The sequence below is a fragment of the Vibrio rhodolitus genome (assembly GCF_003350325.1).
Lineage (GTDB): Bacteria > Pseudomonadota > Gammaproteobacteria > Enterobacterales > Vibrionaceae > Vibrio > Vibrio rhodolitus.
Genome location: NZ_QLYZ01000003.1, coordinates 287,196 through 344,340, shown reverse-complemented (window position 1 = coordinate 344,340; position 57,145 = coordinate 287,196). Strand labels below are relative to the sequence as shown.

The window sequence follows — 57,145 nt, the reverse complement described above, 5'->3', positions numbered from 1 at the left end:
CTGCTCCCACAATTCGTCCCACCTGTTTTTGACATGTTGGCGGAAGAGTGCTTTTTCCGCACAGAATTAGCCGAAATTACCGAACTAAACAGCCAAGTAAAGCAGCTTTCCGCGAACCCGAAATTATCCGAGTTAAATGCATCACTGACTCAGCATAAAAGCGACTATCAGCAACAAGAACAGCAGCAACGCCAAGCCATGATTGATGGGCGCGCCGCACGAAAAAATCAGCGTCAGCAAGCTGAAGAAACATTGCATGGTGAAGAGCTAAAAGCCATTCTCGATGATCTCGCCAAGCAAAGTGTGGCAGAGAAAAACGTACTGAAATATCTCAAGCTAGAGTGGGAAGCCAAGATTTCACTACTGCAAAGCGAGCTTGAGCAACTGAACAGTGAGATTAATCGCGCCAAACAGCAGCGTAAACATCTGTCTAACGCACTACAAAATAAGTTGTTTGAGCAGTATCGTTTTCTAAACGCCAATGGTGAACAAAAATCTCTTAAAGCCATTTTTGCCGAGACGACAAACCCAACACCTCCAGCCGGTGCTGGTGAGTGTGCGGCGCCAAAACTGCTTCATTACGCCTATAAACATGGCTTTACGCCATTGGCAATGGCAGAGTTTTGGTGGGGCGTATCACCAAAATCTGAAGTTAGGCAGCATAAAAAATTCTACCCATCTTGTCATGGAAAATGTAACCCGATCCTTGGTCACATGTTGCAAGGATTAGACGTTGACCCTAACCCGCTAGAAGACAACTGGGGTAAAGACAAAGAGCTAGAAATCATTTACCAAGATGAAGCGATTGTTGTGGTCAACAAACCTTCTGGTCTGCTTTCGGTGCCGGGCAAAACAATCAAAGATTCAGCCTATACTCGCGTCCAAGCCCTTTTTCCTGACGTAGAGGGTCCTTTTGTTCTGCACCGTTTAGATATGGCAACTTCTGGCTTATTGGTTTTCGCTCTCACCCGTCGTGCCAACAAAAGCTTGCAAAAACAATTCATAACTCGAGGCGTTGAGAAACGCTACCTTGCGATGGTGGAAGGCGTAGTTGAGCAAAAAAGTGGCGAAATCAACTTGCCTATGCGTGGCGACCCAGATGACCGTCCACGTCAATTAGTGTGCTTTGAACATGGTAAACCGGCCACGACTTATTGGGAGCTGGTCGAAGTGAAAGATGGACGCAGTAAGCTGATCATGTACCCTAAAACCGGGCGCACCCACCAGCTGCGCGTACATTGTGCTCATCATCAAGGGCTCAATATGGCGATGGTCGGCGATGGTTTATACGGTGAAAAAGACTCACGCTTGCACCTCCATGCAGAGCAGCTCTCTTTCGATCACCCGTATACCCACCAACGTGTGAGCTTTGTTGCAAATAGTGAGTTTTAGCTTGTCAGTGCTTTCCTACAAAACAGAGAGATATATCAGTTTTCAATAAAAATATAGTGATTTATATCTCACCATTTTGTTTTGTGAACCGGAGCCCAAAACGTATAATGTCGGCGCTCCGGAGGAAAGTGAATGTGTCACGCCGCAATTAAACAAATTAAAGCCATTATATCTCAACTACCACTAACGCAAGGCGTTGCTGGTGTTGAGCTTAGCGCAAAAAAAATCGACCAGATTTGCCAACAAAGCAACTACCCATTACCTCGATTATTTCACCTAATTCTTGAAGGTGTGAAAGGAAACCGTAACGACAATCGAACCTATTCTATTGAGGTATTTGAAGAAGCACTCACGTTATGCGGCGAAGAAGATATCGTACACCGACTACAAATCAGTACTTTACTTGGTGCCATTTATGCCGACTATGAAGAGTTCGATAAAGCTTATGCGCTCTATCAGCAAGTACTGGCTAATGCTTATCGGCTGGACGCAAATTATCTATCCTTAGCTTATACCTGCATTAGCGACTTCTACCTGTGCCTAGAGCAGTATGAGCAGGCGCATAAGATCGCCTCCGTCGGTGCACAGTTTGCTGAGAGAATTGGTCATCACTCTAACCATGCTATCTGTCTGCTCAATATGGGATATGCGCTAGGTCACTTAAAAGATCAGCATTCCCAGGCCATTTTACACTGTAAAAATGCCCTAGAGATCGGCTTAGAGAACAAGGCTACCCGCGTTGCAGCCATTGCTCATGGCTATGTTGCGCAGATCATGGCTCGCCATCATAAGCACTATCAAAACGATGATATTCACTATCATTTTTCCTCGGCAGATCAGCTATTTGCACAAATTTTTGATGTTCACAACCGCACCGAGTGTTTGGTACATAAAGTCGCCTACATGACAAAAACCGGCGATTCACAAGCCGCCTTAGCACTAGGTCTAAACATCTACCAAAATATTCGCAGTGAAGACAATTTTGGCTTCTTTGCTTTGTTGTGCGACAGCTTGCTCGACTTGCTCTGCCAAACAGAGCAACCTAGTTTATTATGTGAAATACAATCGCAATATCTTCAAGCAACTCGCAAGAGAATCACCAAGCTGCAAAATAGAGAGTTCGACAACTTACTCAAGCAAATCGAAAAAGCAACACAAGACCATGAGCACTTGGTATTGGATAAAATGCAGCAACACATTGGTGCGGTGACAGAAGTCGGTCAATCGATCGCAACCTCTAAAGATATCGCCAATAGTTTGCCGATGATCTACCAAAAGATCAGCAGTATCTTTCCGACCAATGAATTCGGTATCGCTCTCTACGAAGAAGAAAAAGACACGCTAAACTACTGTTATTTCTATGACAGCAATGGTCCTGTGGCTGATTTCACCGTCAATTGTGCAACCCAATATTCAGTGGGAAGCTATGTCGTCAAAAATAGACGCACGGTTCATCTCAACCAAATCAGCGATGAGACATTAGATATTTTTCTACCTGAGCATGAACGAGACAACAAAGAGTGCGCGCACTTTCGTAACGACACACCCGTGCAATCGATCATCCTGACGCCAATTGTTATGCAAAATAAAGTATTGGGTGTCCTTTCAATTCAACACCCGATGGCTGATCAGTACTTACAATACCACTGTAATCTGTTTGAACAGCTCGCGAGTTTTATTGCTGTCGCACTAGAGAACCATATGCAACGCAATCGACTGGAAGCGGCGTATCAGAAGTTAGAAGTGCTCTCTAAGACAGACCCTCTCACTGGCTTGTACAACCGCTATCAACTCGATGACATCGAAGCACAGCTGATCACCAAAGCAGTTGGCAACAATGAGCACCTTGCCGCAGCAGTAATCGATGTGGATTTTTATAAAGGTTACAACGACTTCCATGGTCACCACCAAGGTGATATCGCGCTGGAGTCAATCGCAGCAGAAATGAAAAAAGTCTTTAATCAACCAAATGATTATCTGTTTCGATACGGTGGTGATGAATTTTTACTGGTTTGTGCAAACTCATCACCGACAGAGCTACACCAGCGATTAATCGAGTTACAACAGGCAATTTTCCAGTTGTGTTTAACCAACCCTCAATCACAGTGTAGCGATCGTCTGACGCTTTCGATTGGAGCTGCGGATCTTTCCAATCTCGAGCATGCAGATGATGGCTTTACCACCTTATTTAACTTGGCAGACCAAGAACTCTACAAGGTTAAGAAAGCCGGACGTAATGCCATTAGCATTGCCGCCCATCAACTAAAGTAATCCTGATAGCGCTGCCAGTGACGGTAGCGCTTGATGACCTTCTAGCGCTGCTCAATGGCGCGGATCACCACACAAGGGTTACCGGCAGCTAGCACGTTGTCAGGAATATCTTTTGTTACCACGCTGCCCGCACCAATCACGCTGTTTTTGCCGATATTTACACCAGGACAAACAATCACACCACCACCAAGCCAAGCATTGTCACCAATGGTGATTGGTTTACCAAATTCAACGCCCTCTTCGACTCTGCCTTTAACATCTAAAGGATGTCCAGCAGTATACAATTGTACGTTGGGGGCAAGCAGAACATTGTCACCAATAGTCACCTCTGCGACATCTAAGACGACGCAGTTAAAGTTGGCATAAAAGTTCTTACCGACTTTGATATTGCTACCATAATCGCAGCGAAATGGTGGCTCTAGAAATGCTTCACGACCATTCGGTATCAGCTCATTAATCGCGTCACGCCACTCATCCGTATCGGGGATGCTGTTGTTGAGCTTTTGCAGCGTTTTACGACAAGCAATACGCGCAGTGTATAGCTCTTCATCCCATGCGTTGTATGGCTCTCCTGCGAGCATTTTTTGTTTTTCTGTTTTCATATCCGTTATCTTGGTAGGGGTTGCTTCATGCCTTGCAAGGTTGGGCTTTAAACCTCAGCCCGCAGGCAAACATTCTAGCGCTAATTCTCGCTGAATATATCAGTAAATTGTTAAGCAATTCTCGCTCGGTAGTGATCGCACAAAACGAAACAAAGCAAAACGAAACCAAGCAAAACAACGGATGAATTCGTTAAGCGATAACTCGAATCAACAGTCTGAAAATTCGGATCTTTTTCATCCGATTAATAATAACCTTATTAATAAGGTGGAATTTTCACCCAAGCAGGACAACACTTAAAGCAGCAAAGGGAGGTGAGATATGAAAGAGTTTCAAAATATTCTTTTCGTCAGCCAAGGGTTGCCTGAAAACCGCGACTCAATCGAGCAAGCATTGACACTTGCAAAGCGCAACCATGCCTCATTGATGGGGCTGATTGTCTCTCCTGCCCTCCCGCATAATATGGTTGATTATCAGCAAGCCTATCGCCAGTCACTTCTCAATACTTTGACTGCCGAAATTGAGCAGGTACAACACAGCCTTGCTGATGATGCCGACTTACCGATGGCAATTGAGATCGCCTGTGGCGATAAACCTGCGCTAAAGATCATTGAGTGCGTGCAAACTCATCATCGCGATCTGTTAGTTAAACAGGCAGAGCCATTAAATGATGGTTCTGAAGGCTTTAAAGCACTCGATATGAAACTGCTGAGAAAATGCCCCTGTCCCGTTTGGCTTCATCGTCCAAATACCAAACCCACCAACCATAAAAGAATCGCAGTCGCCATCGACCCTGTTGTTGAAAGCGACGAAGCGCAACAACTAGCCATACACTTGTTAACCGTTGCGCACGCAATTGCTAATAACTGTGATAGTCGTTTGCATATCATCTCATGTTGGCAGTATGAACTTGAAAGCTATTTACGCCATCACTCTTGGATTCAAATCGATGACGAAAAGCTCAATGCCGAAATTGAAGCGACTCGCTTACATCACCGCCAGCAACTTGATGCCTTAATTGACTCCGCTGCGATTGGTGAGGATATTATCGTGCACCATATCAATGGCAGAGCGGATGATGAAATCCCTCAGTGCGTTAACATTCTAGAAATTGACATTCTGGTGATGGGTACAATCGCACGTTCTGGCATCAAAGGCTTGGTAATGGGTAATACAGCGGAAAACATTTTGCAGTCTCTCAAATGCTCTTTAGTCGCCCTCAAACCAAATGGTTTTGTCTCACCAATTGATAAAAGTTAACCAAAGGTAATCGGCGTTAACTTGCTGTGTCTGCCATAGAAAATTCCTACACAAAAAGCACCTCTGTAAGCCAAGAAACACGAGGGGCTTAACTACATGCCTCACGCCAAACAAGGGTAAAATATACCCATAAAATAGACAGTTATAGTCTATCTGCGCGTTTCTATTATGCGCCAAAACTTTGTTGCTTATAGATTGACATGTTGGTTATGGATTGACAATTTCGTAGAAGAGGAAGAAATGCAAGCCGGGGGAAAATGCTTTAAATGTACTCAGCGCGATGACTGCCCTGCGTACTTAGGAGCAATGAAAGAGTTTAAAGTTATCAACCAAACTGAGTTAGATAACTTACTAGGTAAAACTAAAACGTCATGGCTAACCACTAATCTAAAAGAGCCCTAGCGGCTCTTTTTCTTTACCACCCTAAACATCTTACTGCCTATCACTGAAACGCCTCGCTACTAATTAAATTCGCATCAAAGCGACGAAAGCCGTAAAATGCGCGCCTATTTTTATTGAGTAAGAGATAAGTAGTGACACGCGATCAATTTGAGTTGTTAGCTCCTGGCGGAGACTTAGAGTCGATTAAAGCGGCAATTGCCGCGGGTGCCGACGCCATATACTGTGGTTTGGATCGTTTTAATGCTCGTAACCGTGCGGCAAACCTAACGCTTGATAACTTAAATGGCGTGTTAGCGCTGGCTCATCAACATAACTGCAAAATCTTCCTGACGCTCAATGTGTTGATTTTGGAGAGCGAAATTCCCGCTATTGTGCGCCTACTTAGCCAGTTGAACACCACCAACATTGATGGCGTGATTGTGCAAGACTTGGGGCTTGCCTATATCCTTAAGCACCATTTTCCGCAGTTAGATGTGCACGCATCGACTCAGCTCAATACCCACAACGAAGGGCAAATTTTATTCTTAAATCAATTGACCGCCAGCCGCGTGAACCTGTCACGTGAGTTGAATATCAATGAAATAAAGCACCTTGCTCAGTTTGGTCAACAGCACAATGTGCAAATGGAAGTATTCGTCCATGGTTCGTACTGCATTGGCTTTTCTGGTATTTGTTACATCAGCTCGGCGCGTAATGGCGCATCTGGTAACCGTGGTCGCTGTAGTCAGCCTTGTCGTGAACAGTACGAAACAACCAAAACTGGCAACGACTACCCGCTTAATATGAAAGACAACTCTGCATTTGGCGACTTAGAAGCGCTGGCAGAGGCTGGGGTTTACTCACTTAAAGTAGAAGGTCGCATTAAGAAATCACACTACGTATACACTGTAGTTGATAACTGGCGTAAGCAGATTGATCGCTTATGCGATGGCGAAACGCTGTCTCAAGACACGACTGAACTATACACCGTATTTAACCGCGATTTCTCCAACGCCTTTTTACAAGGTGAATACGGTAAATCGATGTATATCGATAACCCGCGTGACCATGCGGTAAAGCACTTCTCTAAAATCTATCAATGCCAAAGTGTTGATGATGTTCAGCAAGTGAAAAAGAAGCTTTATGATGACAAAACCGCCATCATTGAAAATGTCGCACGTAAAACACAAGACTTCGATATTAGTGGCTTTGAAAACAAAGGCAGCAGCTTAAAAGGCGCTATCGACGTTCCGATGCTACCTGCACTAGCGACACCACCAGAGCGCGAAGGCAACGCGAGATTGGCAGTGCTAATTTCATCGGTTGAAGATTGCTACCTCGCTCAGCAAGACAATATCGATGTCTACTATCAACTGCCAATGGGGCTTGCTGACGAGTGGCAGAATCTCGTCGCACTGTTTGCCGCAAATCCACAATTAAAACCGTGGTTTCCGGCAATCTTAATTGGTGATGACTACCAAGCGGCGCATAACTTCTTAGTTGAAGTAAAACCACAGTGGCTAATCACTAATAACGCGGGCGTGGGCATAACTGCCCAGCAACTGGGGTTAAATTGGGTTGCTGGTCCACAAATGAACACCACCAACTCTTACGCACTAAAATGTTTGCATGAAGAGTTTGCCGCCAGTGGTGCCTTCATTTCCAATGAGCTCAACATGAAGCAGATGCGTCATATCAAACGCCCTGCGGCAATGCGTAGCTTTTACAGTATTTATCATCCAAACACCTTGTTAATTAGCCGTCAGTGTCTGTTCCAACAGACTGAAGGCTGCAAGAAGATCAAGGTCAACAAAGGGTGCTTAAAACGTTGTAACAAGCGCACCTCAATCATCAACTTGAAAGACAACCCGTATGTGATTCAAAAACAACGCGGTAGCCACAATGCGATTTACAGTGAGCACAATGTGATGAACCTTGAAGTGCTGCAGGATCTGCCGCAGTTGTTCACTGACATCATGATTGATTTACGCGATATCCAGACTGAAACGAAGGTCAATGCGAGTAAAGAACAGATTATTGAACAGTTTGTGGCGCTACTTGATGTTTCGACAGAGAACCAAGCAGAGTTACTGCAACAAATGATTCAACCAACGCGCAATGCCCAGTATCAAAAAGGGCTGTAAATTAGCCGTGCACTGCACAGGAGCGGTCGCCACCGCTCCTAGTTTGTGATGCTTGCGAATTAACCTTACCAATATCACAAAATCCACATTTTGCCGTATCACCTTTTGATGTAACTCTCTATCTTAATAGCGGGGCAATTGGCCTCAATATATTAAGGAAATTGTATGTTTATTTGGTCTATTACTGGTCTGGTTATCTTTTTCGCTATTCAATATTTCTCACCTTCTCAAACGTTCACCACCAAACGCATGCTATGTGCATTTATGTCTTGCGTCCTTGGTCCACTGATGCTGATTGCCGCTGTCGGCTCACAAGTCAACGCTAATTGCTGGGTAAAACGCTCCGCATCTGTCTGATAGTTAAAAGTCTTGTTTGTGCAGTGGTGTGAAAGCCAAATCGTGTTGAAGACCCAATTTACGCGCCACATCTCTGCACACAAATATTCGCTCATCTAAAAGCACATTTCAGTCTATAATCACGTTTCAAACTAACGTTACGTGAACCACCCATGACACAAGCACCAACTAAGATTACTTTTTTTGAATTCCTGACTCCGCTAATCACGTCAGGCATGAAAACCATCACCATTCGTGATGAAGCAGAAAGCCATTATGTTCCTGGCACTCAGGTAGAAGTGTTTACTTTAGAAACTGACAAAAAAGTTTGTGAAATAAAGATTCTCGCGGTTGAACCGCTACTTTATGACGACATCAATGAGTTTCACGCAGAGCAAGAAGCACTGCCACTTGATGAATTAAAACGCCTAATCGCAGAGATTTACCCTAACCTCAATCAGCTGTATATGATTAGCTACGAGTTAGTGTAAAAAAAGAGGCAAATGCCTCTTTTTTATTCTCAAAATCAAAAGTTAGCGAAACCAAAAACGCTCACGGCTAGCTTGCTTTTTCCGTTCTGAAACCGCGATATAAAACACCGCCGTGACTAACGGTAAATACCAAATCAACACATCTAATAGTGCATTGTTTGCCACCGGCAACGCTTGCTGCACGGTAAAGAATTGATTATTCACGTAAGGGATAAGCGCAGGAAGCGCGTAATACATAAAACCGACGAATGCCCCCAGAATGGTGTACTGCACCACTTTGACCAGCCCTTCGAACAAGTTCAATATGCCACTAAACAACAGCGCAAACAAAACGCTTAACACCAACGACTGGAGCAGAGCAATCAATCGGGTTACGTCAAGAAAACCATACGTAGTGAGAAACTCCCTAAAAGCAGGAACTTTTCCCAACAGCGCAACAATCCATTCTCCGGTGAAGTTTACATACCATTGATGAGTAAAAACCCAATCATAGCTGCCAAAAATCAGCAGCCCCAATACTAAAGCAATTAAACCACCGAGAAACTTAGACATGGCTTTCCCTATTATTTCGTCTTTGTTATATCAACAAGCCTATAAATAAGCATGAAAAATAACCCGTCGCCAAGTTTCCTCCCACAAACTTATAAGCTAGTCCTCAATTCCACAGCAACAAAATACGGTTTTGTGCTCAATGCCGCGTGTTTATAAAGACGCACGCAACAAATCTTAACGCCATCGGCGCTTTATCCTACTACGCTAACTCTACTTGGTAACGATGAATCGTCGGGATGCCCTGCGCATCGAGACTCACTTGCCAAACTTCATTCACTGGCAGAGTAATTCGCTCACCTTTAAGATCTGAGTCTAAGTAGGTTTCAGCCGTAAGCATCACGCGCAGTTCAACTCGGTAATTGTCACCATCAGGCTTAATATCGATTTGATGAACGTCGTGTTGGCAATTAGGTTTAAAGGTTGCACGTGCTTTGTCATACCAAGCTCGAAACCCATCACGCCCAACAAAACGCCCTTCTGGAGATTCCCAAACCACATCCTCAGCCAAGTAGCGAGTGTAGACTTCTGTCTCGGGCTTCAGTTGATCAAATTGTTCAAACCACTGCTTAACAAACGCGGTGATCTTCGCCTGCGGTGAGTGCGTTATATTACGAACTTGCTCAGTTAATCGCGTCGCATGTTCCATCGCTCTCGCCTGCACTTCTTCAAGTTCATTGTAAACATTGGGAATGTAAACCATTCTGTGGCTATAAACTGGCTTATGAAAGTTCATTCCCGCCAAATAAGCCGTTTGCTGCAAAGGTTGGATCAACTGTTCAATACTAAAGTGGTTGTAGCCTAGCGGATCGTAAGACTCTGCTGGACCGCCAATAGTAAATGACAAGATAAATTCCTTGCCTTTTAACTTGTCGCCATGGGTTCCATAGGCAAAGTTAAAGGTAAACACATCATCAATCCATTTCTTTAGCAGTGCAGGAACTGAATACCAGTAGAAAGGAAACTGCAGCACCACCACATCGGCAGCCAATAGCGCTTGTTGCTCTTCCTCAACGTTGATTTGATAGTGGGGATACAATTGATCCAAACGGCGAATTGCCACATCGCTTAACTGCTTATCTACCTGCTCTAAAATCACACTATTTGTGTACGAATCATCTAGGTTTGGGTGACCTGAAATCACAACGACTTTACTCATGGAATACTCTCTAATACTGAATAAGTGACCGATAAGCGTAATTTAGCGCGCTTGATTCTAAATTTTTAGATGAATTTTCATTAAATAATTATTAGTTTAAAACTAACAATCTGCATGTCAGGTCGGGAATCTAAAATGAATGGAACAACCTACAATCAGCTTCTGATGTTTCACACCATCGTCGGTGAAGGCAGCATTTCTGGTGCAGCACGCAAACTCGAAGTCGCACCTCCATCGGTGAGCCAAGCACTTAAAGCGCTGGAAGAAAGTTTAGGGCTACCGCTATTTACACGCACAACCAGGCGCATGGAACTGACTCAAGCAGGCGTGCAATTGCTTGAAAAGACACGTTACCCGATTGATGAACTCAGTTTCGCTATCGAAAGTGTCAGCGAGCTAAGTAAAGTCCCGTCTGGCAAAGTGCGTATCACGATGCCGCGCTTTGTTTATCAACTCTATATAGAGCCTATCTACGCCGAATTTTGCCAGCGCTATCCAGACATTGAGCTGGAACTATCCATCTCCGATGCAACCGTCGATATTCTTGCGGAAGGTTTCGATTTAGGGATTCGTTTTGGTGATAAAGTTGAAGAAGGGATGGTCGCCCGCCCACTCACTCCAGCCCTAAAAGAAGCTATCGTTGCTGCGCCAAGTTACATTGCCAAGTTTGGCTTGCCTAATAATCCATCCGAGTTGGTCAAACATAAATTTATTCAATATCGTTTTTTGACCTCAAATCAACTTGCGCCAATGCGACTACTTAACCAAGGTGAAGTGCTTAGCCTCGATACTCAATCAGCGCTGATCGCCAATGATACCGATGTGCTGATCGACGCGGCTAAAAAGGGATTTGGATTGTGCCGAGCGGTTACGCCAATGGTTGAAAAAGCTTTAGCTTGTGGGGACTTGGTACCTGTTATGCCCGAGTACTGGTATTCATACGCAGGCTTGCATGTCTACTTTCACCAAAATAGCCAAAAAGCAAAACGCGTTAGGGTATTGATCGATTTTCTACTTAAAAAGATGGCGAAGGCACACAATGAATAAACCCACTCTATACCTTTTTTCTGGCTTACCCGGCAGTGGAAAAACCACCCTTGCTCAAGGTCTCGCAAAACACACCGGAGCACTGTTTTTACGCATCGACACGGTCGAACAAGGGCTGCGCGATCTATGTCAATTTGATGTGCAAGGTGAAGGGTATCGACTGAGTTATCGCATTGTCAGCGACAACCTAAAGCTGGGTCTTAGCGCCATCGCCGATTGCTGTAACCCGATCCCGTTAACTCGCAACGAATGGCAGCAGGTTGCGCTAGATGCCAACGCTCGTTATATCAACATTGAAGTGATTTGCAGTGACCGCCAAGAGCACCAACATCGAGTCGAAACACGTGTCTCTAGCATTGCTAATCTTAAACAACCAACTTGGCAAGAAGTGATAGATCGAGACTATCACCCATGGGATAGAGACGTAATACGCATTGATACCGCGGGTAGATCCATCCAAGCCTGTGTCGATGAATTAATTGCTGCCATCGAGCTCGCTTAAACTCACTTCCAGCGCTCTATTGCCTCTTGCCCTGCTTCAACACCAAGCTGGTAAGCAAGCTCTAATGAACTGGCATCACGACTTAGTCGCTTGAGTTTAAAGCTCTCTGGCGGGCAAATTTGCATAATCTCCACCCCTTGCGGCGGGTTTTCAATTAAGGCTACCGTTTGATTGTAACGCGCCGCTCTAGTGAGCATCGGCTCAATCAGGTTGGGCGTCTCACGCAGCAAATGTTTAAGCAGCGGCTTTAGTTTCTCATCACTTTTCCGGTAACTTGCCGGTCTACTGCGCAATACCATGATTTTACGCGCACCGCGCGCTATCGCCTCTGCCACTGGAATGGCATCAGCAACACCGCCATCGACATAACGTTTGCCATTCAAATCAACGCCATGGCGATACATAATAGGCAATGCACTTGAGGCTTTCATTGTTTCGGCAAGCATATCGACATCAGGTGTATGATACTCAGCTTGTCCGCTATCTTGACGAGCCACCACAAGAAAAAACGGACGCTTATCAGCGGTTAGAACTTGTCTATCAATCCCTAACTCATCAAGTGTGATTTGCCACATCCAGTCTAGATCAATTAAATCACCGCCACCTAGATATTGGCGTAGATTGATGAACTCTTTGCGACGACTGTAATCAAGGTAAATTTTTTTGTTTCTGCCCGGCATCTTAGCAAGATAGGCAGCCAGATTGCTTGCTCCAGCCGATACCCCCCAAAAGCTCTCAAACGGAGAAAAGTTTTCCGCTAAGAAATGGTCTAGGATACCGCAAGAGAAAACGCTGCGCATTGCGCCGCCCTCGACAATCAGCGCCGTTTGTCCCACTTGTTCCATCGCCCGTACTACCTCAACAAATCATATTCGCTAAAAAGCACATTAGCAGAATTAGTGACTATCCCCAAGCGACCTTCTTTAAGGAGAACAATGCTGTAAAATTATATCGCGCTTTCAGTGACTCACACATATAAGACTGGTATGTTTACTTTCTGCTCAATCATTTAACTGCAATGGAATGTTACAACAAGTATTAGCAATACTGTTCCCGGTCTTTGCGCTGGTGTTAGTCGGCTACTCCGTCGGACGTTGGATTCGTCCCGATTTCAAAGCGATCAATCGCATTAATATGGATGCGTTTACACCCGCGCTGGTGTTTTCTTCATTAGTCGCCATGCCACTCGATACAGAGCAAGTCCCGTTGCTAAGTGCCGCATTGATCGCGGTGCTAGTACCAGGCTTGGTAATGTTGCCTATCTGCAAGCTACTCAAAATTGAGTATCGCGCCTGGGCACCACCACATATGTTCCGCAATAGCGGTAATCTTGCCATTCCTCTGTTTACTTACACATTTGGCGAATCAGCACTTGCTGCAGCGGTGCTACTCTTTGTCGTTTCAGCCTGTACTCATATCACTCTGGGCTTAGCGGTGTTAAGTAATGGCAACCCATTTAAGCAAGTCATTCGCATGCCTGTGTTTCTCGCAGCAGCGGCAGCATTGGCGATTAACTTAGCTGGGTTCACTATTTGGACGCCGCTGTATGAAGCGACGGCGCTATTGGGGCAAGCCGCCGTGCCGGTCATGTTGCTGTCACTCGGAGCGCAAATGTGCAACATGCGACTGTCAGGTCTTAAGATAGGATTATTCTGCACCGCGCAATCGCTCTTTACCGGAGCCGTGGCATTTTGGCTGATCTACTTGTTTATCCCTTTACCAACAATGCAATTACAAATGATGGTGTTATTTGCCATGCTGCCACCGGCAGTGATGAATTATATGTTCGCCGAGCGATTTGGAATCCAACCGGATAAAGTGGCTTCTATGGTGCTGTATGGTAATTTTTTCAGCGTATTGACGCTGCCATTACTGCTCTCCTTTGCCTTATCACTTTAAAAGTTGTCTTCAGGCTCTGTCAGCAAAGATTGACCGGTATGTTCAGTAGCTCGAGTATCTTCAGGGTTACGCAAATTGCAGCTATCGAGTGACAGACAGCCGCAACCAATACAGCCATTTAAATCTTGCTGCAGCGCTTTGAGTTGCAAAATGCGATGCTCAAGATCTTTATGCCACTGAGTCGCCATCGCTTCCCACTGCGTTTTGGTCGGTGCTTTATGCTTCGGCAGGAGCTCGAACGCTTTAGCGATCTCCTCTAAGCTCATTCCGACTTGTTGAGCGGCCTTAATCACCGCAACTCGGCGAATCACACTGCGATCGTAGCGACGCTGATTGCCTTGATTACGCCAGCTACTGATCAAGCCTTTTTGTTCATAAAAATGCAAAGCTGAAACTTTCACTCCCGCTCGCTCTGCCACTTGCCCCACCGACATTTCCATCCTTAACTCCCTATAATGTAAGCTTTCACTTCAATACCTTACTTCAACTTAACTTGAGGTTCTAGTAAACAAGCATAAGTTGGGCGAATGCTTGCCTGCGCTCCAAAACCACTCAGTATGATGAAACAACCGGGAAAAACGGACAAAAAAAAGCCAACCCAGAGATGGTTGGCTGTAGCGCTGTTCAAGAAATATCTGCTGGGTTAGATAGGTCTGCTAGCAGCACCGTAACTGCACAACAATAAATTCCACCAAATAGCTGTAACTTTGCCAAACAGGAGCGTTTGCCAACAAAGTTGGGGGAGGCTATCTGAAGAATCAAGCTTGATAATACGGAACAAATAATGCTCGAAGGTTGCAAATTCCGTCGCATTTGTAAGAGCTCACTTACAAAAATCCCCTCACAAATCCAGCAATTTAATGGCTAACTGATTGAGAAAGCTGAGTTGAATGGCATCATATTAGCAATAGCAAACGAGAGTTAATTCAAACATGAGTGCAAAGCAAATCTTAGTAGTCGACGATAACCAAGACCTGCGTGAAGCACTAAGTGATTATCTTGGCAAAGCAGGCTTTGATGTCATCGGCGCAGAAAATGGCGTGGTGATGTGGCAGCAATTACAAACTCACCAGCCTGATTTGATCATTTTAGACATCATGATGCCCGGCGATGATGGCTTTACCCTGTGCCAGCAACTGCGCCGAACTTCAAATGTGCCAATTATCATGTTAACCGCGGTCACAGAAGAAGCAGACCGTGTTGCTGGTCTAGAGATGGGCGCAGATGATTACATCACCAAATCCTTTAGCCCAAGAGAGTTACTTGCTCGCATCAAAACCATATTGCGCCGCAGCGTAACCAGCCAAAGTGCCAAATTAGCGCGTAAAGTGCGTTTTGATCAGTGGCAACTCGATACGGTTACCCGCCAACTCACACACCTTCCTTCACTTGAAGTAAAGCAGCTGAGTGGCGCCGACTTATCCCTACTTGGACTATTTATTGCCCACGCTGAGTCAATCTTATCGCGTGACGATATTGCTCGTGAAATCTGGGGACGAGATGCCGATCCTTTTGAGCGCGGTATTGATGTGCAAATCAGCCGCCTGCGTCACCATCTGGATGACAAAGATCGCTCGCTAATTTTAACCGTGCGCAACAAAGGCTACATGCTAACTTCCGGTGTGCAATATGAAGGTTAAAGGGCTAACCAATTCCTTAGCCATGCGCACCAGTTTGTTTCTGCTGTGCGTGATCATTATTGCCCAGTTTCTCGCTGGATTGATTTGGTATCAACACAGTAGTGATAAAGATGAGCAAGGCTTAAAAACGACAGTAAATAGCTTGGCACTAAGCGCAGCATCAACCATTTCATTTTTCCAAACCTTGCCTCCTGAATATCGCCACTTAGTGTTGAATCAGTTGCGCAATATGGGCGGCACACGCTTTTTCGTTTCACTCAATAATCATCAGATCCCTGTCGCGCCTTTGCCAGATAGTCCGCGTAAAACCATGGTTATTGACGAAGTCGAACAGGTGCTACACAACGAACTGCAAGATGCGCCGGATATTCAAGTTGAATTTACGCGCCGTGACAAGTTGAAAGTGTTTAACAAAGAGCTTCCGATTGATGAGCTACCGATGTTATGGGGGCATTATTCGCTTTCCTATGGCGATCTCAATCCGCCGATTTTGGTCATTCAAGTCAAAGTAGACCAACAGGCTTGGTTCTATTTAGCGGCAGTTTTACCAGCACCATACATCAACTTAGAAACCAGCTATTTCGACATTCGTGAATGGTTCACCATGTTACTTTCTGCGCTTTTGCTGCTGATTTGTACTTGGTTTGTGGTGCAGCGAGAAATTCGCCCTATTCGCCAACTAGCGAAAGCGGCGACCTTGATGTCGAGTCGCTTAAAAGTGCCTGAGGTGCGCGAAGAAGGTAGCGCTGAACTTAAAGCTGCGGTACACGCGTTTAACAAAATGAATCGCCGCATCGATAGCCATATTAAGGATCGCGAAATGCTATTTGGTGCGATTTCCCACGATCTTAAAACGCCGATCGCGTGTTTAAAGCTGCGGGCAGAAATGCTTGATGATGACACTGACCGAGAGCGTTTTACCCGCATTGCTAACGATTTGGATTTGATGGTCAAAGGCGCATTGCAATGCATCAAAGAGACCGATATTCACGAAGATATAGAGCCGATCGACCTTGAGCAGTTAATTATCCACGTAACCAGCGCGATTGACCCAAATGGCGATAAAATCACTCTCCACTGCGAAAAAGTCACTGCCTATGCGGGCAAGCCATTGGCTATCAAACGTTGTATTCAAAACCTAGTCGACAACGCCGTTAAATACGGCGGTCGTGCTGATGTGTATCTGCAGCAAAATCCGGAATCTGTAACGATTTGCGTGCAAGACCACGGCACATGTCTTGATCCAACGACATTAGATAAATTGATTCAACCTTACTATCGTGGACATAGCGACCAAGAGGGTAATGGGCTGGGTCTTACGATTTCACAAAGCATTGTTAAAGCCCATGGCGGAAGCCTCTCGCTAGAGATAACCTACCAAGGCGGATTATGCGCAACGCTTGCATTCCCAAGAGATTAGTTATGACAAAAACCACCCTAGCCTTACTTTTGGCTAGCTTTTCCAGCGCTAGCCTAGCCGATGTAGAGTTCCTGCATTGGTGGACATCCAAAGGCGAAAAAAAGGCGCTGGATGCCCTTGAAACACATCTCGCTGAACATGACATTATTCTCACGCAATCACCAATTCTTGGTGGTGGTGGCGACACTGCCATGACGGTGCTGCAAGCTCGGGCATTGGCAGGCAATACCCCCGATATTGCCCAAATCGAAGGTCCTAGCATTAAAGCTTGGGATGAGGTCGGCATCGTCCACACCATCAATCAAACAGCAGCCGCACAAAACTGGGATGAGCACCTTTATCCGCTGACCGTCGATATCAACAAAACCGATAACGGCTATGTCGCATTGCCGATCACCTTGCACCGCCTCAACTGGTTGTGGGTCAATCATGAGTTACTCGCCACGCTACAGCTGGAAGTACCGAAAACTTGGCCAGAGATGTTCAACGCCATGGAAAAGGCGAAGCAGCACAACGTCATTCCACTCGCGATTGGTGAACAAGCGTGGCAAGTGGCACTGCTATTTGAAAGCTTGGTCATCGCAACCGGTGGCGTCGATTTTTACTATAAAGCCTTGGTAGAACTCCAACGCGATCACATTGATACCGAACAAATGCGGCTCGCTTTACGTCAATTACGCCGCGTTTCAAGTTTAGTGCCGACTCAGCAGCCCAACCAAAACTGGGATACCGCCACACAAAACTTGCTAGATAACCAAGCGTTATTCCAACTCGGTGGCGATTGGATCTTAGGGGACTTGCTCGCGGCTGATGTTAAGGTTCCGCAGCAAGTTGGCTGCTATCCTGCGCCGCAGTCACACAATACCTTCCTCTACAATATGGACAGTTTTATTTTTATGGATGCCGCTGGTTTTACCCAACAACAGGCGACTCAAGCAGCAAATGTACTGGCAGATAAAACCTTTCAAGCCAATTTCAATAAAATTAAAGGATCCATTCCGGTCAGAACGGATATTGACCTCACTGGCTTTAACCCTTGTCAGGTGCAGTCTCACCAAGACTTTGTCCAAGCGACTGCCAACGGGCTTGCGGTTCCGAGCATGACAGATTCAATGGCGGTCAACCCTGTCGCGCAACAAGCGATCAACTCTGAAATTTTCCGTTATTATCGCAATACCAACGTAAGCGAAGATGAAGTGGTAAAACGCATTATCTCGATAGCGAAAAGTACTTAACGGTTCAACTGGCACAAAAAAGACCACCGCTTGGTGGTCTTGCTCACTCTCTTGTGACTATTTTTCTAAACTCATTCCAGCACTTTCTACGCGCTGTTTGAATGCATCAATACTCTCTGCTTGATAAGTGGGAGAACCGTTGAAATAGCGCGGTTTTTCCGGAGCTAGGGCGTTTTTTAGTGCTTTTTCTTGCTCAAGATCATCATGGTAGACCGTGACACGGTTTGGGATATCCTGTTTGAATGTCGCCATTATGTTCTCCTTTCATTTGGCTGGTTATTACATTTAAGCGTAGATAACCACGCATAAGAGTCAAAGCCCCTACGCAGGAGAATGGCATCGCGAGAGCAAACTCTTGGTCTAACCGACTCTATACAAACAAGTTATTAAAACGAAACAATCGCAAATCAATCTAACAGTTTGTGATCTCGATTCATTCCCCGCTTAGCCAAACAGTCAAAGAACAGATCGCCTTTTTCCCGTAGCTAGCTGAGTCAAAAACAAGGTTATTAGAGCTAGATCACTATTTGGTAGGGAAATAATCAGGGGCTGGACAAACTTTTGTCACCAATTTTGCCCTATAGTTCTTTATTACAAAGACAAATGAATAACAAAGCGTTTATCAACGACACAAAACCATAACCAAAAACGTCAAATAGACGCAGCCCAGCATTGGTATACAACGACAGACATGACAAATTCAGCCTCAAGCCCATTCCCTCTCGGAGCGACTCTGAACGAGCAAGGGTGTAATTTTGCTATCTACGCTCCAGACAGTGAAGACATTCGTTTAGCCTTATTTGATGCGCACGGTCAGCACGTAACTTATCAACTAGATCAAGAGTATGCGGGAATCAAACACACATTTATTGAAGGCATTACCTCCGGTCAACGCTATGGCTATATTGCGTTAATCAAGGGGCAAGAACACTATATTGCTGACCCTTATGCTAAAGCGCTCGATAACTCACTGCACTACAAACCACCATTTAACGCCCGCAAAAGCTTTCAATTAGCCAAGTGCCTAGTCACTGAAGGTCGTTTCGATTGGCAAGATGTCCAATCGCCGAATCGTGCTAAAGACGAAATGGTATTGTTTGAAACCCATGTCAAAGGCATCAGCAAACTCAACCCTGAAGTGGACAGTGAATCACAAGGACGCTATTTGGGTTTGATTAGCCCAGCGATGCTCAACTTTTACCAGCAGCAAAACATCAACACGATTCAACTCCTACCCGTTGCGGCTTGTATGCATGAGCCACATCTGCTCAATATGGATAAGGTCAACTACTGGGGCTACAACCCATATCTGTTTATGGTGCCCGACCCTCGCTATGCAAGTCATGATGCGGTGATTGAGCTTAAAACCACGATTCGAGAACTGCACCGCCATGGTATAGAAGTGATCTTAGACGTAGTGTTTAACCACACTGCCGAAGCGGGACCAGATGGTCCGGTTTTCAACCTCAAAGCGTTAGATAAAAAATACTACCTTAAGCATGGTCAACACTTTGCTAACTACACTGGGTGCGGCAATACGGTTGATCTCTCTTATCAGCCTGCTCTTAATCTTGTGATGGATAGTTTGCGCTACTGGGTGACGGAATACCACATCGACGGTTTCCGTTTCGATCTGGCGGCAACTCTGGGGCGTGAAGGCGAACAGTTCAATCCAAACAGCGGATTTTTCAAAGCCGTTGCCCAAGATCCGGTACTACAAAAAATCAAACTTATTGCCGAGCCTTGGGATATCGGTCCAAATGGTTATCAAGTTGGGAACTTTCCCTTTGGCTGGAGCGAATGTAACGATCGCTTACGCGATACTGCCCGCAGCTTTTGGCGCGGGGATCAAGGCTATTTAACCGAACTAGCCACTCGGATCATGGGTTCACGCGATCTATATAGCGCGGCACATTGGCCTTATCGCTTAACAGTCAATTACATTACTTACCATGATGGCTTCTGCCTGCAAGACTTGGTCTCATACAAGTCAAAACATAACGAAGCGAACGGTGAGCAAAACCGTGATGGGCACGGCGACAATCGCTCAGCCAATTACGGCGTTGAGGGCGAAAGCAGTGATGCCATCATCGTGGCGAAACGCGACAAGCAAAAACGCAACTTTATGACGACCTTGCTGTTCTCCTTCGGTATTCCGCATATTTTGATGGCAGATGTGTTGTCACACAGCCAAAAAGGCAACAACAATGCCTATTGCCAAGATGGTCCTATTAGCTGGATAGATTGGCAACTGGACGAAGGTAAACAAGAGTTTCGCACTTGGCTAAGTGATATGATCGCCGCAAGACAGCGTTACATGCTGCCATTTATTCGCGCCTTCAGTGGAGAAAGTCGCAATAGCAACCGAGTCTATTGGCGTAAAATTGATGGTAATCCACTTAGCCATGAAGATTGGAATAAAGTCACCGCAGTTGGCCTGCATATGGGGATTGGGGAGAATGGTGATCAGCTGTTTTACGCCATCAACCAAACGGATGCACCAGCGCGCTTTACCCTACCAAACAAAACCGGTCAAAAATGGCAGATGATCTGCAACACTAGCAGCAATGAAATGTATCAGGCGATTGAGCGGCAGCAAGTGCTGTTAGATGCGACCTCAATGGCTATCTTTGCTTGTCCTGCATCCCACACCAACGAAAGCAAGCAATAAGCCTTGTAAATCACTTCTCTTTTCTCGGCTAAGACCTAATACCAAGTTGAACTGACTAGTTTCAACTTGGTATTGCTGATGCATAGCAGTACATTGCTTATCACTTCAAAAGCCTTTAAAATACGACACAAATCACAATATTATACTATAAGTTGGCATTTCTTCTCATGGCTTTACCCCAGTTGATCTCACGACTACTCAAACCGTACATCATACTAATGACGCTGTGTATGGTCTATTTGGCTTATGATCAACTCAAAACATCTGAGCAAAACGCACATTCACAGTCCCTAGACAACTTGAACACCGCGATGCATTTGGTCTCAGCTCAAGTTGAAGCGGCAGCAAGTAAACTGTTTTTGCTCAATGATGCGAAAACACTCAGCGAATTTGATAACGAAGCGTACCGAATTTTAAAACACTCTCCTATCTACGCCGATATCATCCAAGTCAATCTAGAGACAGGTCAGTATCGCTCTTTGCTGCTTAACCCTACTCTACCTGAGAGAAACCCAAATATCGTTTGGACGCCACTAGTCAAATTCTCAGCTGATATTGCGATTTCATCTTTGTATGAGAAATATCCCGATTATTGGGTTTTTGCGATTAAATACACGCCAAATGACACGCAACAGCTGTGGTTAGAATTCGACTTAAAACACACCACACAAAGCTTAAGAGGTCTTCGTACTCTTAATGAAGGCTACGTATTTGTGATTGATGAGCACACCGGGCGTTTGATCTTCCATCCAGATCCAAGCCGCATTGGCTCACTCTCAATCAGCTATCGCAGTGGTATCAGCCAATTGGTTGAATCAGGAACTAAGTTCTCTGACTATGAGTATTACTATCGTGATCAATTTAAAGTCGCGGTTTTTGATGCGGACAACGAGCTTGATTGGGTCTTTATCTCCGGTACGGATCGTTCAGATATTCTTGCTGCCTCTTATCAGTTTGGTTTAAGTGCCGTATTTATCGCATCACTGCTCTTTATTGCCATCGCCATCAGTTACTTGACCAAGCAATTGACTCGGGCGTTGTCACAACTAAACAAACAAACCGAGTTAAACAACTTCAAGCATCAGTTGCGTTACACTCTGGATCGCTTCGTGCCAAACCGCGGTGTGCAGTTTTGCCTATATGATCAACAAAGCAGCCAATTTTCAACGTTAGACTTTCACGGTAACAGCAAAGTTGCCTTAAAAGATGATCAACTCGCCAGTCACTTTTGTGCGGGTAAAATTGCCTTTGTGAACAAAAACAGCGCCGATCGTCTCGCGCAGAGACTACAAATTCGCGCCAATCACTATGCGATACCCCTGCACAACCAAGATGAGTTAATTGCCGTCATTTACGTTCAAACCTTTATGCCATATAACAGTTGCATCATGCGTATGATCCGCGAATACAGTGAGATTGCATTGTCTAACCTGTTGCTGCGCAAGAGCCTGCTGTGCAAAGACGTAATGACCAAGCTCGATAGCCAGCACACCATGAACGCCTCTATCGACTGCCACCAGCACTCAGAGAATGTCTTTTTTGCCCAACTTGAAGTGGACTTTTTCGAACAGATCCTTAATCACCATGGCTCTCAATGTGCCGATAAGATCATGATTTCCACTGCTGATATCATGCAAACCTGTTTTCCTAAACCGCGGGCAATTAGCTTGTCACGTGATGGCTTAGGTAAGTTCAGCATGCTATTTCATGCCCATGATCAGCAAGATGCGCTCAGCAAATGCAATGAGCTGCGAGTATTGCTTGAAGAAAACCCGGTAAAAGTTGGAGATATCCACGTGCCATACACTGTCAGTATTGGTCTTGGCAAGGTCGAGCATGCCCATCAAGAAACGCTCAATCAGACAGAAAAAGCCTTATTTAAAGCCAAAGGTGCAGGGCGAAATCAAGTCAACTACACAACATACCAAGATTAACAAAACTGGAGGCAAAGCCTCCTTTTTTGTCGCCGCAAGTTAGCCACACCTCCCATCTTGGCAGCAAAAGCGATAATTTACCTTGGCGCAATTTTAAACCACTGCGAAAATACCCTCACTTTCTGCGCCGAGGAACCATAATGGCTGACAACAAAATCTCCACTTCTCAACTAGCCAAAAAGCGAGATATTAAAGCGCAAGATCTGTTTGCCGAGCTCAAGCGTGCGGGCTACATCAATCGAGCAGAGCAAAGCTGGGTATTAACCGAAATTGGCGCAAAGTTTGGCGGAGAATATGTCCAGCACAGTAAATTTGGACAGTTTATTGTATGGCCTGAAAACCTACTCATCGACGACTCACTCAGCAAAGGCGAGCTACTCAGTGCCACCTCGCTTGGCAAGTATTTCGCTCTCTCTGCCAAGCGTATTAATTTGCTACTCAGTGAACTGGGCTGGATCAGTAAAAGTGAGCATGGCTGGGTTGCCACCGCCTCTGGATTAACCCATGGCGCTCAGCAGAAAACCGACAAAGAAACAGAACAAAGCTTCGTTTTATGGCATGACACCATCACCAAAAACAAACGCCTAAAACAAACTGTGGTCGAATATTTGGGGCAAGACGCGCAAGCAAAAGCGATCGATAAATCCTTCGCCAGTTTCCAGCATAAGTTTGCCGCTAAACATCGCACATTGGATGGACACTACGTGCGCTCGAGAGCTGAGCTCATTATCGACAACTGGCTATACATGAATGGCATTGTGCATGCCTATGACCGCGCACTGCCAATTGAGCAAGAGCAGCTTAGTGACTTCTACCTACCAACAGGTAAAGTCTATCTGCAATATTGGGGAGACGAGCACGGCGCGATGGCTGATGAGGAAATAGAGCGCATTCGCGCACTCTACCGCCACCACCAATTTGCATTGATTGACGTCTACAGCGATGAAATAGAACGATTAGATCAGGTGCTGCCAGCTCGGTTACGCGAACACGGCATCAAAGCCTATTGAGGCTACAATGGCAACCTCATCGGCATCAAACAAAAAAATCCGCCGCTCAGCGAGCGGCGGATTTAAACCTAATATGATTTTAGATAACTCAGTGCGTTGGCAAATTACTTACGCATTGAGTAACGCGCAGCTGCCGCTTCTTCTTTCGAAACTACCGTTTTACCAATCGGCGCCAATGAAATCACCGCAAGTTTTAAATGCTGCAGTGCAAATGGAATACCTATGATAGTAACAAAACACGCGACCGCAGATAAAATATGACCAATTGCCAACCAAATACCCGCAAGCAAAAACCAAATCACATTACCAATAAAGCCAAGTGGACTAGTACCAATATCCATTTCATTGGTCAGTTCATCACGTGAAATCGCTTCTTGACCGAATGGGAAGAATGAAAAGTTCCCCATCACGAAGCACGCTCTGCCCCATGGAATACCGATGATGCTGATAAACGCTAGGAGACCAAACAGCCACCACATCAACCCCATAACGACACCACCACAAATAAACCAGATGATGTTTCCTAATGTGCGCATAGTTTTAAACCCTCTTTGTAAAAACTGGCAAACCATCTGCGTGTGGCACAAGCTAAGTTAGCGCAGCACACATCGCAAAGGTGTATAAAAGTAGAGAGTAGCTACCTATTGAATCCACTACTTGTCAAATCGACTCACTGTCGACTCGACCAAATTAATTCTGTTTATTGTTCATGCTTAGTATGCATAGCTAAGATGAACCGAGCATGAACTACAGTGAGGTAAAGCCTTGCCACACCGCAGTTAAACCACTTATTGAGCATAGCATCAATGCGCCAATACGGATTTTCTCTTTCGGCAAAGACCCGGTGGTTTTACGCGCCAATTGATAACCTAACCAGCCTGCTGGTAGCAAAGGAATGGTTATCCATAAGTGATGCAAAGTCAGGAAGCCTGCTGGAGCTTGCACAGACAATGAAATAATCGAACTAAAGACAAAAAACGCCGACAAATTGCCACGTAACTGATTTGCCTCTTGATGCTGTAACAGCAGCGCCATTGGTGGACCACCTATCGCGGAACTGGTACCAAAAAAGCCCGAGAAAAAGCCTGCAATACCCATTCTGGTTGGGGTTGGTTCAATTCGAAATGGCAGCAAACTTACCACAACCGCAAACAGTACCAAAAAGCCTAACCACAATGCCAGCACGTCACCGGAAACCAACACCAATAAAGCACCACCAGCTATCGAACCTGGCACGCGACCAATCAACGCCATTTTTAATCCACCGATCTCAACATTATTGCGGTACTTATAAGCATTGAGCAGTGAAATAAACAAAGCCACCATCACAATTGGTGCTGGGACATAATCAGGTGAAACAAAATAAAGCAATGGTGCAGCGACAATGGCTAAGCCAAATCCGATGGATGTTTGAACAAACGCACCGACAAAAATAAGACAAGCAGCAATCAGTGCTTCAGAGGTGAACCACTCAGCGAACATGGAGAATATCCAAAAGATAAAAAGAGAGCCGAGTATAACTCAGCTCTTGATATTTTGGTTAGCATTTATGCGGTTGCTAAACGCGCGACAGGTTTGTCGTTGATCGGTAAGTGCAATAGTGCAGCCGCAAACGCAAGTACCACCGTTGACCACCAGATTGGGTCATAGCTGCCGTAATAGTCATAAATACGACCACCCGCCCATGCGCCCAAGAAACTGCCGACTTGGTGAGTAAAGAACACCAAACCATACAGCGTCGATAGATAGCGCGCTCCAAAGATTTGACGAACCAAGCCAGATGTCAGAGGCACCGTACCTAGCCAACAAAAACCAATCGCTGCACCAAACATTGCCGCCGTATTTTCGGTAATTGGCAGGGTAACAAAGCCCGCAATCACAACCGTACGCATCAAGTACAAGGCAGACATCACGTAACGTTTGTTGAACTTATCACCCATAATTCCCCAAAAGTAAGAACCAAAGATGTTAAAGATACCAACATACGCCAAAGCCATCGCCGCACTGGTTGCTGGCAGATGTTTGTCCGCTAAGTAGCTTGGTAAATGCGTTGCGATAAACATCACGTGGAAGCCACAGACAAAGAAACCCGCGTGAATAAGCCAGTAGCCTTTATGGCTAAACGCTTCTTTTAGTGCTTGAGACAAGGTTTGGTTGTCTTGCTCCTGATTTGCCGCTGAAGCATTGGCTTTTTGCGACGTTTTCATAAACAAGCTCAGTGCCATAATGATGGTACACAGCATAGCGAACACTTGCAGTGCTTGTTGCCAACCAAAGTCACTCAATAGCCATTGCGCCCCTGGAATAACTGCAAACATACCAAATGAGCCCGCAGCGGTGGTTAAACCGAACGCTTTCGCCGCGTGTTCTGCTGGCACAACTTTCGCCACAGCACCAAGGACAATCACATAACTTGTCGCACTTAAACCCAAACCCACTAGCGCACCAAGAGAGATGTACAGCATACTCGCTTCACTAGTAATAGAGGTTAAGTAAAGACCCAACGCATAAGAAAGTGCACCTAAAAAGATAATGCGTTTTGAGCCAAACTTATCCGCTGCCATACCTACAAAAGGCTGAAAGGCACCAAATAACAAGTTTTGCAATGCGATAGCAAAACTAAAAAACTCTCGCCCAGTTCCAAAATGCTCAGAAATAGGCATCATGAAAATACCGAACGATTGGCGAATACCAAGGCTGGTGATCAGGATACCGATCCCAAGCCAAACCAGTAATGGAAAACGAAAAATACTCATAACAACCTTAGTGATGATGTGAATGAGAAGAATGTTCTTCTGCGCCACTATTTTGATGGCAGCCCATGTCAACCGCTTGTTGAGCGAGAAGCTCCAGCAATGGCTCGCAGTGATGTACCGCAACCAAAGTGATGCCAAGCAGCAACACCATTCTGGTTAACTGAGCAGTCAAAGATTGTGAGAACATACTGTGTCCTGAAAGAAAAAGAGCGCGGAGTGTATTGCCGCCATTCAAAAACATCCAATGATATTTTGTCAGGTATACTATGCGCTCTGTGCATGGCGATTAAACTTTGTCTAAAGCTTGTGCATAGTCAATCTGTGGAACCAGTTCAAAGCCTTCGTCTAACCAGCCTGTCACGCCGCCAATCATCTTCTTTACTGGTCGACCTAACTTTGCCAAACGAATCGCCGCTTTTTCTGTCCCATTACAATGCGGTCCTGCGCAGTAGACGACAAACAAGGTATCAGCGGGGTATTGCGCCAGATTTTTATCATTTAGGCGAGTGTGGGGAATGTTCACCGAGCCTGCAATATGTCCCTTTGAATACAATTCATTGCCACGTACATCAACCAGAATGAAATCTTGCTTTTGATTCGAGATTGCATGGTGCACATCCCAACAATCTGTTTCAAACTCCATCAGGCGGCTAAAGTGGGCTAAAGCTCGATCGCTACTTGCGGCAGTTACTCTTGATACGGCACTAGACATAAACTCTCCTTGCTTTGTCTGTTTCAATTGATAGGTTCATTATTACGCTATGGTGAAAAGTTAACCATTGGCTTTTAAGTCAATGGTCGTTAATATCAAGCCAAAGTGATCATTATGTAACAGCGAGGTAAAGGATGACCGAGCCGAATCCATCGAATAAACGAGTGGCGATCTTATCGCACCCCGATGTCTCTCTATTTGAGCTAGGCTGCGCGGTTGAGCTTTTTGCCCTGCCCCGCCCTGAGTTTACGAATTGGTACCAAACAGACATTGTTAACTTTGACGACCAGCCTATTACCACCACTGGCTCAATCATCATGCAAACCAAGTTTATTGATGACTTACAGCCCTACGATATGTTGGTTGTCCCCAGTTGGCCGACACAGCCAAAACCGATTGATGAACATTTTCGCCAGCAAGTGACGCAGTTTGCCGAACAAGGTAAACGAATTCTCTCCTTTTGCTCCGGCGCTTTTTTATTAGCTGAACTTGGGCTACTCAAAGATAAACAAGCGGCTACGCACTGGGCATTTGAGCAAAAGTTTCGTCAACGTTTCCCACAGATTAACTACGCCAGTAATGTATTGTATGTCTTTGATGGTCAACTTGGCTGCTCCGCAGGTAGTGCCGCAGGCCTTGATTTGGGGCTTGCCGTCATCAGGCAGGACTTTGGCTATGAAGTCGCTAACCAAGTCGCCAAGCGCTTAGTTGTTTCCGCGCATCGCAGTGGTGGGCAAGCCCAGTTCGTCGACACGCCAATGCTGCAAGTTCCTAACCAGTTCGCGCAAGCACTCGATTGGGCAAAAGCTAACCTGTACAAAACCATTCAAATTGATACGCTGGCACAAAAAGCCAACATGTCGCGCCGAACCTTTGATCGTAAGTTTCGTAGTAGTATGGAACTCACTCCACAAGAGTGGCTCATCCACCAACGCACGGAATTGGCGAAAGGGCTACTTGAAAGTGAAGAGATCAATATTGAGCAATTGGCGATCAAAGCAGGCTTTAACAATGCAGTTAGCATGCGTCACCACTTTAGGAGAATCGTCGGCGTATCACCAAAACAGTATCGAACCCAGTTTCATCGCGATTGATCATCTAAGCTAAAATCACCAGCTAATATCAGTAAGACCAACAACAATAAGGATTTGTATGGCACACCTAACTATCGTTGCCAACATAGTGGCAAAAGAAGACAAGATTGAATTAGTGAAACAGGAACTTATCAATCTGATTGAGTTTACTCGTCAAGAAGAAGGCTGCGTAAACTACGATTTGCATCAAGATAATAGCAACCCAGCATTATTCTTGTTTTTCGAAAACTGGACCAACCGTGAGTTATGGCAACAGCATATGGCAAACTCACATATCGAAAAATACCTCGCAGCAACAGAAGGGGCTGTCGAAAGCTTTGTCGTACATGAAATGACGCAAATCGGCTAACAAAAAGCCCTGCAATATAAGCAGGGCTCTATTCAAATCTCTAAGTCAAAAAGAGGTTTATTCAGCATTAAGCACTTTGTCTTTAATTACTGTTAGCACACCGTTGTCGATATTACTTGGCGCACTAAAACGAGCGAGCTTTTTCACCTCTGGATGAGCATTTTCTACCGCATACGAGTGGTAGCTCGATTTAAGCATCTCAACATCGTTAAAGTAATCACCAAAACTCATGGTCTGCTCATGAGTAAAGCCAAGTGTGTTTTGCAAATGCTCGATTGCCGCCCCTTTTGACGCCTCAGCATGCATAATATCCAGCCAAATTTTTGCACTCACCACCACTTGGTTGGTCGCACCAAATTTCTCGTTAAGTTTTGGGTAAACAAATTGTTCGGTGCTTTCAAAATGGCAAATGGCGATTTTGATAAACTCGTCTTCAACTAAAAGTAAATCGTCGACATATTGGCACTCAGCGTAGTATTTGTTTAACTCATCCAACGCATGCTGATCTTGAGTTTCAATGTAAGCGCTGCGTTTACCACACAAGACAATGTAAGCACCGTCAATTTGGCGCGCTTCTCGGATAATGCCTTCAACAACATCGTTACCCAGTGGGCAGCAGTAAAGCTCTTCCTCACCACGCATCACCAGCGTACCGTTTTCCGCGATGTACATCATTTCATCTTGAATTGGCGCAAAAGTTTTACGCAAACTCGCATACTGACGACCAGAGGCTGCAGCAAAGATGATGCCCTTTTGCTTTAGCTGATGGTAGATATCGTAAAACTCAGGAGAAAGCTGAGAAGACTCATTCAGTAGCGTACCATCCATATCGGATGCGATGAATTTGATCTGGTATTGTGACATTAGAAACTGGCTTAGTTTGAACTGGGTCACAGAGATTGCTTGATCTTAAGAGCAATGTAAACCCCCTCCTTTGCCTTAGTTGAGATGAATTTGTTTCTCAATGAAACAAACTGGTTGCATATTCAGCAAAATGTAATGTGACTCGCTGATATCGCTTGTTGGCGCAGCTTGCCTCGCTTAAAGCTTCTCATCCGATTGCGGAATATCTCCACAGTACCTAGCAAAGTCGCGAGTTATTTTGCAACAATTAACAACTACTACTTGTTGAATACCAAAAGCAAGCTTATGATAGCGGCGATCAGAGATGTGAGTGATTGTATGAATTGTCAGTGGATTAAACAGTGCCGTATGGTGAGCGTAATGCTTAGCCTGCTGCTCGCCTGTTTGTTTGCTGGTAGTGCACTCGCTAGCCAAACAACTAGCAATGCTCCCATCATTAAACCTCTGCTCACCCAGCCTATCAAAGTTACTGTTTCACAAACGCCTGTTGAACAAGACGATCCTGCGCATTTTTTCCAAATTGAACAACGAGCTCCGGCTAAATCGCTCTCTCCTAGCCTAGCCTCAATCCTGCGTAACGGTTCGTTTATTCCAGAACGTTTACACGAAGCAGAGCCTACTTATGAATTAGTTTTCGACTTTACTGATTCAACCGCATCGACCTTAGTTTGGCGTGTCTACCTCACGCTGGATAACTGGTACGACTGGACACTTCATCCACCCTCGACCATGCACCGCATTGCCGGCTGGAAAGAGTCCAATATTCTCTATCGGTTTATTAGCCAAGCCGACGCCTAACATTTATCTCTCTTGTTCCTCGTTTCTAGCGAGGGGTTTTGCTGTGCGTATAAAACGCATGGCACGGATTTAATCATTTGGCATTTGCCAAAGAGACGAATGTTTATGCGTACAAAAAAAACCAATCGTACCGTGCTGAACCATTACTCAGCATGGAAATATGTGGTTCTGGTAACCACAATTATCATTATGCTGCTAAGCGCCCTGCCATCTTGGTTTGGTGAAGATGCCGCTGTCATTGTTAACCATAAAGACACACCACTTTCTGTCGTCACCGTCAAACAACAACTTGAAGCCCATGGCATGGCGGTCAAGCGTATCGACCAAAGTGATGGTGAAACCACCGTCGTTTTAGATGATGCTGCGGATCAAAACCACGCCAAAACATTTTTGGCTGACTTCACCCCTGAAGATGACGTGGTAACGCTAGCGATGGTTCCAGCCGCTCCGGCTTGGCTACTTGAAATGGGCTTTAAGCCGATCAAACTGGGTCTAGACCTTCGTGGTGGTGTGCAATTCCTACTTGATGTCGACATGAATGAAGTGTTCCACTCACATGCCGAACAAGCTCAAGAAGCGATCAAAGATTACGCACGCCAAGAACGCCTACGTGGTGTTCGTGTTGAAACCAGCCGTGAATCAGGTTTACACATCAAAGCGCCAAATGAAGAAGCGATTGCGACTATTCGCCAATTTGTCCGTGAGCAATACCCTCAATGGCAAGTACGTGGCGAAGGCGACAACGGCTTAGAAATGGCACTGACTGATTCAGAAAAGCAAACTCTAACCAGCTTAACTGTGCAACAAAACTTGCAGACGATGCGCAGCCGTATCGAAGAGCTAGGCATCACTGAAGCGGCGGTTCAACGTCAAGGTGAACACCGTATTCGTATCGAACTGCCAGGTGTTCAAGACCCTGCGGCGGCGAAAAACGTTATTGGTGCGACAGCAAGTTTGGCGTTCTACGAAGTGAAACCAGAACGCACCATCAATACCATTATGATCCCTGACCAAGATGGTCGCCCTGTTTATGTGGTACGCAAACCAGTACTAACCGGTGAGCATATTGTCGATGCTCGCGCTGGAATGGGCGAAATGGGCATGCCAGAAGTAAACATCTCGCTCGACTCAACCGGCGGTCACATGATGTCTGACTTCTCGGGCAAACACATTGGCAAACCAATGGCGACAGGCTATAGCGAATACAGCCGTGACGCTGAAGGCAATGTTGAGCAATCAAACACTATCATCAGTATCGCGACTATTCAGTCTCAATTGGGTAACCGCTTTAGAATCACCGGTGTCGGTCAGCTTAATGATGCGCAAGATCTAGCGTTGTTACTACGTGCAGGTTCACTGACTGCGCCAGTCACCATCGTAGAAGAACGTACCATTGGTCCATCTCTAGGTGCGGAAAACATTGAAAATGGCTTTGCAGCTTTAGCACTTGGCTTAAGCCTTACTCTACTCTTTATGGCGGTTTGGTATCGCAAACTGGGTTGGGTGGCAAACTTTGCACTGATGATCAATATGGTGATGCTGCTTGGCTTGATCGCCTTGCTACCAGGCGCGGTATTGACCCTACCTGGTATTGCCGGTTTAGTTTTAACTATCGGTATGGCGGTTGATACGAACGTACTGATCTTTGAACGTATTAAGGAAAAACTGCGTGAAGGTCGCAGTATGGCGCAATCCATCGACCTTGGCTTTAGCAGTGCTTTCGCCACCATCCTTGACTCCAACATCACAACGCTTATCTCAGCGGCAACTTTGTACGCCATCGGTAATGGTCCGATTCAAGGCTTTGCACTAACGCTTGGTCTTGGTCTGCTGACCAGTATGTTCACTGGTATTTTCGCTTCGCGCGCAGTGATCAACATTATTTGGGGTAAAGATTCACGTCGTGGTGTGAGGGTATAACTATGAATAAATTAAACAAACTAACCAAATGGCGTCACGCAGGTAGCCTGCTTTCATGCCTATTTATCATTATCTCGATCTTCGCACTTGCAACGAAAGGGCTTAACTTCGGTCTGGATTTTACCGGCGGTATGATCAGCGAAGTGCGCCTCGATAGCACGCTAACTGCTCCAGAGATCCAAGCAAAACTTGAAGCAGCCCTGCATCAGCCTGTATCTGTGGTTGCTACTGGCGATCAAGGTCAATGGATGTTGCGCTACGCAGCCCCTGAAAACCTAGAGCAACAACCTGAAATTAAACCGCTATTGGAAAGCTTCTCTAAACAAGTCGAAATGCTCAACGTTAGCTTGGTTGGTCCGCAAGTCGGTCAAGAACTAGCCGAGCAAGGTGGTTTGGCTGTGCTGATCACCCTACTAGTGATCTTGGCTTACCTCAGCTTCCGCTTTGAATGGCGCTTAGCTTCGGGAGCACTCCTTGCCCTAATGCACGATGTGTTTATCCTGCTTGGCTTTTTTGCCTTAACCGGATTGGAGTTTAACTTAACCGTACTCGCAGCACTATTGGCGGTATTAGGTTACTCACTCAATGACTCAATCATCATCTCGGACCGCATTCGAGAACTATTAAAAGCCAACGTAAAACTGCCTATCGCTGAGTTAAATAACCAAGCGATCCTCAATACCTTGTCACGTACTTTGATCACATCAGGTACCACCCTGATCTCAGTGGTCTCTCTATGGTTACTTGGTGGTGAACCGTTATACGGTTTCTCTGTCACCATGTTTATCGGTATCGTCGCTGGTACTTGGTCAACCATGACGATCGCAACCATCATTCCTGAAGTGGCAAAACTTGGACCGCAGCATTATGCGCCTGAGCCGATTTCAGAAGCGCCATAAACAGGCTAACTGCCAGTAAAGTCAACCTCAAAACAATAATAAAGTGCTAAGTAAAACAGACCCATTTGGGTCTGTTTTTTTATCTGTGGAAAGATAAGGCAATCAGTGTAGGAAAAGCTTAGACAACAGCTGCTTAAAGCGAGTTTGGTACTCAAGCAGCAAACGACTTCGTGGTAGCCAAGATGGCGTTGTCAGCACCGTTTTTGCTTTGGAGAAGGTACGGAAGCCTTCAACGCCATGGTAATGCCCCATTCCCGCCTGACCAATACCGCCGAAAGGTGCATCTTTGGCAGAAACATGCAAAAGCGTATCGTTAATACACAATCCACCACTGTGAGTTTGCGTGCGAACTTTACTAATCAACGCTTTATCGTGACTCATTAGATAAAGCGCCAAAGGTCTTGGTTTATTTTCAATATACTCAAACACTTGGTGAATGTGGCGATAACCAATCACTGGCAAAATTGGACCAAAGATCTCTTCTTTCATCACTACCATGCTGTCGGTCAAATTAGTGACAAGATGCGGCAATAATACGCGTTCCGGCACTTGGGCATCGATAGTATGTATTTGCGCCCCTCTCGTTTTTGCATCTTCTAAGTAACTATTGAGGCGGTCAAATTGCGCTTGGTTAATCACCTTGGTTAGCGGCTTGGCCGTTTCGATGAAAAGCTGCGAAAAACGATTCAAATAGAGGTCAACAAATTCTTGCTGCTTACTTTCAGGCAGCAAGACGTAATCGGGAGCAACACAGATCTGCCCAGCATTTATCGCTTTGCCCATCAAAATCGCATCAACAGCCTGCTTAAGATCAGCATCTGGTGCAATAATCACTGGCGACTTGCCACCCAACTCAAGCGTCACTGGGGTTAAATTGCGTGCGGCTTGTTCTGCCACCAACTTGCCAACCTTGGTGGAGCCAGTAAATAACAGATGATCAAACGGCAGCTGTGAAAAACACTGCGCTATCTCCACCTCGCCTTCCACCACATAAACCAAATTATCAAGCTCAGCAAAAACTTGGCTAAGCACCTGATTGGTATTCGGGGTATGTTCGCTCAATTTAACCATCACGCGATTGCCCGCAGCAATCGCAGTGGCAATCGGACCGATACTAAGGAAGATGGGAAAATTCCACGGCACTATCACACCAACCACCCCAAGGGGTTGATAAACGACTTCAAGCTTGGAAGGCATTAGCATTAAGCCCGCACGACGCTTATCAGGCTTCATCCATTTACGTAAATGCTTAGCGGTATAATTGATGTGTTCTATCGCTGGCAGCAGATCGCAGATCACGCTATCAAATTCACTGCGGTAACCATAATCCTCACTCAAAGCTTGCTGCAACTGAGGTTGAAAGCGCAAAAGCGCGAGCTTTAGTTTCTCAAGGCTAGCGCAACGCTCAGAGAGAAGGGGATAGGGCTGGGCTTGATAAAGCGCACTCACCTCATCATATAGAGCTTGCAACTCTTCTTGCGACTTAACATGCGCCCTTTGCCAAAGATTGAGATCGACGACTTTCTCCATTGCCCTACTTCACTTATAAACTGCTAAACCAAGATTCCCTGAGGTATAAGCTTAGCTATTAATAACTAAAAAATCACTCACGTTCAATCGACCAACTCCCCTTACAAGGACCATTGGTCAGATACCATCGTCCGCCAATTCGGTCACCAATTGCATTACCGCTAAAACGGTAATCCCACTGTGAATGATTAGCATACAAGGTCAGCTGACCTTGGCTATCTATCCAACCCGTCAGCACAGTGCCATTGTAGGCTAAGGTTAACTGTACAAAGCCGTTTTCTACTACACCGGTAATTGCAGTTTTGCTGCAAAGGTTGTTGCCAGTCACATCCTCTCTTCTTCCTTGCCATCGACCATCAAAGCCTTGATGAACGTCAAAGCCTGGCTCTGCAGGGCGCTTGGGGAAAGAATCAGGATTATTTGAATCAAACCAGCCTGACTGGCTGCCAAACCACATAAATAGCGCAAATCCAAGTGTTGTTGCGATCACAACATATTTCTTCATCCATCTCTCCTTTCCTTGCTTACTCGAACTCTAACAAAAGCAATAAGTTAAGAGAAAACCTGTGCTGTGATGGCAGTCGCAATCAACCAAGTATTTAACCAATCTTAATCTTGGTATTACAGCAGGCGTCTTCTTAGCCCTGATTTTTCCAAGATTCGGGTTGAGATCTCTTCTACCGACAGCGCTGAAGTATTGATGTAAGGGATCGCTTCGCGGCGAAACAGCGCTTCAACACTGGCAAGCTCGGCCAAGCACTGCTCCGTACTGGCGTATTCACTGCCTGCCAAACGGTTTTCACGGATCTGAGTTAAACGTTCAGGATCAATGGTTAAACCAAACAGTTTATGGCGATGGATCTCAAACTCAGGCAACAAGCGTAACCGACGGATATCTTCTTCAATAAATGGGTAATTCACCACGCGCAAGCCAAACTGCATCGCCATATAAAGGCTGGTTGGTGTTTTGCCACTGCGAGACACGCCGAGCAAAATAATATCGGCTTTTTCCAAACCTTTAAGCGTGATGCCATCATCGTGTGCCAAGGTGTATTCAATCGCGGCAATTCGATCGAAATAGGTCTCGGAATCTTTACCAACACTGCGTGAGCGTTGCAATTTCGGTTCGGGCTGCAACTGCGTATCTTGCTCGACCCGACTAACCAAACTTTCAATCACATCATAGCAATAGGCCGGCGCTTCCAGCAGCATCGCCTTTAGTTGTGGCAACACAATAGAGAAAAAAACTAGCGGCTTTTCGCCGTTTTTTTGATACGAGCACTGGATTTCCTTTAACAAATTTATCAACTTTTCTTCACTTTCGATGAAAGGGAATGTTTTTTCATTTGCTTTGAAAGGAAATTGACCTAAAACAACATGCCCCAAGGTCTCACATGTTATGGCGGTTCCATCAGAAACATAGAATACATCACGACTTTGACTATTTTTTTGCATGTTTTATTTAAACTTTCAAAATTATTTGATTAGGATAGTCCCATAATACAAATAAATAACCCGAGCAGACTATTACGCTGAGCACAGCTTTTAAAATTTGTTAAAAATTTTTTTGAGATCTCACGTAAACGTTTGCCATAAAAACCCCTACACTAAATGCTGCATTCTGGAGAAAGACATGCAAAACAATACCCTATGGTTTAATGGCCTATCCATGGAAGATGTTGATAAGGTTGGTGGCAAAAATGCCTCGCTGGGTGAGATGGTTTCCAACCTCTCTAAAGCAGGTGTTTCCGTTCCTAACGGATTCGCGACGACCTCTTATGCCTTTAACCAATTCCTAGACCATGACGGTCTTGACGATCGTATTCACCAACTACTGGATGAACTCGACGTTAGTGACGTTGACGCACTACGTAAAACCGGTGCGCAAATTCGCCAATGGGTGTTAGATGCCCCTTTCCCAGCCGATTTAGAACAAGATATACGTGCCAATTATGAGGAACTGACAGCCGGCAAGCCTGAAATGTCGGTTGCAGTTCGCTCATCTGCTACTGCAGAGGATCTGCCAGATGCCTCATTTGCAGGTCAGCAAGAAACCTTCCTCAACGTCAAAGGCATTGATGCCGTTTTAGAAGCGACCAAACACGTTTACGCATCACTGTTTAATGATCGCGCCATTTCATACCGTGTTCACCAAAGTTTTAACCATCGTGGAATCTCGTTATCTGCGGGCATTCAATGCATGGTTCGCTCAGACAAAGCCTCTTCTGGGGTGATGTTCACTCTCGATACCGAATCAGGCTTTGATCAAGTAGTTTTTATCACTTCGTCTTGGGGGTTAGGTGAAATGGTGGTTCAGGGCGCTGTTAACCCTGATGAGTTCTATGTGCACAAACCGATGCTTGAGGCTGGTCAACATCCGATTGTGAAAAAGACCTTCGGCTCAAAGCAGATCAAAATGATCTACTCACCAAATCCAGAAATTGGCAAACAAGTTGAGATCATCGATACCGACGAGCAAGAGCGTAACCAGTTCTCACTCAACGACGAAGAGATCAAAGAACTTGCCAAACAAGCGATGATCATCGAGCAGCACTACCAACGTCCAATGGATATTGAGTGGGCAAAAGATGGCATTGATGGCCAGCTTTACATCGTACAGGCACGCCCTGAAACAGTATGTTCACAGAGTAACCAAAACGTGATTGAGCGTTATGAGCTGAGCAATAAGGCAGAGGTTCTTCTGGAAGGTCGCGCGATCGGTCAACGTATTGGCACAGGTCCAGTACGCCTAGTCGATTCACTGGATCAAATGTCACTAGTCCAAGACGGCGATGTGCTCGTTACCGATATGACTGACCCTGATTGGGAACCTGTGATGAAGAAAGCTTCTGCGATTGTCACTAATCGCGGCGGTCGTACATGTCACGCAGCCATCATTGCTCGTGAATTGGGTATTCCTGCTATCGTTGGCTGTGGCAACGCCACTGAGTTGCTGACTGATGGTACGACTGTGACTGTTTCTTGCGCTGAAGGTGAAACCGGTTATGTTTACCAAGGCGAGCTCGACTTTGCCGTAAAACGCTCATCGGTAGACGAGCTACCTTTACTGCCTACTAAAGTAATGATGAACGTCGGTAACCCAGATCGCGCCTTCGACTTTGCGCAGATCCCGAATGAAGGTGTCGGTCTTGCACGTTTAGAATTTATCATCAACAAGATGATTGGTATTCACCCGAAAGCACTGCTTAACTTCGACGCACAAAGCGACGAGCTGAAAGCCGAGATCAGTCAACGCATTCGTGGCTACAAAGACCCAGTCGATTTTTACGTCAGTAAGCTAACCGAGGGTATTGCAACTATCGCCTCAGCGTTCTGGCCAAAACGCGTTATCGTGCGTATGTCTGACTTTAAGTCTAACGAGTACGGCAACCTAGTCGGTGGTAAAGAGTACGAACCACACGAAGAGAACCCAATGCTGGGCTTCCGTGGCGCTTCTCGCTATATCTCACCGGACTTCGAAGAATGTTTCGAGCTTGAAACGCGAGCAATCAAACGCGTACGCAATGAAATGGGTCTAAAGAACGTTGAAATCATGATCCCATTTGTGCGCACCACAGATGAAGCCGCTTCAGTTATCGATCTCCTGGCGAAGTTTGACTTACGCCGTGGCGATCAAGGTCTGAAAGTGATCATGATGTGTGAGCTGCCATCAAACGCAATTTTGGCGGAAGAGTTCCTCAAGTACTTTGATGGCTTCTCAATTGGTTCAAACGATATGACCCAGCTGACACTCGGTTTAGACCGTGATTCTGGTGATGTGGCTTACCTATTTGATGAGCGCAACCCAGCGGTCAAAGCAATGCTGAAAATGGCGATTGATGCTGCCACCAAAGCTGGCAAATACGTGGGCATTTGTGGTCAAGGTCCATCGGATCACGACGATCTTGCCCAATGGCTAATGGAGCAAGGTATCAGCTCTGTTTCGCTAAACCCAGATACGGTGATCGATACGTGGCTAAAACTGAGTAAAGTCGGTCAGTAAACCGTATAGAACCATTTTAGATTCAGCTTAAAGATCCAAGCCCCTGCTCTGTCAGGGGCTTTTCAAATCCCTTTGTTTAACCATTTATCTCTATTGGAACAACTACTGCTTCTGCTTTAATAGCTGCTTAATTTCAATCAGTTCTTTTTGTAACGACTCTACTTGTGAATGAGTGGCAAATATCTGTCTTTGTTCATGCTCAGACGACAGCGTGGGTAATTCAGCACTCTCATCTTGCTCGGCAAGAGCGTGTTCTGCGGTCATCGTCTCGATAACAACACCAATCATCATATTCAGAAAGACAAATGCGGTCAGGAAAATAAAGGTTAGATAAAAAATCCAACTCAATGGATATACCGCCATCGTCTCGTACATCACATCCGTCCAATCCTCAAATGTGGCAATGCGAAATAGGGTTAACATTGAAATGGACACATCTCCCCACAACACCTCGTTAATATGGGAGAAAATCAAACTACCAATAACGGCATAGATATAGAAAATAATAAACATCAGTACCGCAATATAACCCATTTTCGGTATTGCTTTGATCAGCGCATTAATCAGTAATTTCAACTGAGGTATGGCAGAGACCAAACGTAATACACGAAATACACGCAGCAGTCGCGCAATGAGAATGCCTTGTCCCGCTGATGGAAGCAAACTACCAATCACAATAACTGCATCAAATATGTTCCAACCACTTTTAAAGAAATCGACTTTATTTTTGTACGAGAAGAATTTAATCACGATTTCGATGAGGAAAAAGACCAATATAAACTGATCAAGCCAATGAATGAGTGTACTCACATTGGCAGGAAGCTCGAAAGTATTGGCTCCAATTGAAAGCGCCGCAAGAATGATCACTACAACCGTAAATGCTTGGAATAGCTTATTGTTGTTAATGTCCGTCAATCTAATGTGCAATGATGAGATCATTGATAAAATCCTTTTTAAATAAAACAACGTCCTATTTATTTGTTACCAACAAACAAAATTTCAGCAGTAAAAAGGATACCATCGACCAAGCTCACACTATAGAGAGCGACAAAACTAAGTTGTTCTAACTCACAAATTTACTAACGTCGTAATTATCTCATCATATTAGAATAAATCTAAAAACTTGATGATATATCTATCTAACCACATCGCGCTAACGCTTGTCATAACTAATATTTAATCGATAACTAATATAAATCCCACTAAAATATTAAGCATGAGTTAGTACAAACAGACTAAATATCCTTAAAACTGATACGGTGAATCCACCTAGATATTCATGCCGAGTTATACCAGACTGTTGATGTATATAAACAACACCCATTTATAAAAGCCAAGGATCGCGGTTTTTAGTCAAATACAATTCAAACTATAGAGCGATAAGGAAGTTATATGAGGTTAGATCTGATTACTAGATGGCTAGATATATTCGTATTGAGCTGTATAGGAATATTTTACCAGTTCCAATTTGGTATTGCTGCAAGTGCCCCACTTTTCACTCTGGCATTGATCCTCGCATATGTACGGATGCGAAAAACAAACGATGAAAGCGAACATCATCAACCTGAAGAAACTAGCGTTGCTGCAAAAATTGCCGATGAGATGAACCAAGAAGCCGTTATCGCGGCTGAGGTTTCTGCTGCAATCGATAATGTTTCGCAAAGCGTCGAGAAGCAAGCGGCGCAATCCGAGTTGGTGAGCATGAATACCAACACCATCGCTGAAACATTAAAACAGACCACCGCGTCTGCGCACGATACCCATGCAGAAGCGCTGGAGATGTATAGCGTCGCGACGCTTTGCCAGAATCAGTTGAGTGAAACTGTCATCAACATGAATGAAATGGTTAATGAAGCAGAAAACTCACTCGACCAAGTGGAACATCTTGAAGCGCAAATTGATAGAATTCGTCAGGTCGCAGCGGATATTGAAGCTATTGCCGCGCAAACCAATCTACTGGCATTGAATGCGGCGATTGAAGCGGCGCGGGCTGGCGACTCTGGGCGTGGTTTTGCGGTCGTTGCCAATGAGGTGCGCGATCTGGCGGACAGAACAACCCAGAGCACAGACAAAGCCTCCAAGATCATCGATTCTGTCGTGATGGAAACCAAAAGTGTCGGTCAAGTGATCCGCACGCTCTCAAGCAAAGTCAGCGATGGTTCGCAAAGCATCAATGTGGTTGAGCAGCAGCTCGATACGATTGCCAATAAAGCCCAGAATATCGAACACAAGATTGAAGATATCTCATCGGGCGTTGAGATCAATGAAAACAAGCTGCAAGGGATTGCCGACTCAGTTCATCAAGTCAACGAAGAGATCATCAAAAGCAACGACCAATTGCACTCGCTGCGTGAAGATGCCTGCAAACTTATGGAATTGGCAGAACAGTGTAACGCGGTTGTGGTCGCTCAGTACGAAGATAGCGTGCATTGGCCTATCTATAACTCGGCGAGTAAAACAGCCCGCGTAATTTCAACTCAATTTGAGAGCGCGATTGAGACAGGTAAAATCACGGCAACTGAACTGTTTGATCATAACTACCGACCTATCGAAGGCACCAATCCACAAAAGTACTCCACCCAATTTGATGAATTTTGTGACCGAATACTACCGGACATTCAAGAGAGAGCACTAAGCGAAGACGACAGGCTCACTTACGTTATCGCGACTGATTGTCGAGGCTATGTACCGACTCACAACAATGAATTTTGTCAGCCACTTACGGGGAACCCTGACATCGATATTGTACGCAATCGCACTAAGCGCATTTTTGGCGATAGAGTGGGTCAAAAATGTGGCTCACACACTCAAACGATGTTATTGCAAACCTATAAGCGTGATACCGGTGAAATCATGCATGATTTATCGGTACCGATCTATGTCAACAATAAACATTGGGGAGCCGTGCGTTTAGGCTATAAGCCTATCGAAGAAGTACCCGCTTAGAGCCCTAATCTATCTATGGGGTGTTGGCAATGCCACCATCCCTACTTCAATAATACAATGATAATACTGACGAAATTCTCAGTGAGCACCAAAACCGCCTTGCAAATAGTACATCATTCCATTATTTTCCGTGCGCTATGTTTTATATGGAATAATAACAATGAAAAAAGCACTTTTTGCAGCGTCAACTCTTCTAGCACTTACAGCGTGTTCAGGCGCAAACGTGACCAGCCAAATGCGTGACTTCGATGCGGATAATGCATCAAAAATGCTACGCTGTGTGACGGTAGAGACTAATGATTCGGACACCAACGAAGAGCTAGCAGCTTACGATGGTTGGAGCTTGGTTTACGCTTCTGAGTACACGACAGATAACAAGTCAACCACAGAGCTAACTATGTGCTTTGAGAAGAAGTACTAATCTGGCGAACAAATCGCTTGATAATAAAGAGACTAATGGCGGAATCACTCCGCCATTTTTGTTTTCTTATCGTGGGCACTAAACTAGGTTAGCTCAATCCCAAACTGCTTAACGATTAGAGCCACAGTAAAAAAGCACACTATTGAGATAAGCGCGCAAATACCTAATGCTGGCCAGAAAGAAAACTTACTGAGCAAAAACGGAAAGGCGAGAAACATAGGCAAAGTGGGTAGCACATACCAAAACGTGTAGTAAGCATGGTTAGCGAGTTTCGCTTGTCCCTGCCCTTCAATATACATCCAAATCAAAGCCAATATGGTGACCGTCGGCAAAGCGGCAATTAAAGCCCCAGCCTTGTCACTTCGCTTGGCAATTTCTGAAATTAACACCACAATCCCAGCTGTCAGTGCGTATTTAGTAATGATCCACAGCATCATTTCACGTCCATGTCAGAAAATCATTTAAGGAAGAGACTAACCACACTATAGCTAAATCTTTCTTAGCTAGTTGGCTGTGGGCTCACCTTTTTACGCGCCAATTTTTGATGAGCACGGGAAAAGTGCCCTGCGCAAAATGCGCCGATAATCGACAATTCACCCGCCAAACATAGCCCAGCGGCAACTTCCGCCAGTGCTTTGGCCTTGCCACTGCCATGCAAGCCAAGAATATCTAGGCATGCTTTTTGGGTAGGCAGACCTGTACCGCCGCCAACAGTGCCCACCATGATGTTAGGTAACGTCACCAATGCGTACAAATCACCTTGTGCAGTGACTTCCATGCGGGTAATACCGACAGCCGATTCAGCTACACACGCTGCATCTTGCCCACAAGCGATATAAAGTGCGGTTAACGCATTCGCGTAATGCGCATTAACACCAATCGAACCACTGAGCAGCCCACCAACAGTATTCATCTGGGTGAAACTTGCCATGGCTTCAGGCGTAGTGTGCAGATGTTTATGGACGAGCTGTTTGGAAATCGTAATATCCGCAGAGACCTTCTTACCGCGAACTGAGCGCAGCACATAACCATTGGCTTTCTTATCACCCGATAGATTGCCATCTAAGAAAGCTTCGACAGGCTGAATCGGACTTGCTTCCAAGATATAGCTGAATACCTGCTGGGTTGCGATGGTAACCATATTCTGGCCAGACGCATCGCCTGTCACAAACTCGAATACTAGATAAACATGGTTGCCTTCGATGTTAACGTTAATGTCCTTTAACTTACCGTGTGATGTGGTGGACTGAGCCATTTCACGAAACAGATCATATTGCGTCACCACCCAGCTAACAAACTGCGCCGACTCAGCCAGAGATTGGAAAGCAAACACTGGGGTGCGGCTTACCCCTTCGTTAAGCAACATCGCACTAGCGCCACCAGCCGCTGTGATAAGTTTCGAGCCACGATGGTAAGAAGCCACTAAAGCCGCCTCGGTCGTTGCCAAAGGAACCAGATAGTCGTCGTTAGCAAACAAACCATTAATACGCAGCGGCCCAGCAATACCGACAGGGACATTGACCGTACCCACGAAGTGCTCAATGTTATTGGCATACTCTTGATAATGCTGCTCGGTAAAAGAATCAAACAGCACTTGTTTGTCCGTCATCGAATCTAATACTTTCCAACGCCGCTCAAGGTGCTTGTCAGTCATACCCGCGCTTAAGCACAAACCTTTGCTCGCTTGCTGATATTTAGGAGTAAGAGCTGTGGCAAGTTTGTCAGTCATTTGTGTATCCGAGAACACACTTCCACTCTTGGCATGATTCAGGTTTAGATTCAATTTAGGCATACAACAGATTCTTTTACGGCCCAGCATAAAGATGCCCAGCCTCATAATTCGTCTGCCACTCAACGGTGGCTATATTGATACAGCGCCAAAACGCCAGTGAGTGGGCAATTCTAACTAAGTTGGATAGATAAGTGGTTGGAGCAGGCTAAAATGATCGAAACCGCCTTTGATATCAACGCTCAATGGCGCAGAGTAACGCCATAGAATCATTAGGTTAGCGGAAAGTACGCTGAAAAATAAAGATGTTACAAATCGTTGTCAATTATCGATAATCTCTGCTTTTGCAATGACAATAATCCGAAACACATCAAAGAAATATAATCGTGACAAGGTTTAGTCATGCAATTTAGCGCCTTTAAATACCTTATCAACTGACTTCTTATCACTACACATCGCAATACCAACCAGAGGCAACTCCTCTGTGGCGTATTGGCTTACTGTCTGTCGATTTGCTTCATCGTGACCAGAAGAAAACATATCTTCAATAAACAGCGCAACTTCTGCTTGGTCTCGATTAGCGCGCTGAATAAACGTAGCAAGTTTTTCTCGCTTTGCTTTTAGAACGATGATGGGCTGAACACAGAGCGGCAGATACTCGGTATTAGAAGCATCCTTGTATTGTGTACCAACACTCACCTTTGAACTCGCAGTGACGCCGCCAGAAAGAAAACTAACGACATTCAGTTTTTGCCAAGTCGGTAAATCATCAGCGACAACAATGGCAAATTTAGTATCAAATTGCATACAAATCCTTATGTAATGACTGGTTAAGGTTGAGTCCTACTATAAGCATTCGCTGCACGCAAAAAATAGAACAAAGTTGCGCGATTTTCTTTAGTCCATTCGCTCACTATCAATCTGAATTTTCACCGCATCCGGACGCCAGTACTCGAACTCACAATCCATCAACTCACCATCTTGTTTATAGTTCACTCGGCATATTTTTAGCACTGGCTGACCTTCTGCCAAGTTGAGCGCTTTGGCAACATGACTCGGAGCGGAGGTTGGAATCACCTCAAAACGAGAGCGTTGGGTTTGATAGCCATACTCGTTACGGTAAATAGCGGTTAACGAATCTGTTAAGTCAAAACGCAAGATCCCAGCAAATAGGTACTCTTTCAGCACATTTTCAACAAAAAGGACCGCTCGACCATCGATATAGCGCAAGCGTTGAATAAGCAAAAGTGGGCAGCCTCGCTCCACGCTGAGTACTTCCTGATAAACACCATCTGCCGGCATTTTTACGACATTTAGCAGCTTAGTGTCTGCTATTCGTGACTGTTCATGAATCATTTGCTGAAAGTGATAACGTGAGAGAGGGTTGTAACAGATTCTCGGTGGAGAAACATACCAACCCCGTCGCTCTTCGCGATAAATCAGCCCTTCCGTTTCCAGCGCAATCAAGGCGTCTTTAAGAGTGATTCGCGTAGTACCAAACTGCTCGCTAAGTGCTCTTTCTCCCAGTAATTTTTGCCCTTGCAGCAGCTCCCCCGCCGCAATCTGCTGGCGAATATCGGCTTTGATTTTGGCTAATTGGGTATTCAATCGACTCAACGGTTTCATCCTTGTATTGGCGGGTTCAAATTTTACAAAACCCAGCACCTTAATCACCATTTATGACGAAAATATGAAATTAAACAGCCAGTTAAAGTGAAATAAAACTGCCACACAATTGCCGAAAAACTGTCAGATTTATTGCGCTAAATCGTCACATTCCATCCCTAGCATACAACTCGAACTTACTGACCTAGTCCAGAAGGATAGAGACAATGAACAAATTGCTAAGTCGTACCACTGCCGTATCAGCTACTCTGATCGCAGCGACACTTTCGATGCCAGTTATTTCAGCAGAAAGCCATTCATCAGAAATCAACTCAGCAGCAACCAATAACGCTGATCTACAAACTCTGATCAGCGCAGCGCAAAAAGAGGGGGCGGTATACAGTGTCGGCATGCCAGATAGCTGGGCGAACTGGAAAGGCACGTGGGCAGATCTCAAATCAAACTACGGCTTAAAACATCAAGATACTGACATGAGCTCAGCGCAAGAGATCGCAAAGTTTGCTGCAGAAAAGAAAAATGCAACCGCAGATATTGGTGATGTCGGCTTTGCCTTCGCTCGCGTTGCAGTGAAAAAAGGCGTGACTCAGCCATACAAACCGACCACTTGGAATGACATCCCTGATTGGGCAAAAGATCAAGATGGTCACTGGGCGCTCGCCTACACCGGCACCATCTCGTTTATCTCGAACAACAACCTAGTAAAAAATGCGCCGACCAGTTGGGATGATTTACTCAAAGGCGACTACAAAGTCACTGTTGGTGATGTCGGCGTTGCCGCTCAAGCAAACAACGCCGTACTTGCGGCAGCATTTGCCAAAGGGGGTAACGAATCTAACCTGAAACCAGCAATTCAGTTCTTTGCTGAGCTGGCTAAACAAGGTCGCTTATCTTTTACCGACCCAAGCATCGCCAACCTTGAAAAAGGCGAAGTTGAAGTGGCAATCATGTGGGATTTCAACGCGCTAAACTATCGCGACAAAATCGACCGCGAGCGTTTTAGCGTCAACATTCCACAAGATGGTTCGGTTATTTCAGGTTACACCACCATCATCAACAAGTACGCGCAAAACCCAAACGCAGCCAAATTGGCGCGTGAATATATCTTTAGTGACCAAGGACAAATCAACCTTGCCGAAGGCTATGCACGCCCAATTCGCAGCAGCGTCACCTTACCTCAATCGGTGCAAGACAAGCTGATCGCTAATGACCAATACAGCAACGTGCACCCTGTAACCGATTTTACTGCATGGGAAAAATCAGCCCGCAAGCTTCCACGCCAGTGGCAAGAAAGCGTCTTGATTCACCAACAGTAACCCGCTCTTTTGAGTCATAACAAGTAAGTCATAAACCATGAGCAATAAGACCATTCTTGTTGTTCTAGATGGACTGAACTATCAAGTAGCCCAACAATGTATGGGCTACTTAAACGGTCTAATAGAACAGCAGCGCGCCACATTATACAAAGTACAATGTGAACTACCTTCACTCTCACGCCCTCTCTATGAGTGCTTGCTGACTGGAGTACGCCCTGTCGACAGCGGTATTGTCCATAATCATGTGGTGCGCCGCTCTCACCATGAATCAATTTTTAGCCTCGCACGCGCACAAGGCAAAGTGACGGCTGCCGCGGCTTACCATTGGGTAAGCGAACTGTATAATCGCGCCCCTTTTGATGCCATTCGCGACCGCTTTACCCACAATAAACAGCTAAACATTCAACATGGCTGTTTTTATTTCTGGGATCACTACCCAGACGAAGCGTTATTTTTGGATGGCGAACACCTGCGCCGCACCTACCAGCCTGATTTTCTCCTCATCCATCCAATGAACATCGATGATATGGGGCACAAACACGGTCTGGACTCCGTGCAATACCGTAATAGTGCGCGTCAAGCTGACATCATTCTGTCGAACTATATCGACGCTTGGCTGGCTGATGGCTATCAAATCATCATTACCAGTGACCATGGTATGAATAACGATTTCTCTCATGGCGGGATTTTACCGTCAGAGCGTGACGTTCCACTGTTTGTGATTGGCGAGCGTTTTAGCCACCAATTCGCTGAGGTCGAACAGTCCACGATCAAACAAACCGAGATTTGTGGTGCTGTCTGTCAGTTACTCAATCTTGACCATAGCAAACCCTACCCTCAGGAATTGTTAGCACTATGAGCAGTTCTGCTATCTCGACCGGTCGCACTATCAGTGCCACGGTAAACACCCAAGCACGACCACAACAATGGTGGGCGCGCCTTAAGCCAGCGTTATGGTTAATTCCATTTGGTCTGTTTTTCTATCTATTCCAACTTGCGCCGATGTTGTGGGTACTGTTCAACAGCTTTATTTATGAAGAGGAAATCTCACTAGCGAACTATTACGAGGTGCTCGATTCCGCCTTTATGATGCAGGCATTTGGCAACAGTTTATGGTTAGCGGTTTGGTCAAGTTTACTTGGCTTAGCCATTGCGACCTTGCTGGTTTCTTCTTTGCGTCGCGTGAATTGCCGCCTACGTGATGGGGTTATCGCCTTTACTAACATGAGCAGCAACTTCTCGGGCGTCCCCCTTGCCTTTGCTTTTATCATTATCCTTGGTACCAACGGCGCGATTACTTTACTCCTAAAACAGTATGGATTGCTGGGTAGCTTTGATCTGTATGGCAAATGGGGATTGTTAGCCATCTACATCTATTTCCAAATCCCACTAGCGGTATTGCTGCTCTACCCGGCATTTGATGCCTTAAACGATGATTGGCAAGCTGCTGCCGCGCTGCTGGGCGCGAAAGCATCGCACTATTGGACAAAGATAGCTTTACCGGTGCTTTCTCCGGCGCTATTTGGCACCTTTATTATTCTGATTGCCAACGCAATTGGCGCTTACGCCAGCGTTTATGCGTTAACCGCGGGGAACTACAACGTCATCACCGTGCGTATTGCGAGCCTCGTCTCTGGTGATCTGTTCCTAGAGCCCAATTTAGCGGCAGCCATCTCTGTCGTCCTAATGGCATTGCTGGCATTCATTACCGTCATCAACCAATGGTTGATTTCTAAAAGCTACGCAGGCAGGAAGTAACTGATGCAAAACGTAAATACTCGCCTTCATAAGACCGTGGTGTATTCGATTGTTGGCATCATGTTAGTGCCGATTATCGCGACCTTTATCTATTCACTGTCATCAAGCTGGGGGGCAACCATCCTGCCCGATGGCTTTACATTCGATTGGTACATCAAACTGCTGACAGACCCACGCTTTTTACACGCATTTGGGCGCTCGCTGTTTATCTGTCTGTCAGCCTTGGGGCTCAGTGTTGTGCTGATTTTGCCCGCCATTTTTGTCGTGTTTTACTACTTTCCTAAACTCGATAAGCTGATGAATATTCTCATCTTGCTGCCGTTTGCCGTGCCGCCGGTTGTCTCATCTGTCGGTCTATTGCAGCTGTATGCCGACAGTGAAATCAGCTTAATTGGTACGCCTTGGATTTTAATTGGTACCTACTTCACCATTGCGCTGCCCTTTATGTATCGCGCAATCGCCAATAGCTTTCAAGCCATCAACTTGCATGACTTAATGGATGCGGCGTATCTGCTTGGCGCAAGCACCAGCAAAGCGTTCTTATTGATTATTTTACCGAACCTAAAGAAAGGCTTATTAGCCTCCCTGTTTCTTTCCTTCTCATTCCTTTTGGGTGAGTTTGTATTTGCCAACATTTTGGTCGGCACTCGCTATGAGACGTTGCAGATTTATCTCTACAACATGCGTCAAACCAGCGGACATTTCACCTCAGCATTGGTAATGACTTATTTCCTATTTATTTTCTTACTGACTTGGCTAGCCAGTCGTTTTAGCCGAGGAGCACAACAATGAGCTACGTAACTGTAAAAAATCTAACCAAACGTTTTGGTGACAACACGGTATTTGAACAGATTCAATTCACCATAGAGCAAGGCGAATTCATCACCCTACTTGGTCCAAGTGGTTGTGGTAAGTCGACACTGTTACGCAGCCTCGCGGGTTTAAACCCGGTTGATGAAGGGGAGATTTGGGTTGATCAGCACAACATCACCCATCAAGTGCCACAAGAACGCGGCATTGGCATGGTGTTTCAGTCTTACGCGCTGTTTCCCAATATGACGGTCGAAGGCAATATTGCCTTTGGACTTAAAATGAAAAAGCTCTCTGCCGATGAAATTCAGCAATCGGTCGCGAAAGTGATTGAATTGGTCGATTTAAAAGGTAAGGAAAAGCAGTATCCGCATCAACTCTCTGGCGGTCAACGACAACGCGTGGCGCTCGCGCGTGCGTTAGTCGTCAAACCTCGCATCCTACTGCTTGATGAACCACTCTCCGCGCTGGATGCCAAAATCCGTAAGCATTTACGCCAGCAGATCCGTGATATTCAGAAAGAGATGAACCTCACCACGGTCTTTGTTACCCACGATCAAGAAGAAGCGATGATCATGTCCGATAGAATCTTCCTCATGAACAAAGGCGAAATCGTCCAAGCTGGCAGCCCGGAAGAGATCTACACCCACCCAGTTAATGAATTCGTGGCTGGATTTATGGGGCACTACAACTTAGTCGATGCCAATCAAGCCAAGAAGCTGTTCAATATCGAGAGCCAATCTAAGGTCGCGATTCGCCCAGAATCTATCTACGTCAAGGAGCATGGTCGCCACTACGGTAGCCATATTTCAGCGCCACAAACCGGCATCATTAAAAACCACCAGCTACTTGGCAACGTAATCCGTTACCAAGTCGATGTTCAAGATTGTGAACTCACTGTCGATTTATTAAACCGCTCTTCAGAGCGCCTACTGGCAAATGGTAGCCAACTGGATCTACTATTTAATCTCAACGAAATTCAACCAGTGAGTGCTTAAAATGTCGAATCCCTTGTATGTATTTGATATGGATGAAACCCTAATCAATGGTGATTGTGCCATGATTTGGAATGAGTTTCTGGTCGAAAAAGGCATTGCCATTGCAGACAATTTCCTTGCCGAGGATAAGCGTCTGATGGCGCTCTACGCGCAAGGCAAAATGGATATGGAAGATTATCTGCAATTTTCCATGGCGCCACTTGCCAACATGTCGATTGCACAAGTAGACCAACTGGTACTCGAGTGCGTTGAGCAGCGTATTCTGCCCAAGCAGTTTGAGCGCTCACAGCTGCTTATCGAACAACTCAATCAGCAAAATGCAGATATGGTGATCATTTCCGCGACCGTCAGTTTCTTAGTCGCCGCCGTGGGTCGTCGTATTGGTATCCCTGCTGCATTGGGGATTGATATGGTGGTCGAAAATGGCTGCTACAGCGCCCAAATCGATGGCATCCCAAGCTATCGAGAAGGCAAAGTTGCCAGATTGGAACAGTGGTTGTCAGAGCAGTCTCAACACTACTCTGAGGTGCACTTTTATACCGACTCAATCAACGACTTACCGCTATGTGAATACGCGGATCATGTCCACTTAGTTAATCCTTGTCCGCAGCTTAAAGCACTCGCTGACCGACCAAATTGGCAAGTATTAAACTGGAGTTAGTGACACCAATCCTAGCTAGAGAGCTTGGTTATAATTGGCGGCAAGCGCCAGCAGCAAGCTCTCTAATCGTGAGGCGGTCATTTGGTCTAAATTAAGCCGCTGACTGTGCTGCTCAATATATCGCAATGCTTTTGTCGCACTGAGTAAACTGATCTCATCAGAGCGCATCTCTGTCTTACCACACAACACTGAATAGGCTTTCGTCGCGCCTGATTCATCCCCATATTCCTGCCAAATGTTCTGCCACCAGCCTAACTTACGTGTGGTAAGCAAACGAGTGGTAAGCAAACGCACGCTCGCTTGCGTTTCACAAGCTGTTTCTCCTACCACGTAGACCAATGCCATTTGTTGATTTTTCACTTGTTGCGCATATTGAGTAATACAAGCTCCCCGCAAAAACACCTCATGAGCCAATACATGCGCCCCTCCCTGCTCGCCATGATGCAATGCCTTAAGTAAGGCAAAATGCGCATGCGCAGTCAGCACGGGTAAGGCATGAGACTGAGATGATTTACTCAGCTTGCCTTGCCCAAAATCACAACGGTCAAACTGCTGACGATGGAGAAAACGCTGCTCTTGCTTGTGGGCAAGGTCGATAGCGCTATCCGTTGATTCAACCACCAACGGCGGCGCATCAACGCAGGGCTGATAGCGCCCTAATGTCGGCAGCGCGAGCGGCAGTAATGTGGTACTTAAATGGAGGATCTTGCCACTTTGCATATCGGTGGTGAGGATCCCCCAAAGATTATTATCTCTGCCTTTATAACCTAAGGTGAACACCACACTCGCCATGTTATCCGCAGCAGGTTGGGACCATAGCGTTTGCCACGCGCGACGTTTTAGCTGCTCACAAGCGCGGTCGAAATGCACGCCGTATTGCGCAGCCAATTGAGTCAAATCGCCATTTTCTCCTTCACCTTGTTGTTGCTCACCTTCTTTTTGCTGATTTCGGCAAAGCTCAATCGGCTTGGCGATCTGTTTATCAATCAGGGAAACTAACTGCTGCTGCCCTTTCATCACCGAATTGCGCACAGAATATGTTTTGCCGCACGTCTTACAACGAAAACGCGCCTTACCATTGCTGCTATGCCCGAAACGTTTCACTGCCTGTGAGCCGCAGTCTGGGCAACCGCTCCCCATAACCAGGGCAAGCTGCTGCTGCCAATATTGCCAAATCAACCGATAACTTTGGTTATCAAGCATTGGCGGCGTCGCGGAACAAGCATCACAACGCATCGACAAAAAGCCGAGCGGACGAACGTTATATTGGTATTCAGGCGCATTCGCCACACCAAGATTTTTGCAATGACGACTTTTGCAAACGTTTAAATCAAGCACTTAGTTAGCAACAAAAAATGAAAATCGCGCCATTCTATTCGTTTTTCCAAATTAAATTGTGATGCACTTCTGAATTTCTAGCCAAACGTTTCCGTATATTGCCGCCCGTTTATCTAAAGGAGAAGAACATGAAAAAACGTTTGCTTGCATCTTTGATCGCTTTAGCGGCAACACCGCTATGCGCGAAAGACCTTACCATTCTGTACACCAATGATATTCACGCTAAGGTTGATCCTTACATTGCACGCTACATTGATGAAGAGCGCGCAGTGGGCGGTTTTGCCAACCTCGCAACGTACATCAAACAAGAAAAAGCAGTACAGCCAGAAAGCACCATCGTGCTAGATGCAGGCGATTACTTCTCAGGTTCAACGGTAGATACCCTAACTGAGGGTGAAGCCATTATCGATATCATGAACACCATGGGCTATGACGTGGCTTCTATTGGTAACCACGAGTTCGACTACGGTTGGGATAACACACTAGTCCAACTTGCTAAAGCAAACTTTGAAATCCTACTCGGCAACGTGTTCTACGAAGGAACAGATAAACCATTTTGGGATAAGCCTTACACCATCGTTGAGCGCGACGGTCTAAAACTGGGTATTATCGGTCTACACGGCAAGTTCGCTTTCTACGACACTGTGGCAGCCAACATGCGTCAAAACCTTGAAGCGCGTGATGAAATTGAATACCTACAAAAATACCTTGATGAACTTCGCCCACAAGTTGATGTGACCATTTTGCTGGTTCACCAAGGTACACCTGCGCGTCAATCAAGCCTAGGTAACAACGATGTTCGTCGTGCTTTAGATAAAGACATTCAAACTGCCAAACAAGTAAACGGTTTGGACATTCTAGTGACTGGTCACGCGCACGTGGGTACACCTGAAGTGATTGAAGTGAATGATACACTGATCGTTTCAACCGATGCTTACGGCATCAACGTGGGTAAACTGACCATCGATTTTGATGAAAAAGCACGTAAGATCAAAGATTACGAGTTCGACCTAAAAACCATTTGGGCTGACGAATGGCAAGCAGACAAAGAGACTCAAGCGCGCATTGATAAATGGAAAGGCGTGGTTGAAACCATCGTTGCTGAGAAATTAACTCACAGCGAAAACACTCTAACTCGCTCATACGGTGAATCATCAACACTTGGTAACCTAGTGGCAGACTCTATGCTACCAAACTTCCCTGATGGTGAACTGGCATTTACTAACAGTGGCGGCATTCGTGCAGACATCGAAGCGGGCGACATTACTTACGGCGACGTAATCGATGCGCTACCATTCCCTAACTACCCTGTTGTGATGGACTTAACCGGTAAGCAAATCCGTTCACTGATGGAGCATGCTGCGGGTCTAAGCAATGGCGTAATGCAAGTATCAAGCGGCGTTTACATGGCTTACGACTCTTCACGCCCAGATGGCAAACGCGTTCTGGAACTCAAACTTAACGGTAAACCAATGGTGGATGAGCAAGTTTACCGCGTGGTAACCAACAACTTCCTCGCTGACGGTGGTGATGGTTTTGCTGCCTTCACTGAAGGTAAGAACCGCCAAGAGCGTGCTGGCGAGCCTCTCTCTCTAGGCTTTAAAGCTTACTTAGCTCGCCCGGATGCACTGGCGAAAGTAATGGAAGTACGTATCGAAGATCGCAAAGCGCAATAATCAGCACTTATTCAAGGGTCACACTGGTGTGACCCTTTCCCCCGCAGATAAATCCTCCCCTCACCACCTAGCAGATTTTTGTCAATCACAGAGGTGGATCGAAAAATACAGGTCATTTTTCAGCCAATATGTCAGCTCTTAGTTCTCTTGGAGATTGAGCGATGCGTAAGCTAAAAATTGAGACATTTGCCTACACCACAGGTGAACCGATTGACTCTATTGCTATTCCCACATCATGGGCAAAAACCCTAGCTAAGCTATTACCCAGTAACGTGTTGTCAAGCTTTGATGAAAATGGTGAACAACTCAGTGCATTGCTAGAGGCGATATCTGATCCTAACTTTCACGGCACGATTGTCGATATCAGTGATGCCAAGGACAATGAGCGCGTGGTTATTTCTGTCTTAGACTAGGATAAGCTTGATCGGCAATGGCACTCCATGATACACCGTCGCCTTAAAGTAAAGAGGCAGTATTAGTTATGGCAGTTTTAGAAATTCTTACCGCGCCTGATCCGCGCTTAAAAGTTCAGGCAGAAAAAGTGGAAGACTTTGCGTCAATCCAAACCTTTATTGACGATATGCTCGACACACTTTACGCAACCGACAACGGCATCGGCTTAGCTTCAACTCAAGTCGGTCATAAAGAAGCGGTTGTGGTCATTGACCTATCCGAAGAGCGTAACGATCCGCTGATTCTGGTCAACCCAGAAGTCGTTAGCGGCAGTGATAAAGCAATGGGCCAAGAAGGCTGCCTATCCGTTCCTGAATACTACGCTGATGTTGAACGCTACACCTCTGTCGTTGTCACTGCGCAAGACCGTCACGGTAACCCAATCACCATCGAAACCGACGAGTTTCTCGCGATTGTGATGCAGCATGAAATCGACCATCTATCAGGTAACCTTTTTATTGATTACCTCTCGCCGCTCAAGCGCCAAATGGCGATGAAAAAGGTCAAGAAACACCTGAAAGCGCAAGCGTAATCCACATTCCAAAGCTCCCTCTGGGGGCTTTATTTTTATCTGCCACTTGTACTCTCCCTACCAATAGCATCTGGTTATAGGCTGTGCATGAGAAGATTTTCTCGATCTATCTTGCATTTTACCCCTCTAATATCGATGAGACATTGCACTCTAACCAATTGATATGCAGCATGACTTCCATTGTTTAGCGCTTTATAAGCCATCAATGATGGAGTCACTTGTGATAACCAATCAAGATTTCACTGTCTGTGATAAGCAACTTCACTTCAAAAAAGACAGCTATCCACTAAGCAAGATTAAGGCAGCGAGAGTCAAAACCAACACCTTGCGTGATCATGCCCTGCGCGTTACATCAATTGGCTTAATTGTTTCGAGTGTAGTGTGGATGATTTGCCCAGACTTGTTTGGAATGTTTACCGGTCCGTTGGCGATATCAATAGGCATGTTTGCGGCGCTCGCCTCAGTGAGAAAATACGAGCTACAAGTGGAGTTTCAGCACATTGATGAAACGGGGTTACAGTGGGTTTCGGTGGCGAAAAGCAATAAAAAAGCGATTCGGCATATATTCGAACAGCAAGCCAACGAGATAAATAACCAAATCGCCTAACCACCATTGCCGCTCAAACATTATTTCTCGTAAGTGCCACGAATCGGATAGTTATTAGCCGGGTTGCGAATAAACTCAATACCCGCCAACAAAGTCTTGAGATCTGGACGAGCAAAGGGAGCATTCGAAATATCAACAACCTGTACTTGTCCTTGCTCATTCACCACAAATAAACCCGGTTCGGCAAAAAGATGATCGGTTTCTTGCTCAGAGCGAGGGCTGGATACATATAGCCCTAACGACTTCATCTGTTCAAAGTTCAGACCATAAGCAATTGGGAAACTGACATGCAGTTTTTCCATATGTTGCTGCAGTTGCTCTTTACTATCGGCAGAAACAGCAATCACATCTACACCGATATTTTTAAACTCAGCTTGCAGCGTCTCCAGTTCATTAAGGTAGCGCGTACAAAGCAGGCAGTGCTTACCACGGTATATAACCACCAAACGCCAATCAGCGCTTCCCTGTGGTTTAGCAATCTCAACTAGGCTTGCATTAAGAGTGGGTAATTCGATTTTAGGAAAAACAGCACCTGCACTTAATTTACTCATCATCATCGATTCCTCTAACATCGGAAAATCATTCATTTCTCAAGGGTTCGCGCCCTACATCAAGAGCGCGATGAAACAATGAGAGTGTATTTGTTCACTCTCCTGGCTACGCAACATTAAACGTACTGGTAGCTACCATCAGTTTTGTCGCGTTTGCCAACGTACTTGTCTTCAAAGTTTGGTGACCAAACTGCACTCGCTGCTTGGTTTTGGTTCCAGTCAAACGCTGTCATGCGGTGCGTCATTTTCCACTCGCCATTACGACGCTCAAACTTATACCAATGGCGTCCACCCAAGATGCCCTCTTTATCAACGCCATCTTCTTCATGGACATGGTAAGCCCAGACATAGCTCTCAGCCGTTGCAGTGTCACCATCAACATTAATCAGCACATTACTAATTCGATGCTGAGTAATTTTGATCGCTTTAAAACCTTGCATTGCAGGTTCCACAAACGCGTGTGCATTGTCGTTATAGAAAAACAAATCTGGGAATATTGGGTCTTGGTGATCTTCAATCGCATCTTCCCAATAAGTCGACTTCATCAACTCAGCGTCCATACGATCTAATGAGCGAGCGTGGCGATAAATGACTTCGGTGATGTCTTGTTTATCTAGCATGATTTGAAGTTTGTTTTGCATGTTCATAAGGCTCTCCTCTTGTGTTGGGATGAATCTTAGACCCAAACAAAAAAGACTAAAACTATGCTAGAATGACTACCAATTATGCATATTTGGAATAATTAAAAATGGACCAACTTGGGGCAATGCGTGCTTTTGTTCGCGTGGTGCAAACTGGCAGCTTTTCCGCAACAGGAAGAGAGCTCAATACCACCCAAACCACCATCAGCAAAAAGGTCG

Annotated in this window: 56 protein-coding genes and 1 pseudogene (2 of these 57 only partly in view); 34 read left to right on the top strand and 23 right to left on the bottom strand. The window is 45.5% G+C overall.

Translation table 11 applies throughout. The features are described 5' to 3' along the window. Both DPF93_RS05135 and DPF93_RS05130 read left to right on the top strand, forming a co-directional pair. On the top strand, positions 1–1,392 hold the 3' portion of the coding sequence (locus tag DPF93_RS05135) for an RluA family pseudouridine synthase (protein WP_114765131.1). Its footprint begins 288 nt before the window's first position; the window shows 1,392 of its 1,680 coding nt (coding positions 289–1,680); its start codon lies off the left edge, out of view; the stop codon is at positions 1,390–1,392. 132 nt (positions 1,393–1,524) lie between these two features. Beyond that, positions 1,525–3,663 carry a sensor domain-containing diguanylate cyclase gene (locus DPF93_RS05130; protein ID WP_114765130.1) on the top strand — a complete coding sequence of 713 codons (2,139 nt, stop codon included), beginning with the start codon at positions 1,525–1,527 and terminating at the stop codon, positions 3,661–3,663. A gap of 41 nt (positions 3,664–3,704) precedes the next feature. Here DPF93_RS05130 and DPF93_RS05125 read toward each other — a convergent pair whose 3' ends face one another. Next, a complete protein-coding gene (locus DPF93_RS05125) occupies positions 3,705–4,265 on the bottom strand; it encodes a sugar O-acetyltransferase (protein ID WP_114765129.1) in 561 nt (186 codons plus the stop codon). 319 nt (positions 4,266–4,584) lie between these two features. On the opposite strand from DPF93_RS05125, the gene DPF93_RS05120 reads away from it, so the two are divergent. The 4 genes from DPF93_RS05120 to yqfB all read left to right on the top strand — a co-directional run bounded on the left by DPF93_RS05120 (position 4,585) and on the right by yqfB (position 8,875). Then, positions 4,585–5,523: a universal stress protein gene (locus DPF93_RS05120; RefSeq protein ID WP_114765128.1), complete on the top strand. Its 939-nt coding sequence runs from the start codon at positions 4,585–4,587 to the stop codon at positions 5,521–5,523. Positions 5,524–6,056: 533 nt separating this feature from the next. Continuing rightward, a complete protein-coding gene (locus DPF93_RS05115) occupies positions 6,057–8,048 on the top strand; it encodes a U32 family peptidase (protein WP_114765127.1) in 1,992 nt (663 codons plus the stop codon). Positions 8,049–8,213: 165 nt separating this feature from the next. Further along, positions 8,214–8,405, top strand: a complete 192-nt coding sequence (locus tag DPF93_RS05110) for a hypothetical protein (RefSeq protein ID WP_114765126.1) — start codon at positions 8,214–8,216, stop codon at positions 8,403–8,405. Between the two features lie 152 nt (positions 8,406–8,557). Beyond that, positions 8,558–8,875, top strand: coding sequence for a N(4)-acetylcytidine aminohydrolase (gene yqfB / locus DPF93_RS05105; RefSeq protein WP_114765125.1), 318 nt, complete (start codon positions 8,558–8,560; stop codon positions 8,873–8,875). Between the two features lie 42 nt (positions 8,876–8,917). Here the strand turns inward: yqfB and DPF93_RS05100 are convergent, their stop codons facing one another. Together DPF93_RS05100 and DPF93_RS05095 are read right to left on the bottom strand one after the other, a co-directional pair. Further along, the gene (locus DPF93_RS05100) at positions 8,918–9,427 is read right to left on the bottom strand and encodes a hypothetical protein (RefSeq protein ID WP_114765124.1); all 510 of its coding nucleotides are present in this window, start codon (positions 9,425–9,427) and stop codon (positions 8,918–8,920) included. 199 nt (positions 9,428–9,626) lie between these two features. Continuing rightward, the gene (locus DPF93_RS05095) at positions 9,627–10,583 is read right to left on the bottom strand and encodes an NAD(P)H-dependent oxidoreductase (RefSeq protein WP_114765123.1); all 957 of its coding nucleotides are present in this window, start codon (positions 10,581–10,583) and stop codon (positions 9,627–9,629) included. A gap of 135 nt (positions 10,584–10,718) precedes the next feature. Between DPF93_RS05095 and DPF93_RS05090 the strand changes: the two genes are divergently transcribed. Together DPF93_RS05090 and DPF93_RS05085 are read left to right on the top strand one after the other, a co-directional pair. Beyond that, a complete protein-coding gene (locus DPF93_RS05090; RefSeq protein WP_114765122.1) occupies positions 10,719–11,630 on the top strand; it encodes a LysR family transcriptional regulator in 912 nt (303 codons plus the stop codon). Further along, entirely contained in the window at positions 11,623–12,132 is a 510-nt protein-coding gene (locus DPF93_RS05085) for a P-loop nucleotide/nucleoside kinase family protein (protein ID WP_114765121.1), read from the top strand. Before DPF93_RS05090 ends, DPF93_RS05085 begins: the two co-directional genes overlap by 8 nt. A 2-nt stretch (positions 12,133–12,134) precedes the next feature. Here the strand turns inward: DPF93_RS05085 and DPF93_RS05080 are convergent, their stop codons facing one another. Next, on the bottom strand, positions 12,135–12,977 hold the full coding sequence (locus DPF93_RS05080; protein ID WP_114765120.1) for a patatin-like phospholipase family protein: 843 nt from the start codon (positions 12,975–12,977) through the stop codon (positions 12,135–12,137). Between the two features lie 178 nt (positions 12,978–13,155). Here DPF93_RS05080 and DPF93_RS05075 point away from each other — a divergent pair, with 178 nt between their 5' ends. Further along, positions 13,156–14,031 (top strand): AEC family transporter, encoded by an 876-nt coding sequence (locus DPF93_RS05075; protein WP_114765119.1) that lies wholly within the window; start codon positions 13,156–13,158, stop codon positions 14,029–14,031. Here DPF93_RS05075 and soxR read toward each other — a convergent pair. Further along, positions 14,028–14,471 carry a redox-sensitive transcriptional activator SoxR gene (gene soxR, locus DPF93_RS05070; RefSeq protein WP_114765118.1) on the bottom strand — a complete coding sequence of 148 codons (444 nt, stop codon included), beginning with the start codon at positions 14,469–14,471 and terminating at the stop codon, positions 14,028–14,030. The genes DPF93_RS05075 and soxR overlap by 4 nt on opposite strands. Positions 14,472–14,963: 492 nt before the next feature. Between soxR and DPF93_RS05065 the strand changes: the two genes are divergently transcribed. From DPF93_RS05065 to DPF93_RS05055, 3 genes are read left to right on the top strand one after another with little or no spacing between them, the layout of a single operon-like run. Then, entirely contained in the window at positions 14,964–15,671 is a 708-nt protein-coding gene (locus DPF93_RS05065) for a response regulator transcription factor (RefSeq protein ID WP_114765117.1), read from the top strand. Then, the gene (locus DPF93_RS05060; protein WP_114765116.1) at positions 15,661–17,091 is read left to right on the top strand and encodes an ATP-binding protein; all 1,431 of its coding nucleotides are present in this window, start codon (positions 15,661–15,663) and stop codon (positions 17,089–17,091) included. The genes DPF93_RS05065 and DPF93_RS05060 overlap by 11 nt, the downstream gene beginning before the upstream one ends. A gap of 2 nt (positions 17,092–17,093) precedes the next feature. Continuing rightward, entirely contained in the window at positions 17,094–18,326 is a 1,233-nt protein-coding gene (locus tag DPF93_RS05055) for an ABC transporter substrate-binding protein (RefSeq protein ID WP_114765115.1), read from the top strand. Positions 18,327–18,383: 57 nt separating this feature from the next. Here the strand turns inward: DPF93_RS05055 and DPF93_RS05050 are convergent, their stop codons facing one another. Beyond that, entirely contained in the window at positions 18,384–18,578 is a 195-nt protein-coding gene (locus DPF93_RS05050) for a hypothetical protein (protein ID WP_114765114.1), read from the bottom strand. Between the two features lie 439 nt (positions 18,579–19,017). On the opposite strand from DPF93_RS05050, the gene glgX reads away from it, so the two are divergent. From glgX to DPF93_RS05035, 3 genes are all read left to right on the top strand, one after another. Next, positions 19,018–20,997 (top strand): glycogen debranching protein GlgX, encoded by a 1,980-nt coding sequence (gene glgX, locus DPF93_RS05045; RefSeq protein ID WP_114765113.1) that lies wholly within the window; start codon positions 19,018–19,020, stop codon positions 20,995–20,997. A gap of 167 nt (positions 20,998–21,164) precedes the next feature. After that, a complete protein-coding gene (locus DPF93_RS05040) occupies positions 21,165–22,931 on the top strand; it encodes a sensor domain-containing diguanylate cyclase (RefSeq protein ID WP_341866789.1) in 1,767 nt (588 codons plus the stop codon). 140 nt (positions 22,932–23,071) lie between these two features. Continuing rightward, a complete protein-coding gene (locus DPF93_RS05035; RefSeq protein WP_114765111.1) occupies positions 23,072–23,941 on the top strand; it encodes a glycerol kinase in 870 nt (289 codons plus the stop codon). A gap of 104 nt (positions 23,942–24,045) precedes the next feature. On the opposite strand, the gene DPF93_RS05030 is transcribed toward DPF93_RS05035, so the two are convergent. The 5 genes from DPF93_RS05030 to DPF93_RS05010 all read right to left on the bottom strand — a co-directional run bounded on the left by DPF93_RS05030 (position 24,046) and on the right by DPF93_RS05010 (position 27,409). Further along, positions 24,046–24,477: a YccF domain-containing protein gene (locus DPF93_RS05030; RefSeq protein ID WP_114765110.1), complete on the bottom strand. Its 432-nt coding sequence runs from the start codon at positions 24,475–24,477 to the stop codon at positions 24,046–24,048. 211 nt (positions 24,478–24,688) lie between these two features. After that, the gene (locus tag DPF93_RS05025; protein ID WP_114765109.1) at positions 24,689–25,423 is read right to left on the bottom strand and encodes a sulfite exporter TauE/SafE family protein; all 735 of its coding nucleotides are present in this window, start codon (positions 25,421–25,423) and stop codon (positions 24,689–24,691) included. A 65-nt stretch (positions 25,424–25,488) separates the two neighbouring features. After that, positions 25,489–26,697 carry an MFS transporter gene (locus DPF93_RS05020; RefSeq protein WP_114765108.1) on the bottom strand — a complete coding sequence of 403 codons (1,209 nt, stop codon included), beginning with the start codon at positions 26,695–26,697 and terminating at the stop codon, positions 25,489–25,491. 7 nt (positions 26,698–26,704) lie between these two features. Beyond that, on the bottom strand, positions 26,705–26,884 hold the full coding sequence (locus DPF93_RS05015; protein WP_114765107.1) for a hypothetical protein: 180 nt from the start codon (positions 26,882–26,884) through the stop codon (positions 26,705–26,707). Between the two features lie 99 nt (positions 26,885–26,983). Next, positions 26,984–27,409, bottom strand: a complete 426-nt coding sequence (locus DPF93_RS05010) for a rhodanese-like domain-containing protein (protein WP_114765106.1) — start codon at positions 27,407–27,409, stop codon at positions 26,984–26,986. A gap of 134 nt (positions 27,410–27,543) precedes the next feature. On the opposite strand from DPF93_RS05010, the gene DPF93_RS05005 reads away from it, so the two are divergent. Further along, complete coding sequence (locus DPF93_RS05005) at positions 27,544–28,503, top strand: helix-turn-helix domain-containing protein (RefSeq protein WP_114765105.1); 960 nt, start codon at positions 27,544–27,546, stop codon at positions 28,501–28,503. Between the two features lie 58 nt (positions 28,504–28,561). Continuing rightward, on the top strand, positions 28,562–28,852 hold the full coding sequence (locus DPF93_RS05000) for a putative quinol monooxygenase (RefSeq protein ID WP_114765104.1): 291 nt from the start codon (positions 28,562–28,564) through the stop codon (positions 28,850–28,852). Between the two features lie 57 nt (positions 28,853–28,909). Here DPF93_RS05000 and DPF93_RS04995 read toward each other — a convergent pair whose 3' ends face one another. Beyond that, complete coding sequence (locus tag DPF93_RS04995) at positions 28,910–29,716, bottom strand: Cof-type HAD-IIB family hydrolase (protein ID WP_114765171.1); 807 nt, start codon at positions 29,714–29,716, stop codon at positions 28,910–28,912. 318 nt (positions 29,717–30,034) lie between these two features. Here DPF93_RS04995 and DPF93_RS04990 point away from each other — a divergent pair, with 318 nt between their 5' ends. The 3 genes from DPF93_RS04990 (at position 30,035) to secF (ending at position 33,333) form a co-directional block, all read left to right on the top strand. After that, complete coding sequence (locus DPF93_RS04990; RefSeq protein WP_244204680.1) at positions 30,035–30,514, top strand: hypothetical protein; 480 nt, start codon at positions 30,035–30,037, stop codon at positions 30,512–30,514. A gap of 105 nt (positions 30,515–30,619) precedes the next feature. Next, positions 30,620–32,434 (top strand): protein translocase subunit SecD, encoded by a 1,815-nt coding sequence (gene secD, locus DPF93_RS04985; RefSeq protein WP_114765169.1) that lies wholly within the window; start codon positions 30,620–30,622, stop codon positions 32,432–32,434. Positions 32,435–32,436: 2 nt separating this feature from the next. Next, positions 32,437–33,333 (top strand): protein translocase subunit SecF, encoded by an 897-nt coding sequence (gene secF / locus DPF93_RS04980; protein WP_114765103.1) that lies wholly within the window; start codon positions 32,437–32,439, stop codon positions 33,331–33,333. 102 nt (positions 33,334–33,435) lie between these two features. On the opposite strand, the gene DPF93_RS04975 is transcribed toward secF, so the two are convergent. The 3 genes from DPF93_RS04975 to ppsR all read right to left on the bottom strand — a co-directional run bounded on the left by DPF93_RS04975 (position 33,436) and on the right by ppsR (position 36,318). Next, complete coding sequence (locus DPF93_RS04975; protein WP_114765102.1) at positions 33,436–34,863, bottom strand: coniferyl aldehyde dehydrogenase; 1,428 nt, start codon at positions 34,861–34,863, stop codon at positions 33,436–33,438. A 73-nt stretch (positions 34,864–34,936) separates the two neighbouring features. Further along, entirely contained in the window at positions 34,937–35,368 is a 432-nt protein-coding gene (locus DPF93_RS04970; RefSeq protein WP_114765101.1) for a hypothetical protein, read from the bottom strand. 116 nt (positions 35,369–35,484) lie between these two features. Then, entirely contained in the window at positions 35,485–36,318 is an 834-nt protein-coding gene (gene ppsR, locus DPF93_RS04965; protein ID WP_114765100.1) for a posphoenolpyruvate synthetase regulatory kinase/phosphorylase PpsR, read from the bottom strand. A gap of 178 nt (positions 36,319–36,496) precedes the next feature. Here ppsR and ppsA point away from each other — a divergent pair, with 178 nt between their 5' ends. Then, positions 36,497–38,866 carry a phosphoenolpyruvate synthase gene (ppsA, locus tag DPF93_RS04960; protein ID WP_114765099.1) on the top strand — a complete coding sequence of 790 codons (2,370 nt, stop codon included), beginning with the start codon at positions 36,497–36,499 and terminating at the stop codon, positions 38,864–38,866. Positions 38,867–38,968: 102 nt separating this feature from the next. Here ppsA and DPF93_RS04955 read toward each other — a convergent pair whose 3' ends face one another. Beyond that, entirely contained in the window at positions 38,969–39,805 is an 837-nt protein-coding gene (locus tag DPF93_RS04955) for an ion transporter (RefSeq protein ID WP_114765098.1), read from the bottom strand. A gap of 588 nt (positions 39,806–40,393) precedes the next feature. Between DPF93_RS04955 and DPF93_RS04950 the strand changes: the two genes are divergently transcribed. Continuing rightward, positions 40,394–41,812 carry a methyl-accepting chemotaxis protein gene (locus DPF93_RS04950; RefSeq protein WP_164675313.1) on the top strand — a complete coding sequence of 473 codons (1,419 nt, stop codon included), beginning with the start codon at positions 40,394–40,396 and terminating at the stop codon, positions 41,810–41,812. 160 nt (positions 41,813–41,972) lie between these two features. Further along, positions 41,973–42,233 carry a lipoprotein gene (locus tag DPF93_RS04945; protein WP_114765096.1) on the top strand — a complete coding sequence of 87 codons (261 nt, stop codon included), beginning with the start codon at positions 41,973–41,975 and terminating at the stop codon, positions 42,231–42,233. Positions 42,234–42,316: 83 nt separating this feature from the next. Here DPF93_RS04945 and DPF93_RS04940 read toward each other — a convergent pair whose 3' ends face one another. The 4 genes and pseudogenes from DPF93_RS04940 to DPF93_RS04925 all read right to left on the bottom strand — a co-directional run. Beyond that, positions 42,317–42,667 carry a DUF3147 family protein gene (locus DPF93_RS04940; RefSeq protein ID WP_114765168.1) on the bottom strand — a complete coding sequence of 117 codons (351 nt, stop codon included), beginning with the start codon at positions 42,665–42,667 and terminating at the stop codon, positions 42,317–42,319. Between the two features lie 65 nt (positions 42,668–42,732). Continuing rightward, on the bottom strand, positions 42,733–44,025 hold the full coding sequence (locus tag DPF93_RS04935; RefSeq protein ID WP_114765095.1) for a hydroxymethylglutaryl-CoA reductase: 1,293 nt from the start codon (positions 44,023–44,025) through the stop codon (positions 42,733–42,735). A 333-nt stretch (positions 44,026–44,358) separates the two neighbouring features. Next, on the bottom strand, positions 44,359–44,769 hold the full coding sequence (locus tag DPF93_RS04930) for a DUF2000 family protein (protein ID WP_114765094.1): 411 nt from the start codon (positions 44,767–44,769) through the stop codon (positions 44,359–44,361). A 90-nt stretch (positions 44,770–44,859) separates the two neighbouring features. Then, positions 44,860–45,507 (bottom strand): annotated as a pseudogene (locus DPF93_RS04925) (UTRA domain-containing protein); the annotation flags it as partial. A 287-nt stretch (positions 45,508–45,794) separates the two neighbouring features. Here DPF93_RS04925 and DPF93_RS04920 point away from each other — a divergent pair. The 6 genes from DPF93_RS04920 to DPF93_RS04895 are packed head-to-tail and all read left to right on the top strand — an operon-like array spanning position 45,795 to position 51,128. Beyond that, on the top strand, positions 45,795–46,901 hold the full coding sequence (locus DPF93_RS04920) for an ABC transporter substrate-binding protein (protein WP_114765093.1): 1,107 nt from the start codon (positions 45,795–45,797) through the stop codon (positions 46,899–46,901). Between the two features lie 37 nt (positions 46,902–46,938). Then, the gene (locus DPF93_RS04915; RefSeq protein WP_114765092.1) at positions 46,939–47,760 is read left to right on the top strand and encodes an alkaline phosphatase family protein; all 822 of its coding nucleotides are present in this window, start codon (positions 46,939–46,941) and stop codon (positions 47,758–47,760) included. Continuing rightward, on the top strand, positions 47,757–48,659 hold the full coding sequence (locus DPF93_RS04910; protein WP_114765091.1) for an ABC transporter permease: 903 nt from the start codon (positions 47,757–47,759) through the stop codon (positions 48,657–48,659). The genes DPF93_RS04915 and DPF93_RS04910 overlap by 4 nt, the downstream gene beginning before the upstream one ends. Before the next feature lie 3 nt (positions 48,660–48,662). Then, positions 48,663–49,451: an ABC transporter permease gene (locus DPF93_RS04905; RefSeq protein ID WP_114765090.1), complete on the top strand. Its 789-nt coding sequence runs from the start codon at positions 48,663–48,665 to the stop codon at positions 49,449–49,451. Continuing rightward, positions 49,448–50,467: an ABC transporter ATP-binding protein gene (locus tag DPF93_RS04900; protein WP_114765089.1), complete on the top strand. Its 1,020-nt coding sequence runs from the start codon at positions 49,448–49,450 to the stop codon at positions 50,465–50,467. The genes DPF93_RS04905 and DPF93_RS04900 overlap by 4 nt, the downstream gene beginning before the upstream one ends. Before the next feature lies 1 nt (position 50,468). Continuing rightward, positions 50,469–51,128 (top strand): HAD family hydrolase, encoded by a 660-nt coding sequence (locus tag DPF93_RS04895; RefSeq protein WP_114765088.1) that lies wholly within the window; start codon positions 50,469–50,471, stop codon positions 51,126–51,128. 15 nt (positions 51,129–51,143) lie between these two features. Here the strand turns inward: DPF93_RS04895 and DPF93_RS04890 are convergent, their stop codons facing one another. Next, positions 51,144–52,418, bottom strand: a complete 1,275-nt coding sequence (locus DPF93_RS04890; RefSeq protein ID WP_123777516.1) for an IS1 family transposase — start codon at positions 52,416–52,418, stop codon at positions 51,144–51,146. A 176-nt stretch (positions 52,419–52,594) separates the two neighbouring features. Here DPF93_RS04890 and DPF93_RS04885 point away from each other — a divergent pair, with 176 nt between their 5' ends. The 4 genes from DPF93_RS04885 to DPF93_RS04870 all read left to right on the top strand — a co-directional run bounded on the left by DPF93_RS04885 (position 52,595) and on the right by DPF93_RS04870 (position 55,734). Further along, a complete protein-coding gene (locus DPF93_RS04885) occupies positions 52,595–54,142 on the top strand; it encodes a bifunctional metallophosphatase/5'-nucleotidase (RefSeq protein WP_114765086.1) in 1,548 nt (515 codons plus the stop codon). Positions 54,143–54,303: 161 nt separating this feature from the next. Beyond that, positions 54,304–54,555, top strand: coding sequence for a hypothetical protein (locus tag DPF93_RS04880; protein WP_114765085.1), 252 nt, complete (start codon positions 54,304–54,306; stop codon positions 54,553–54,555). Between the two features lie 68 nt (positions 54,556–54,623). Next, positions 54,624–55,127: a peptide deformylase gene (def, locus tag DPF93_RS04875; protein WP_114765084.1), complete on the top strand. Its 504-nt coding sequence runs from the start codon at positions 54,624–54,626 to the stop codon at positions 55,125–55,127. A 220-nt stretch (positions 55,128–55,347) separates the two neighbouring features. Further along, positions 55,348–55,734, top strand: a complete 387-nt coding sequence (locus tag DPF93_RS04870; protein ID WP_244204678.1) for a hypothetical protein — start codon at positions 55,348–55,350, stop codon at positions 55,732–55,734. A 20-nt stretch (positions 55,735–55,754) separates the two neighbouring features. Here DPF93_RS04870 and DPF93_RS04865 read toward each other — a convergent pair whose 3' ends face one another. Both DPF93_RS04865 and DPF93_RS04860 read right to left on the bottom strand, forming a co-directional pair. Further along, positions 55,755–56,291 carry a redoxin domain-containing protein gene (locus DPF93_RS04865; RefSeq protein WP_114765083.1) on the bottom strand — a complete coding sequence of 179 codons (537 nt, stop codon included), beginning with the start codon at positions 56,289–56,291 and terminating at the stop codon, positions 55,755–55,757. A gap of 110 nt (positions 56,292–56,401) precedes the next feature. Beyond that, on the bottom strand, positions 56,402–56,932 hold the full coding sequence (locus DPF93_RS04860; RefSeq protein ID WP_075650750.1) for a nuclear transport factor 2 family protein: 531 nt from the start codon (positions 56,930–56,932) through the stop codon (positions 56,402–56,404). Positions 56,933–57,033: 101 nt separating this feature from the next. Here DPF93_RS04860 and DPF93_RS04855 point away from each other — a divergent pair, with 101 nt between their 5' ends. Beyond that, on the top strand, positions 57,034–57,145 hold the start of the coding sequence (locus DPF93_RS04855; protein ID WP_114765082.1) for a LysR family transcriptional regulator. 776 nt of this gene lie beyond the right edge of the window; 112 of the gene's 888 nt are visible here — the first part of the coding sequence; its start codon is at positions 57,034–57,036; its stop codon lies off the right edge, out of view.

What these genes read in the sequence shown, in the direction of transcription:
- DPF93_RS05130 (WP_114765130.1), top strand. Translation starts at nt 1,525, where the DNA reads ATGTGTCACGCCGCAATTAAACAAATTAAAGCCATTATATCTCAACTA.
- DPF93_RS05125 (WP_114765129.1), bottom strand. Translation starts at nt 4,265, where the DNA reads ATGAAAACAGAAAAACAAAAAATGCTCGCAGGAGAGCCATACAACGCA.
- DPF93_RS05120 (WP_114765128.1), top strand. Translation starts at nt 4,585, where the DNA reads ATGAAAGAGTTTCAAAATATTCTTTTCGTCAGCCAAGGGTTGCCTGAA.
- DPF93_RS05110 (WP_114765126.1), top strand. Translation starts at nt 8,214, where the DNA reads ATGTTTATTTGGTCTATTACTGGTCTGGTTATCTTTTTCGCTATTCAA.
- yqfB (WP_114765125.1), top strand. Translation starts at nt 8,558, where the DNA reads ATGACACAAGCACCAACTAAGATTACTTTTTTTGAATTCCTGACTCCG.
- DPF93_RS05100 (WP_114765124.1), bottom strand. Translation starts at nt 9,427, where the DNA reads ATGTCTAAGTTTCTCGGTGGTTTAATTGCTTTAGTATTGGGGCTGCTG.
- DPF93_RS05095 (WP_114765123.1), bottom strand. Translation starts at nt 10,583, where the DNA reads ATGAGTAAAGTCGTTGTGATTTCAGGTCACCCAAACCTAGATGATTCG.
- DPF93_RS05090 (WP_114765122.1), top strand. Translation starts at nt 10,719, where the DNA reads ATGAATGGAACAACCTACAATCAGCTTCTGATGTTTCACACCATCGTC.
- DPF93_RS05085 (WP_114765121.1), top strand. Translation starts at nt 11,623, where the DNA reads ATGAATAAACCCACTCTATACCTTTTTTCTGGCTTACCCGGCAGTGGA.
- DPF93_RS05080 (WP_114765120.1), bottom strand. Translation starts at nt 12,977, where the DNA reads ATGGAACAAGTGGGACAAACGGCGCTGATTGTCGAGGGCGGCGCAATG.
- DPF93_RS05075 (WP_114765119.1), top strand. Translation starts at nt 13,156, where the DNA reads ATGTTACAACAAGTATTAGCAATACTGTTCCCGGTCTTTGCGCTGGTG.
- soxR (WP_114765118.1), bottom strand. Translation starts at nt 14,471, where the DNA reads ATGGAAATGTCGGTGGGGCAAGTGGCAGAGCGAGCGGGAGTGAAAGTT.
- DPF93_RS05065 (WP_114765117.1), top strand. Translation starts at nt 14,964, where the DNA reads ATGAGTGCAAAGCAAATCTTAGTAGTCGACGATAACCAAGACCTGCGT.
- DPF93_RS05060 (WP_114765116.1), top strand. Translation starts at nt 15,661, where the DNA reads ATGAAGGTTAAAGGGCTAACCAATTCCTTAGCCATGCGCACCAGTTTG.
- DPF93_RS05055 (WP_114765115.1), top strand. Translation starts at nt 17,094, where the DNA reads ATGACAAAAACCACCCTAGCCTTACTTTTGGCTAGCTTTTCCAGCGCT.
- DPF93_RS05050 (WP_114765114.1), bottom strand. Translation starts at nt 18,578, where the DNA reads ATGGCGACATTCAAACAGGATATCCCAAACCGTGTCACGGTCTACCAT.
- glgX (WP_114765113.1), top strand. Translation starts at nt 19,018, where the DNA reads ATGACAAATTCAGCCTCAAGCCCATTCCCTCTCGGAGCGACTCTGAAC.
- DPF93_RS05040 (WP_341866789.1), top strand. Translation starts at nt 21,165, where the DNA reads ATGGCTTTACCCCAGTTGATCTCACGACTACTCAAACCGTACATCATA.
- DPF93_RS05035 (WP_114765111.1), top strand. Translation starts at nt 23,072, where the DNA reads ATGGCTGACAACAAAATCTCCACTTCTCAACTAGCCAAAAAGCGAGAT.
- DPF93_RS05030 (WP_114765110.1), bottom strand. Translation starts at nt 24,477, where the DNA reads ATGCGCACATTAGGAAACATCATCTGGTTTATTTGTGGTGGTGTCGTT.
- DPF93_RS05025 (WP_114765109.1), bottom strand. Translation starts at nt 25,423, where the DNA reads ATGTTCGCTGAGTGGTTCACCTCTGAAGCACTGATTGCTGCTTGTCTT.
- DPF93_RS05020 (WP_114765108.1), bottom strand. Translation starts at nt 26,697, where the DNA reads ATGAGTATTTTTCGTTTTCCATTACTGGTTTGGCTTGGGATCGGTATC.
- DPF93_RS05015 (WP_114765107.1), bottom strand. Translation starts at nt 26,884, where the DNA reads ATGTTCTCACAATCTTTGACTGCTCAGTTAACCAGAATGGTGTTGCTG.
- DPF93_RS05010 (WP_114765106.1), bottom strand. Translation starts at nt 27,409, where the DNA reads ATGTCTAGTGCCGTATCAAGAGTAACTGCCGCAAGTAGCGATCGAGCT.
- DPF93_RS05005 (WP_114765105.1), top strand. Translation starts at nt 27,544, where the DNA reads ATGACCGAGCCGAATCCATCGAATAAACGAGTGGCGATCTTATCGCAC.
- DPF93_RS05000 (WP_114765104.1), top strand. Translation starts at nt 28,562, where the DNA reads ATGGCACACCTAACTATCGTTGCCAACATAGTGGCAAAAGAAGACAAG.
- DPF93_RS04995 (WP_114765171.1), bottom strand. Translation starts at nt 29,716, where the DNA reads ATGTCACAATACCAGATCAAATTCATCGCATCCGATATGGATGGTACG.
- DPF93_RS04990 (WP_244204680.1), top strand. Translation starts at nt 30,035, where the DNA reads ATGAATTGTCAGTGGATTAAACAGTGCCGTATGGTGAGCGTAATGCTT.
- secD (WP_114765169.1), top strand. Translation starts at nt 30,620, where the DNA reads ATGCGTACAAAAAAAACCAATCGTACCGTGCTGAACCATTACTCAGCA.
- secF (WP_114765103.1), top strand. Translation starts at nt 32,437, where the DNA reads ATGAATAAATTAAACAAACTAACCAAATGGCGTCACGCAGGTAGCCTG.
- DPF93_RS04975 (WP_114765102.1), bottom strand. Translation starts at nt 34,863, where the DNA reads ATGGAGAAAGTCGTCGATCTCAATCTTTGGCAAAGGGCGCATGTTAAG.
- DPF93_RS04970 (WP_114765101.1), bottom strand. Translation starts at nt 35,368, where the DNA reads ATGAAGAAATATGTTGTGATCGCAACAACACTTGGATTTGCGCTATTT.
- ppsR (WP_114765100.1), bottom strand. Translation starts at nt 36,318, where the DNA reads ATGCAAAAAAATAGTCAAAGTCGTGATGTATTCTATGTTTCTGATGGA.
- ppsA (WP_114765099.1), top strand. Translation starts at nt 36,497, where the DNA reads ATGCAAAACAATACCCTATGGTTTAATGGCCTATCCATGGAAGATGTT.
- DPF93_RS04955 (WP_114765098.1), bottom strand. Translation starts at nt 39,805, where the DNA reads ATGATCTCATCATTGCACATTAGATTGACGGACATTAACAACAATAAG.
- DPF93_RS04950 (WP_164675313.1), top strand. Translation starts at nt 40,394, where the DNA reads ATGCGAAAAACAAACGATGAAAGCGAACATCATCAACCTGAAGAAACT.
- DPF93_RS04945 (WP_114765096.1), top strand. Translation starts at nt 41,973, where the DNA reads ATGAAAAAAGCACTTTTTGCAGCGTCAACTCTTCTAGCACTTACAGCG.
- DPF93_RS04940 (WP_114765168.1), bottom strand. Translation starts at nt 42,667, where the DNA reads ATGCTGTGGATCATTACTAAATACGCACTGACAGCTGGGATTGTGGTG.
- DPF93_RS04935 (WP_114765095.1), bottom strand. Translation starts at nt 44,025, where the DNA reads ATGCCTAAATTGAATCTAAACCTGAATCATGCCAAGAGTGGAAGTGTG.
- DPF93_RS04930 (WP_114765094.1), bottom strand. Translation starts at nt 44,769, where the DNA reads ATGCAATTTGATACTAAATTTGCCATTGTTGTCGCTGATGATTTACCG.
- DPF93_RS04920 (WP_114765093.1), top strand. Translation starts at nt 45,795, where the DNA reads ATGAACAAATTGCTAAGTCGTACCACTGCCGTATCAGCTACTCTGATC.
- DPF93_RS04915 (WP_114765092.1), top strand. Translation starts at nt 46,939, where the DNA reads ATGAGCAATAAGACCATTCTTGTTGTTCTAGATGGACTGAACTATCAA.
- DPF93_RS04910 (WP_114765091.1), top strand. Translation starts at nt 47,757, where the DNA reads ATGAGCAGTTCTGCTATCTCGACCGGTCGCACTATCAGTGCCACGGTA.
- DPF93_RS04905 (WP_114765090.1), top strand. Translation starts at nt 48,663, where the DNA reads ATGCAAAACGTAAATACTCGCCTTCATAAGACCGTGGTGTATTCGATT.
- DPF93_RS04900 (WP_114765089.1), top strand. Translation starts at nt 49,448, where the DNA reads ATGAGCTACGTAACTGTAAAAAATCTAACCAAACGTTTTGGTGACAAC.
- DPF93_RS04895 (WP_114765088.1), top strand. Translation starts at nt 50,469, where the DNA reads ATGTCGAATCCCTTGTATGTATTTGATATGGATGAAACCCTAATCAAT.
- DPF93_RS04885 (WP_114765086.1), top strand. Translation starts at nt 52,595, where the DNA reads ATGAAAAAACGTTTGCTTGCATCTTTGATCGCTTTAGCGGCAACACCG.
- DPF93_RS04880 (WP_114765085.1), top strand. Translation starts at nt 54,304, where the DNA reads ATGCGTAAGCTAAAAATTGAGACATTTGCCTACACCACAGGTGAACCG.
- def (WP_114765084.1), top strand. Translation starts at nt 54,624, where the DNA reads ATGGCAGTTTTAGAAATTCTTACCGCGCCTGATCCGCGCTTAAAAGTT.
- DPF93_RS04865 (WP_114765083.1), bottom strand. Translation starts at nt 56,291, where the DNA reads ATGATGATGAGTAAATTAAGTGCAGGTGCTGTTTTTCCTAAAATCGAA.
- DPF93_RS04860 (WP_075650750.1), bottom strand. Translation starts at nt 56,932, where the DNA reads ATGAACATGCAAAACAAACTTCAAATCATGCTAGATAAACAAGACATC.